51 protein-coding genes, 2 tRNA genes, 1 pseudogene and 2 CRISPR repeat arrays (1 of these 56 only partly in view) are annotated in these 56,581 nt (G+C 72.9%); of the genes and pseudogenes, 29 read left to right on the forward strand and 25 right to left on the reverse strand.

The genetic code is table 11. The features are described from left to right. Positions 1 to 56: 56 nt before the first annotated feature. Positions 57 to 425, reverse strand: coding sequence for a hypothetical protein (locus tag C892_RS29135; protein ID WP_017558267.1), 369 nt, complete (start codon positions 423 to 425; stop codon positions 57 to 59). A 189-nt stretch (positions 426 to 614) separates the two neighbouring features. On the opposite strand from C892_RS29135, the gene C892_RS29140 reads away from it, so the two are divergent. Next, on the forward strand, positions 615 to 851 hold the full coding sequence (locus C892_RS29140) for a hypothetical protein (RefSeq protein WP_017558268.1): 237 nt from the start codon (positions 615 to 617) through the stop codon (positions 849 to 851). Continuing rightward, complete coding sequence (locus tag C892_RS0117685; protein ID WP_017540743.1) at positions 848 to 1,420, forward strand: DUF2867 domain-containing protein; 573 nt, start codon at positions 848 to 850, stop codon at positions 1,418 to 1,420. The genes C892_RS29140 and C892_RS0117685 overlap by 4 nt, the downstream gene beginning before the upstream one ends. On the opposite strand, the gene C892_RS0117690 is transcribed toward C892_RS0117685, so the two are convergent. From C892_RS0117690 to C892_RS0117720, 7 genes are all read right to left on the reverse strand, one after another. Beyond that, a complete protein-coding gene (locus C892_RS0117690; protein ID WP_017558269.1) occupies positions 1,369 to 1,845 on the reverse strand; it encodes a hypothetical protein in 477 nt (158 codons plus the stop codon). The genes C892_RS0117685 and C892_RS0117690 overlap by 52 nt on opposite strands. Before the next feature lie 435 nt (positions 1,846 to 2,280). Next, the gene (locus tag C892_RS0117695) at positions 2,281 to 3,267 is read right to left on the reverse strand and encodes a serine/threonine kinase C-terminal domain-containing protein (RefSeq protein ID WP_026124455.1); all 987 of its coding nucleotides are present in this window, start codon (positions 3,265 to 3,267) and stop codon (positions 2,281 to 2,283) included. Between the two features lie 14 nt (positions 3,268 to 3,281). After that, positions 3,282 to 3,863: a hypothetical protein gene (locus tag C892_RS30080; RefSeq protein ID WP_152513413.1), complete on the reverse strand. Its 582-nt coding sequence runs from the start codon at positions 3,861 to 3,863 to the stop codon at positions 3,282 to 3,284. A gap of 4 nt (positions 3,864 to 3,867) precedes the next feature. After that, the gene (locus C892_RS0117705; protein ID WP_017558271.1) at positions 3,868 to 5,598 is read right to left on the reverse strand and encodes an AbeC-like domain-containing protein; all 1,731 of its coding nucleotides are present in this window, start codon (positions 5,596 to 5,598) and stop codon (positions 3,868 to 3,870) included. 78 nt (positions 5,599 to 5,676) lie between these two features. Then, entirely contained in the window at positions 5,677 to 6,405 is a 729-nt protein-coding gene (locus tag C892_RS0117710) for a hypothetical protein (protein ID WP_017558272.1), read from the reverse strand. Between the two features lie 182 nt (positions 6,406 to 6,587). Further along, positions 6,588 to 7,205, reverse strand: a complete 618-nt coding sequence (locus tag C892_RS0117715) for a Crp/Fnr family transcriptional regulator (protein ID WP_239647427.1) — start codon at positions 7,203 to 7,205, stop codon at positions 6,588 to 6,590. A gap of 333 nt (positions 7,206 to 7,538) precedes the next feature. Beyond that, positions 7,539 to 8,303: a hypothetical protein gene (locus C892_RS0117720; RefSeq protein WP_017558274.1), complete on the reverse strand. Its 765-nt coding sequence runs from the start codon at positions 8,301 to 8,303 to the stop codon at positions 7,539 to 7,541. 206 nt (positions 8,304 to 8,509) lie between these two features. On the opposite strand from C892_RS0117720, the gene C892_RS0117725 reads away from it, so the two are divergent. The 9 genes from C892_RS0117725 to cas2e all read left to right on the forward strand — a co-directional run bounded on the left by C892_RS0117725 (position 8,510) and on the right by cas2e (position 19,322). Then, positions 8,510 to 9,073 carry a dihydrofolate reductase family protein gene (locus C892_RS0117725; RefSeq protein WP_017558275.1) on the forward strand — a complete coding sequence of 188 codons (564 nt, stop codon included), beginning with the start codon at positions 8,510 to 8,512 and terminating at the stop codon, positions 9,071 to 9,073. Positions 9,074 to 9,400: 327 nt separating this feature from the next. Beyond that, a CRISPR array of direct repeats spans positions 9,401 to 9,979; the repeat unit is 29 nt; unit sequence CTGCTCCCCGCGCACGCGGGGCTGTTCCC. 173 nt (positions 9,980 to 10,152) lie between these two features. Next, the gene (locus C892_RS0117735) at positions 10,153 to 13,050 is read left to right on the forward strand and encodes a CRISPR-associated helicase/endonuclease Cas3 (RefSeq protein WP_026124456.1); all 2,898 of its coding nucleotides are present in this window, start codon (positions 10,153 to 10,155) and stop codon (positions 13,048 to 13,050) included. Continuing rightward, positions 13,040 to 14,701: a type I-E CRISPR-associated protein Cse1/CasA gene (gene casA / locus C892_RS0117740; protein WP_017558278.1), complete on the forward strand. Its 1,662-nt coding sequence runs from the start codon at positions 13,040 to 13,042 to the stop codon at positions 14,699 to 14,701. Before C892_RS0117735 ends, casA begins: the two co-directional genes overlap by 11 nt. A 130-nt stretch (positions 14,702 to 14,831) precedes the next feature. Next, entirely contained in the window at positions 14,832 to 15,440 is a 609-nt protein-coding gene (gene casB, locus C892_RS0117745; RefSeq protein WP_239647428.1) for a type I-E CRISPR-associated protein Cse2/CasB, read from the forward strand. Then, a complete protein-coding gene (cas7e, locus tag C892_RS0117750) occupies positions 15,437 to 16,612 on the forward strand; it encodes a type I-E CRISPR-associated protein Cas7/Cse4/CasC (RefSeq protein WP_017558280.1) in 1,176 nt (391 codons plus the stop codon). The genes casB and cas7e overlap by 4 nt, the downstream gene beginning before the upstream one ends. Then, a complete protein-coding gene (gene cas5e, locus C892_RS0117755) occupies positions 16,609 to 17,322 on the forward strand; it encodes a type I-E CRISPR-associated protein Cas5/CasD (protein WP_017558281.1) in 714 nt (237 codons plus the stop codon). Before cas7e ends, cas5e begins: the two co-directional genes overlap by 4 nt. After that, positions 17,322 to 18,020 (forward strand): type I-E CRISPR-associated protein Cas6/Cse3/CasE, encoded by a 699-nt coding sequence (cas6e, locus tag C892_RS0117760; RefSeq protein ID WP_017558282.1) that lies wholly within the window; start codon positions 17,322 to 17,324, stop codon positions 18,018 to 18,020. Before cas5e ends, cas6e begins: the two co-directional genes overlap by 1 nt. A 1-nt stretch (position 18,021) precedes the next feature. Further along, positions 18,022 to 18,966, forward strand: a complete 945-nt coding sequence (gene cas1e / locus C892_RS0117765) for a type I-E CRISPR-associated endonuclease Cas1e (RefSeq protein WP_017558283.1) — start codon at positions 18,022 to 18,024, stop codon at positions 18,964 to 18,966. After that, positions 18,963 to 19,322, forward strand: a complete 360-nt coding sequence (gene cas2e / locus C892_RS0117770; protein ID WP_017558284.1) for a type I-E CRISPR-associated endoribonuclease Cas2e — start codon at positions 18,963 to 18,965, stop codon at positions 19,320 to 19,322. Before cas1e ends, cas2e begins: the two co-directional genes overlap by 4 nt. 54 nt (positions 19,323 to 19,376) lie before the next feature. After that, positions 19,377 to 21,223: direct repeats of the CRISPR family, unit length 29 nt; unit sequence CTGCTCCCCGCGCACGCGGGGCTGTTCCC. Between the two features lie 31 nt (positions 21,224 to 21,254). Here cas2e and C892_RS30705 read toward each other — a convergent pair. The 5 genes and pseudogenes from C892_RS30705 to C892_RS0117790 all read right to left on the reverse strand — a co-directional run. Further along, positions 21,255 to 21,578 (reverse strand): annotated as a pseudogene (locus C892_RS30705) (methyltransferase, FxLD system); the annotation flags it as partial. 309 nt (positions 21,579 to 21,887) lie between these two features. After that, a complete protein-coding gene (locus tag C892_RS29150; RefSeq protein ID WP_017558285.1) occupies positions 21,888 to 22,994 on the reverse strand; it encodes a methyltransferase domain-containing protein in 1,107 nt (368 codons plus the stop codon). Continuing rightward, positions 22,991 to 23,935 (reverse strand): MvdC/MvdD family ATP grasp protein, encoded by a 945-nt coding sequence (locus C892_RS0117780; protein ID WP_017558286.1) that lies wholly within the window; start codon positions 23,933 to 23,935, stop codon positions 22,991 to 22,993. Before C892_RS0117780 ends, C892_RS29150 begins: the two co-directional genes overlap by 4 nt. A 510-nt stretch (positions 23,936 to 24,445) precedes the next feature. Next, the gene (locus C892_RS0117785) at positions 24,446 to 24,715 is read right to left on the reverse strand and encodes a hypothetical protein (protein ID WP_152513414.1); all 270 of its coding nucleotides are present in this window, start codon (positions 24,713 to 24,715) and stop codon (positions 24,446 to 24,448) included. 731 nt (positions 24,716 to 25,446) lie between these two features. Beyond that, positions 25,447 to 25,522: transfer RNA gene (locus C892_RS0117790), tRNA-Arg, on the reverse strand. Between the two features lie 441 nt (positions 25,523 to 25,963). Here C892_RS0117790 and C892_RS0117795 point away from each other — a divergent pair. Further along, entirely contained in the window at positions 25,964 to 27,040 is a 1,077-nt protein-coding gene (locus C892_RS0117795) for a M15 family metallopeptidase (RefSeq protein ID WP_017558287.1), read from the forward strand. A 60-nt stretch (positions 27,041 to 27,100) separates the two neighbouring features. On the opposite strand, the gene C892_RS0117800 is transcribed toward C892_RS0117795, so the two are convergent. From C892_RS0117800 to C892_RS0117820, 4 genes are all read right to left on the reverse strand, one after another. Beyond that, positions 27,101 to 27,529 carry an MscL family protein gene (locus tag C892_RS0117800; RefSeq protein ID WP_017558288.1) on the reverse strand — a complete coding sequence of 143 codons (429 nt, stop codon included), beginning with the start codon at positions 27,527 to 27,529 and terminating at the stop codon, positions 27,101 to 27,103. A gap of 107 nt (positions 27,530 to 27,636) precedes the next feature. Next, a complete protein-coding gene (locus C892_RS0117805; RefSeq protein ID WP_017558289.1) occupies positions 27,637 to 28,287 on the reverse strand; it encodes an SAF domain-containing protein in 651 nt (216 codons plus the stop codon). Positions 28,288 to 28,466: 179 nt separating this feature from the next. Continuing rightward, positions 28,467 to 28,865: an FmdB family zinc ribbon protein gene (locus tag C892_RS30710; RefSeq protein ID WP_083934407.1), complete on the reverse strand. Its 399-nt coding sequence runs from the start codon at positions 28,863 to 28,865 to the stop codon at positions 28,467 to 28,469. A gap of 163 nt (positions 28,866 to 29,028) precedes the next feature. After that, the gene (locus tag C892_RS0117820; protein WP_026124459.1) at positions 29,029 to 29,613 is read right to left on the reverse strand and encodes a 5-formyltetrahydrofolate cyclo-ligase; all 585 of its coding nucleotides are present in this window, start codon (positions 29,611 to 29,613) and stop codon (positions 29,029 to 29,031) included. A gap of 160 nt (positions 29,614 to 29,773) precedes the next feature. Between C892_RS0117820 and galU the strand changes: the two genes are divergently transcribed. The 9 genes from galU (at position 29,774) to C892_RS0117865 (ending at position 37,089) form a co-directional block, all read left to right on the forward strand. Further along, positions 29,774 to 30,706, forward strand: coding sequence for a UTP--glucose-1-phosphate uridylyltransferase GalU (gene galU / locus C892_RS0117825; RefSeq protein WP_026124460.1), 933 nt, complete (start codon positions 29,774 to 29,776; stop codon positions 30,704 to 30,706). A 22-nt stretch (positions 30,707 to 30,728) separates the two neighbouring features. Beyond that, positions 30,729 to 31,946 carry a molybdotransferase-like divisome protein Glp gene (gene glp / locus C892_RS0117830; RefSeq protein ID WP_017558292.1) on the forward strand — a complete coding sequence of 406 codons (1,218 nt, stop codon included), beginning with the start codon at positions 30,729 to 30,731 and terminating at the stop codon, positions 31,944 to 31,946. A gap of 131 nt (positions 31,947 to 32,077) precedes the next feature. Next, a complete protein-coding gene (gene moaC, locus C892_RS0117835) occupies positions 32,078 to 32,632 on the forward strand; it encodes a cyclic pyranopterin monophosphate synthase MoaC (RefSeq protein ID WP_017558293.1) in 555 nt (184 codons plus the stop codon). After that, a complete protein-coding gene (locus C892_RS0117840) occupies positions 32,629 to 33,153 on the forward strand; it encodes a MogA/MoaB family molybdenum cofactor biosynthesis protein (protein ID WP_017558294.1) in 525 nt (174 codons plus the stop codon). The genes moaC and C892_RS0117840 overlap by 4 nt, the downstream gene beginning before the upstream one ends. A 141-nt stretch (positions 33,154 to 33,294) precedes the next feature. Further along, positions 33,295 to 33,930: a GNAT family N-acetyltransferase gene (locus C892_RS0117845; protein ID WP_026124461.1), complete on the forward strand. Its 636-nt coding sequence runs from the start codon at positions 33,295 to 33,297 to the stop codon at positions 33,928 to 33,930. Between the two features lie 623 nt (positions 33,931 to 34,553). Further along, positions 34,554 to 35,339, forward strand: coding sequence for a divisome protein SepX/GlpR (sepX, locus tag C892_RS0117850; protein WP_017558295.1), 786 nt, complete (start codon positions 34,554 to 34,556; stop codon positions 35,337 to 35,339). A 76-nt stretch (positions 35,340 to 35,415) separates the two neighbouring features. Next, a tRNA-Ala gene (locus C892_RS0117855) sits at positions 35,416 to 35,489 on the forward strand. 574 nt (positions 35,490 to 36,063) lie between these two features. Beyond that, entirely contained in the window at positions 36,064 to 36,285 is a 222-nt protein-coding gene (locus tag C892_RS0117860; RefSeq protein ID WP_017540726.1) for a hypothetical protein, read from the forward strand. 237 nt (positions 36,286 to 36,522) lie between these two features. After that, positions 36,523 to 37,089: a hypothetical protein gene (locus tag C892_RS0117865; protein WP_017558296.1), complete on the forward strand. Its 567-nt coding sequence runs from the start codon at positions 36,523 to 36,525 to the stop codon at positions 37,087 to 37,089. 90 nt (positions 37,090 to 37,179) lie between these two features. Here the strand turns inward: C892_RS0117865 and C892_RS0117870 are convergent, their stop codons facing one another. Next, complete coding sequence (locus C892_RS0117870) at positions 37,180 to 37,497, reverse strand: sec-independent translocase (RefSeq protein WP_017558297.1); 318 nt, start codon at positions 37,495 to 37,497, stop codon at positions 37,180 to 37,182. Between the two features lie 231 nt (positions 37,498 to 37,728). Here C892_RS0117870 and C892_RS0117875 point away from each other — a divergent pair, with 231 nt between their 5' ends. Continuing rightward, entirely contained in the window at positions 37,729 to 38,619 is an 891-nt protein-coding gene (locus C892_RS0117875; protein WP_017558298.1) for an ion transporter, read from the forward strand. Here C892_RS0117875 and C892_RS0117880 read toward each other — a convergent pair. Beyond that, positions 38,616 to 38,819: a cold-shock protein gene (locus C892_RS0117880; protein ID WP_017540722.1), complete on the reverse strand. Its 204-nt coding sequence runs from the start codon at positions 38,817 to 38,819 to the stop codon at positions 38,616 to 38,618. The two genes, C892_RS0117875 and C892_RS0117880, sit on opposite strands and share 4 nt — an antisense overlap. 332 nt (positions 38,820 to 39,151) lie before the next feature. Then, positions 39,152 to 40,783 carry a dolichyl-phosphate-mannose--protein mannosyltransferase gene (locus C892_RS0117885; RefSeq protein ID WP_017558299.1) on the reverse strand — a complete coding sequence of 544 codons (1,632 nt, stop codon included), beginning with the start codon at positions 40,781 to 40,783 and terminating at the stop codon, positions 39,152 to 39,154. Between the two features lie 163 nt (positions 40,784 to 40,946). Here C892_RS0117885 and rsmI point away from each other — a divergent pair, with 163 nt between their 5' ends. Next, on the forward strand, positions 40,947 to 41,774 hold the full coding sequence (gene rsmI, locus C892_RS0117890) for a 16S rRNA (cytidine(1402)-2'-O)-methyltransferase (RefSeq protein ID WP_017558300.1): 828 nt from the start codon (positions 40,947 to 40,949) through the stop codon (positions 41,772 to 41,774). Positions 41,775 to 41,870: 96 nt separating this feature from the next. Here rsmI and secD read toward each other — a convergent pair whose 3' ends face one another. After that, complete coding sequence (gene secD / locus C892_RS0117895) at positions 41,871 to 44,537, reverse strand: protein translocase subunit SecD (protein ID WP_026124462.1); 2,667 nt, start codon at positions 44,535 to 44,537, stop codon at positions 41,871 to 41,873. 97 nt (positions 44,538 to 44,634) lie between these two features. Further along, positions 44,635 to 45,060, reverse strand: coding sequence for a hypothetical protein (locus C892_RS0117900; protein WP_239647429.1), 426 nt, complete (start codon positions 45,058 to 45,060; stop codon positions 44,635 to 44,637). A gap of 138 nt (positions 45,061 to 45,198) precedes the next feature. Here C892_RS0117900 and metG point away from each other — a divergent pair, with 138 nt between their 5' ends. Next, positions 45,199 to 47,016 (forward strand): methionine--tRNA ligase, encoded by a 1,818-nt coding sequence (gene metG, locus C892_RS0117905; protein WP_017540717.1) that lies wholly within the window; start codon positions 45,199 to 45,201, stop codon positions 47,014 to 47,016. 123 nt (positions 47,017 to 47,139) lie between these two features. After that, on the forward strand, positions 47,140 to 48,066 hold the full coding sequence (locus tag C892_RS0117910; protein ID WP_017558303.1) for a TatD family hydrolase: 927 nt from the start codon (positions 47,140 to 47,142) through the stop codon (positions 48,064 to 48,066). A gap of 54 nt (positions 48,067 to 48,120) precedes the next feature. On the opposite strand, the gene C892_RS0117915 is transcribed toward C892_RS0117910, so the two are convergent. Further along, a complete protein-coding gene (locus tag C892_RS0117915; protein ID WP_017540715.1) occupies positions 48,121 to 49,221 on the reverse strand; it encodes a CaiB/BaiF CoA transferase family protein in 1,101 nt (366 codons plus the stop codon). Positions 49,222 to 49,744: 523 nt separating this feature from the next. On the opposite strand from C892_RS0117915, the gene C892_RS0117920 reads away from it, so the two are divergent. The 3 genes from C892_RS0117920 (at position 49,745) to C892_RS0117930 (ending at position 52,544) form a co-directional block, all read left to right on the forward strand. After that, positions 49,745 to 50,866: a resuscitation-promoting factor gene (locus tag C892_RS0117920; RefSeq protein WP_449406521.1), complete on the forward strand. Its 1,122-nt coding sequence runs from the start codon at positions 49,745 to 49,747 to the stop codon at positions 50,864 to 50,866. 98 nt (positions 50,867 to 50,964) lie between these two features. Next, complete coding sequence (gene rsmA, locus C892_RS0117925) at positions 50,965 to 51,843, forward strand: 16S rRNA (adenine(1518)-N(6)/adenine(1519)-N(6))-dimethyltransferase RsmA (RefSeq protein WP_017558305.1); 879 nt, start codon at positions 50,965 to 50,967, stop codon at positions 51,841 to 51,843. Between the two features lie 104 nt (positions 51,844 to 51,947). Beyond that, positions 51,948 to 52,544 carry an HDIG domain-containing metalloprotein gene (locus C892_RS0117930; protein WP_017558306.1) on the forward strand — a complete coding sequence of 199 codons (597 nt, stop codon included), beginning with the start codon at positions 51,948 to 51,950 and terminating at the stop codon, positions 52,542 to 52,544. 464 nt (positions 52,545 to 53,008) lie between these two features. Here the strand turns inward: C892_RS0117930 and C892_RS0117935 are convergent, their stop codons facing one another. Further along, on the reverse strand, positions 53,009 to 55,009 hold the full coding sequence (locus C892_RS0117935) for a serine/threonine-protein kinase (protein ID WP_040685491.1): 2,001 nt from the start codon (positions 55,007 to 55,009) through the stop codon (positions 53,009 to 53,011). Positions 55,010 to 55,240: 231 nt separating this feature from the next. Here C892_RS0117935 and C892_RS0117940 point away from each other — a divergent pair, with 231 nt between their 5' ends. Further along, entirely contained in the window at positions 55,241 to 56,230 is a 990-nt protein-coding gene (locus C892_RS0117940; RefSeq protein ID WP_083934408.1) for a 4-(cytidine 5'-diphospho)-2-C-methyl-D-erythritol kinase, read from the forward strand. A 19-nt stretch (positions 56,231 to 56,249) separates the two neighbouring features. Here C892_RS0117940 and soxR read toward each other — a convergent pair whose 3' ends face one another. Continuing rightward, positions 56,250 to 56,581: the 3' portion of a redox-sensitive transcriptional activator SoxR gene (gene soxR / locus C892_RS0117945; protein ID WP_026124463.1), read on the reverse strand. Its footprint extends 130 nt past the window's final position; 332 of the gene's 462 nt are visible here — the last part of the coding sequence; its start codon lies beyond the right edge, outside the window — the gene reads right to left on this strand; the stop codon is at positions 56,250 to 56,252.

Below are 56,581 nucleotides of genomic sequence, written 5' to 3' on the forward strand. Positions count from 1 at the left end.
CCCCGCCCCGCATACCCGCGGGCCAGGGGCCCACGGCCGCAGGTGCTCCCGCTTGCTCAGCGGAGCAGGACCTCGTAGCCGCTTCGGAGCAGGTCCGGTGCCGAGCCGCGGTGGACGGCGGACAGGCGCGACCACAGGGCCCTTCCGGCGCCGTTCCTGTAGCGCACGAAGGTCGCGAACGTCGCCTCGTCGCCGTCGACGGCCATGATCAGTTGGTCGCTCATCATCCAGCCGGGCGCCTCCAGCCGGACCCACCCGTCGCCGCGGCCGGAGATCCGCCACCCGGCCACGCGGTCGGGGGAGGGGCCCGGGCGCAGGCGCAGCCCGAGCACGCCCTGCCACAGGACCTGAGCCGAGGAGCCGAGCACCTCCTCGAACATGGCCCTCAGCCACTCCTCGGGCGTTCCGACCGTGCCCCGGTCCATCGTGAGGGTGAACAGGTCGGCGTAGTCGTAGCGGGTGAACGAGGTCAGGGCGGCGACCTCCTCCGGCGGCGTCCGGCGCTCGGTGACGACCGGCTCCGCGGTCGGTCCTCCGGCCGGGTCGAGTGGGGCGGGCGGATCGCCGAGGCACGGGCGCGCGGCGCCCTCCCGCCGGGGCCGCCGCCCGAGGAGATGGCCGAGGCCTACTTCGGGACCCTGCAGGGGGTCACGATCGCCGTCGCGGGACGCGCGCCGTACGACGCCGACCTCACCGAAGGGGCGGTCCGCGGCGTCCTCGGCCTGCCGCCCGCGTCCTCCGCGCCGTTCACAGCGTCCGCATCGTCCGCATCGTCCGCACCGACGGCACGGGCGGCACGGGCGGCGCAGAAGGCACCGACCGGTGACCGCGACCAGGAGGACACGAAATGAGGCTGGACACCGCCGAGCACACCTCGCGCCCGTGGGCGATCCACCGGATCGCGCCCGACTTCACCGTCGAGGACCTGTGGGCGCTCCCGACGCCGGGCGGCCCGGACGAGTTCCCCCGCCTGTTGGAGACGCTGACCGCGGGCTCCTTCCCCGACGACGCGCCGCGCATCGTCCGGTTCCTGTGGAACGCGCGGTGGCGGCTGGGCGCGGTGCTGGGGTGGGACCGCGAGAAGGACGGCCTCGGCACCCGGGTGGCCTCGCTGCGCGACCGGCTCCCGGAGGAGTTGCGCGACGGGCCGACCGGCCCGAGCCTGCAGCGGTTCGACCCGCTGTACCTGGGAGAGAACGAGTGGGCCGCCGAGATGGCCAACCGCACGGTGCACACGGTCATGCACCTGTCCTGGGTGCCCGACGACACGGGCGGCCACCACGGGCGGATGGCGGTCCTGGTCAAGCCGAACGGGTGGTTCGGCGCCGTCTATATGGCCGCGATCAAGCCGTTCCGGCACCTGCTCGTCTACCCGGCCCTGATGCGCAGCTTCGACCGGAGGTGGCGCGCGAGCGCCTGAGCGCCGGGACCGGCGTCGGCGCCGGAGCGGCCCCGGGACCGGGGGCGACGGGCGGACCTGCGGGCGTTCCCCCGGGCGGGGCCACCAGCAGGCGGCCGGGCGCGGGTCTTTCCGGCCGCGGAGTCGCCCGTCACCAGGACCATGCCGCCGCCGGAGTCCGCCGCGCCGACCGCTCGCCGGATGTCGCCGTCGCGGTCGCGGTCGACATAGGGGGCGAGCCGGGAGCCGTCCGCGGCGGCCGGGGCGGGGTGGACGCCCAGTGCCCGGGGGTCGGCCAGGGAGACGGGGGCCGCGGTGGCCAACGCGGCCTCGACCCCGTGTGCGGCGCCGCGGGCCCGTCCCGGTTCCGTGCCGACGTAGACGTCCCCGGTCGTCCCGGTCTGGAGCACCGTGCGCGCGGAGGTGTCGGCCGATCGGTTCCGCACCTCCGCCAGAGGGAGAGCTCCTCCGGATCGCCGGACACCTCATCGTCGCCCCGTCCGGCTCACCTCCTGCACACCGCCCTCGGGCGACCCGATGGCCCCGCGATGCGCTGCCGTCCGCGCTCATGGAGTCCGTGTCCGTTCGAAGGCCGGGTACAGCCGGTACACCGGGCGGAGGCCCGGGCGGCAGTGCCGTACCGGGGATTTCGTCGGCCCGGGCCCGCGGGACTCCCGACACCTCTGCGCCCCTCCCGGCCCCACGGGTGCGGAGGCGATGAGCAAGGCCCGGTCCTGGAGACGACCACGAGGGCCGGTCGGGTGGGCGGGCCGGCACGGGGATCGGGGCCGAGCCCGCCCATCGGGTCGTTGGGCCCCGCCCCTGCTTCGCGACCACTGCGAGGAGGGGGCGGGGCGGCCGTCGGGGCCGCCCCGCCCCGCCTACCGCGCCTGCCCGTCCCCGGTGGCGAAACCGTCCACTGCGTCGAGCAGCACCTGCTCGATCGCGGCGCGGTCGGCGTCATCGACCGGCCCGAGGGCGGTGAGGCTGTAGACCACGCCGTTGTCGGCGACGACCGCCGTGGCCAGGCCGCGGACTGGTTCGCCGTCGTCGTGGGTGTACTCCAGGTGGGGGCCGTCGCGGTGGACGTCCCATCCCTCGGCCTCGTCCCACTCCGCCCAGTGCTCCTCGGTGTACCCCGCCTCCTCCATGAGCGGGGTTCGCGCGGCGTCGTCCAGCGCCTCGGCGGGGGTGGGGTCCCCCTCATCCGCCCAGGCGACCTCCAGGGACAGGCCGTCCTCCTCGGGGGAGTGAAAGACGGCTCCTCTGTCGCCGTCGACACGCTCCCAGCCGTCCAGGGAGGCCAGGGTGAACGCTGCGGGCTCAGGCTCCGGGCCCGGTGAGGGGTCCGCCGAGGACTCCGTCGAGGGCTCGGCCGACGGGGAGGGGACGGCGCCGTCGTCGTCCGCCGCTCCATCGCTCGCTCCGCCGCGCTCCCGGTCCTCCGCGTCCTCCTCCGCTTCGGGGGAGGAACCGCCCCCGTCCGGGCCGCCGCCACCGTCCTGCTCCGCCGCGTCCGTGCCTCCGGAGTCCGGGGCAGGGCCCACGGTTCCCGGGCCGTCGTGGCCGTCGGAGCCCCCGGCCCCTCCTCCGGCGGTTCCGCCTTCCGGCGCCGGGCCGGTGTCCCCTGGGCCGTCCCAAAGCCGCTGAGGGCTCGTGTCGCCGAGCCTGCCGACGGTCGGCCCCGTGTCGCTCACCGGGATGTACGGCAATGACGCGGCCATCGCGGCCGCCGCCAGGACCACCACTCCGGCGTTCGGCGCCTTCGCGGGCGCCAGGGCCTCGAACGGGTCCACCGCCGGTCCGCGCTCCCAGCGCTGGCGTTCGGCGTCCCAGCGGGCCCGGTGCGTCGTGTCGCTCATCGTCATGTCCCGTCCTCGGCTCATTCCTCGCCCCCGGCGGCGTCCAGTACCGCCAGGGACCCCTGCAGCGTCTCCATCACCTGCGCGGCCGCCTCGGTCTCGCGCAGCACCGTGCTGCCGCCCTGGAACAGGTCGAGCAGCCGCCGCACGAGGCCGCGGTCGGTCCCGGAGTCCGTGATCTGTGATTCGGCGGCGGCCAGCTCACCGGCGACCGCCTCGACCTCGAACGTTCGGGGTCGCCGCTCCAGCTCGCGGCGGACCTCTTCCAGGCGGGCGCGCAGCTCCCGTTCGGTGCCGGCCGTCCGCTCCGAGCGGTCCACCGCCCGGCTGCCGCGGCCCGCCGCCGCCGCGCCGCCGGTGACGTGCCCGGCGACCACCACCTGTCCGGCAGGGGCGCTGACCGGCCGCGACGTCGGCGGCGGCGGTGCCGGGAGCGCCGCCTCCCCCGTGCGCCGACCGCGGTCCTCGGCGACGGCCTCGTCCCCGCCGGCGATGGCGCCCCCGGTCATGGAACCGCCGATGTAGATTCCGCCCATCTCCACGTCTCCCTCGAACTCGTCGTCGCGCTCGCCCGTGAGGCGGGCGGGCCCTGGTCCGTGCACGGCGCTACCCCTTTCCAGCGCCGCCGGGTCCTCCGGAACCGCCGGCACCCTTGCGAGCGGACGGCTCCCCGTTGTGCGCCTGGGCGTTCCGCCCGGTGGCGACCGCTCCGCCGCTCATGTCGCCGCCGACGAAGACCCCGCCCTGGCCGACGGTGATCCACTGCTGGACCTGCTCCTGGAACTCTTCGGTCCGGAAACCGGCATCGTGCAGTGCCTCGTGCACCCCCGCGGAAATGCGCTCGTGGACGGTCTTGACGTAGCGCACCACGTCCATGGTCTGGAATACGGAGAGCCGTTCGGCGGAGACCTGCTCCCGAAGGCTCGCCGCGGGTGGCATCGCCTGGGTGCTCGGCGGCTCTTCGGATTCGGCCTCGCGGAAGGAGAGCAGCGTCCCCAGCAGGGTGTCCGGCCGGATCGGCATCCGCAGGTAGGCGGCCAGAGCGCGCCGGACGTCCATGCCGCACGTCGCCGCCTCCACGAGGGCGGCCCTGTGGTGGTGCCCCTCGGACAGGGGGAACAGCACGTGCGGTGCCACCTCCAGGAAGAGCATCCCCCCTTGGGTGTGCACGCGGACGAACACCGTCGTGACGACCTCCTCCTCCCAGGCGCCCACCCGGACGCGAAGGAAGTGCCGGCGCAGCTCTCCGCCCTCGCCGACGGCCTCGGCCAGGTGCAGCGCCACGAAAACGTCGTCGGCGGGGCCGGTATTCAGTGCGGATCTCCCCTGCCCGTAGGGGAGCGGCGCGGGCAGGTACACGCACTCGGTGACGTCCAGCCCCTCCAGGCGGTCTCGGCCTCCGGAGGCGGAAGGCACCGTCAGTCCCTCCAGCCGGGGGCGTATCGCGTCGATGATGCGCCGTGCGGGGAGCACGCGTTCCGACGCGCAGGGCGCACGCCCCTCGCCCGTTTCCTCCGTCGCGGCTCCTTTCCCGTTGTCGTGGGCCGGGCGCAGGTCCAGGACCATCGACCACTGCTTCAGGGGCATCCCCGCGCCGAGGAACGGGTCGGTGACGTTGTAGGGGACCACGGCCGAGTACTGCTCGCGCCGGATCGAGTCGAAGATCTGGCGGTGCTCGGACGCCACCTCCGGAGGCCGCCCGCTGAAGCACCCCTCGGCCATCTCGTGGACCAGGATCTTCAGCACGCGGTCCCGATAGGCCCGCACGGCCTCCGTCGGCAGGATCACCGCCCTGATCCGCAGCGCCGCGTCGTGAACGGTCCCGAGCGCGGAGGCGCCGGGAACCTGCGGTGCCAGCAGGACGAACGCGGCCGCGCCGAGGACGGCCAGCAGCAGGGCGAGCCCTGCGCCCGGCTCCCGACCCGACAGGCCCGCCGCGCCTACCGCGAGGATCCACCAGGCGGCCAGCGCGAGCAGGGTGAGCAGGAGCGCCCAGGCGAGGACGATCCGTCGTGCGGCGTCGCGCTCCAGGGCGCGTGCGCGCAGGCAGTGAGCGAGCACGGCGGCGGTGTCGAAGCCCAGCGCAGGCGCCACCGCCCGGTGCCCTGCGCGCACCAGCAGAGCGATCACGTGGCTCCGGTATCCCCGGTCGAGGTAGCCGGACAGACTGAGCATCCGCGTCACCTCGCTGCGCGACCATGCCTCGGTGTCCGGGGCGGCGGTCCTACGGGCGGGGCCGCCCCCGGCCATAGGACCGGGGGCCGTGCCCTCCGGGCCCTGGCCGATCGGCTCGGTCCGGGGCGCGCCGGTCGGGTCCGGGGTGGATTCGAGCGTCATACGGGCCTCGCCTCCCGGTCGCCTCGGCCCCCGGCGGCCGCCGGCCGGCGGCGCGGACGGGCGGGCACCACTCCCCGCCTAAGCATCGTCGACCGCCTCGAACCTGACGGTGCCCTGCGGGGGGCGGTGCCGGGCGGCCTCCGCCCGGGGCCGTTCGCGGCCGCGGTCCGCGGCTCCGGCCGTGTCCGCCGGCGCGGAAGGGAGCAGGGAGGGGACGGGGGTGTAGAGATAGCACTGTGCGCGGTGCCTCTTCTCCGGAAGGTCTACGTCGACGGGGGTGAACCGGCGCGGTGCCAGGCAGCAGTAGCCCGAAAGCACGGCGTCCTCGAAGACACGTCGGGTGACACCGGCGACGACGTGGGTGGTGTCGGGGTCGGAGTCGGCCAGGGCGGCACGCAGCACGGGGGAGTCCAGCAGGCGGTGCGTGTCGTTCATGGCGGCGCCGATACCGTCGCTCGGTCCGCCCGAGTCGGGCAGCGGGCCGACGCCGATCGACGCGCGCAGCCGAAGGCGCAGTCCGCGGTCCTCGAAGGCCAGTCCGGGCTGGAGTTCGCCGAGGACGCCCTGCAGCTCGCCGAGGAAGGGGTCGACGAGCAGGGGCAGGTTCTCCGGGCTGACGCCCATCAGGTAGCCGTCCCCGGTGCGCTGGGGGAACGAGCGGCGTTCCCAGGCGCCCTCCAGGCCGCTGCGCCGGAACGCCTCCTCGAGGGCCTCGGGTACCGTGCCGCTCAGCAGCCGCTGGTGGAGGGAGGCGTTCAGGGAGGCCTTTTCGGTGTCCACGGCCACCACACCGCGGTAATGCGGCATGGGGATACTGGTGCGCCGGACGCGGCGTAGTCTTTCCGTCATCGGATGTCATGCCTTCCGCTGAATTCATGTACGGCCGATTCGGCGGTACGCGTCCAGAATTACGGCCGTTGTGCGGGCGGTATGTCCAGGACTGGATACAGGGCCGGAATTTCTCACGCGCCGACCGCGGGTCGATCGCGTCACTCCGGGACCTCCTCGCACGCGAGTCGCAACAGACCCTCGGCGTCGTGGATCACGACCAGCTCGCGGCCGGTGCTGATGACGCCGGCGTCGCGCAGCCGCTTGAACTCCTCCTGGATCCAGGAGCGTGAGCGTCCGACGGCGCCGACCAGCTCCCGCTGCATGACGGGCAGCACGCGTGCCGGTGCCCCGGCGCCAGCGCCGGGAGCCGACAGCCGAAGGAGCACCTCGGCCAGGCGCCGTCGGGGCGCCATCGCGATGAGGTCGGCCTTCAGCGCCTCGTTCTCCTGCTGGCGCCGCACGACGTGCTGCCACAACAGGCGCTCCAGGCCCATGTCGGTGACGAGGAGCCGGAAGCGCTCGCCGGTGAGGACGTGGGTCACGCAGGGCCCGCCGGTCGCGGATGCGGTGGCCGTGCGCGGCAGGCCGGAGTAGGCCGAAAGCTCGCCCAGCGGCTCGCCCGGGCCGCGCAGCCCGATCAGTGAATCGGCGCCGTCGGCGCGGACGACGTTGATCTTGACGTTCCCCTCGCCGAGCAAGTGCACCGTCTCTGCGGTCTCCCCCTGGCGGACGACCACGGCTCCACGGGCGAAGACCCGTCGATTTCCGGCGGACACCAGGCGATTCCACTGCTCATTCGTCAGGAGTTCGCCGAAGCCCTGTCTTCCCATCGCCGCCCCTGCCGTCACGATCGGGCGGTGCGGTCGGGTTCTCCTCGCATGATCCCCATGCTTTTCGGGGCGAAGGAGAGATGGTGCGGTATCGGATCAATGTTATGTCATCGTGATATGTGGGCTCCGTCGTTGGAATGTCGAGCCCGTGGAGTCTTGTGCGTTCTCGCTGACGGTTCCCGAAGTCTTACTCACAGTGAGCGGTGCGGTGCGCCGTTCCGGGCGAGGCGCCTGCGCCGGGAAGCCGCCGTTCGGAGGGGTGCCTCTCGGGCCTTCGGGTCAGGGCCCCAGCCGTTCCACAATCAGGGTGCCCAGGGCCTCCGGGGCCTCGAGCCAGGGGTACGCGGTCCTGGTGGAGCCCTGCACGACGCGCGTCTGCGGGGCATCGTGCGCCAGCACGGTGCGCAGCGGGTCGCCCAGGGCGGGGAGGTCCCCGGAGTAGACCGTGAACCGCTCTGGGGCCGCGCGCAGGCGGGCGAACCAGTCGGGGCCCTCGGCCTCGCCGCTGAGGGCGTCGGAGATGTCCAGGGGCATCGCTTCGGTGAGCCTCTTGGAAGCGATGCCGCGCAGCAGGTCCCGGTCCTGCTCGTCCAAGGAGGTGTTGCGGCCCACGGAATGGTCGACCATGACGGCGATCCCCTCCTCGGACAGCATCCCGGTCTCGCGGAACCGTTCATCGAAGGGGGCCATCGCGAGCAGGAAGTCGGCGGTCTCCTCGCCCGGCTCGGGCATGCGGAAGTCGGGGTGGCCGACCAGGACGGCGGTGTCGGGGTCGACGAGCAGGGCGTGCGCGGCGGTGCCGTCGGCGGCCAGCTCCGCGGCGGCCCGGGCGGCGATGCCGGCGCCGACCACCAGGTCCACCCCGGTTTCGGGGAGGAGGGGCCGGGCGGAGGCCTCGATGTGCTCGGCCACACGGGCCGGAGCCAGGCGGCCGGTGGGCGGCTGCTCCACCACGATCGCGCGGACGCGGAGAGGCAGCACACCGATCAGGCGCTGCCACACCCGTCTGTCCCCGAGATCATGGGCGAAGCACACGGTGGGCATGCGGATCTCGACCTTCCGTCGGCTGGGGAGAGGACACGCCGATCCTTGCCCGAAGCGATGCCGCTCACACGAACCCCAGGTCGGCACGGCTTAAGGCGCCGATGCCTCCGGCAGGGGCGTCCGCGCCCTCGGCGCGGCCCGACCGATGATTTCTGCACGCCGTGCCGGTCTGTACGCCGAGCACCGACTCACGGGAGGCCGACGCCATGCGGAAACTGACCTACGGCATGAACCTGAGCCTGGACGGCTACATCGCCGCGCCCGGCGGGGACCTCGACTGGAGCGTGCCGAGCGGCGAGCTGTTCCAGTGGTGGTCCGACCGGGTGGCCGCGACGGGCCTGGCGCTGTACGGGCGCCGACTGTGGGAGACGATGAGCTCTTACTGGCCGACCGCCGACGAGCAGCCGGGCGCCACACCGGCGGAGATCGAGTTCGCCGGGCGCTGGCGGGAGATGCCGAAGGCGGTGTTCTCCTCGACGGCCGGAGCGGTCGACGGGAACGCCCGTCTGGTCACCGGCGACGCGGTCACCGAGATCACCAGGCTCAAGGCCGAGGACGGCGGTCCCATGGACATCGGCGGTGCCACACTCGCCGCGGCGGCCATGCGGACCGGGCTGATCGACGAGTACGCGGTCGTCACCCACCCGGTCCTGGTGGGCGGCGGCACGCCGTTCTTCACCGCCTTGGACGACCGGGTGAGCCTGAGCCTGGTGGAGACCCGGACGTTCCCCGACGGCGTGGTGCTGAACAGGTACGAGACCAAGCGCTGAGTTCCCGACGAGCACCATCGATCCGGGATCGCTCCTTGGCAAGGCCGAATTTTCGCCCGTTTGCCTGGCGGCCCCAGTGGGAGCCCAGGAAAACGGTCGTCCTGGAAGCCGTCGGCTGACGATCAGCGCGACAATCCCGCTGCGGGCGCCGGGAGTGTAGAGCCTAGCGCCTGCCCAGGCTCTCTGACAGGGAGCCTGGGCAGGCGGCATGCTACAAGGATCGGGGCGATTTCGGGGTGCCGGTGGCTACGCTGGCGGTGACGGGGGGAATGAGCACAGTTGTCGAAAACAAGAGATTGCTTGGTAAGTTGTCCCAGGTCACCGAGTCTGCTCCCCGCGCACGCGGGGCTGTTCCCTGATGGCGCACTTCGGCTACGCACGGTGGGGCCTGCTCCCCGCGCACGCGGGGCTGTTCCCCCGCAGCCCGTCGATCCCCGCCTGGATCGTGTCTGCTCCCCGCGCACGCGGGGCTGTTCCCGAACTGAACTCCCTTGAAGCCGCTCGGGAGCGCTGCTCCCCGCGCACGCGGGGCTGTTCCCCTAAAGGCTATTTCACGTCGTCGAAAGTCCGCCTGCTCCCCGCGCACGCGGGGCTGTTCCCGCCTAAGGGAAAGACGCCGGATACGGCCCAGACTGCTCCCCGCGCACGCGGGGCTGTTCCCTCGCCGGCCAGACTCACGATCTCGGCGATCTGCTGCTCCCCGCGCACGCGGGGCTGTTCCCGCCTCATGCGGGCGAATCTCATCCTCGCCTGCCTGACTCCCCGCGCACGCGGGGCTGTTCCCAGGCCGGCCTGGTCGCGCTGCTCGGTCAGGGCCTGCTCCCCGCGCACGCGGGGCTGTTCCACAGGGGAGGCACCCAGATGGACACCGCCGCAGCTGCTCCCCGCGCACGCGGGGCTGTTCCCTCTCCGGCAAACCTGCTGTTGATGCACGGCAGCTGCTCCCCGCGCACGCGGGGGCTATGACGATCGGATTGAGGAGTGGCTGCTTATCAGGCGGAAGCCTTGCAAATGGCCGGATACGGACAGTGAGGGGGACTGTGGCATGACGAGGTCTCCAGGTGCGTTTGAATCTGTCCATGTCCTACGAGGAGTACGCCCGAGAGCTCGGCGCCGACCTCACTGATGCGGCGCGGTCGGTGTGGGCCAAGCACGACTGGGACTCCGGTGGCTGGCTGCCCCTTTGGCGGCACATGGGCGACAGTGCGGGAACGGCGGCTTACCTCTGGGATGAGTGGCTCCCGCCTCAGGTCCGGGCCCGCATAACTGAGGCCCTTCCTGGCGGTGAGGCCGACGGGCGGAGGCTGGTGGTCTGGCTCGCGATGGTGCACGACATCGGTAAGGCCACCCCGGCGTTCGCCTGCCAGGTGGAAGGGCTCGCCGAGGCCATGCGCTCGCAAGGGCTGAAGATGGGCTCGGCCGCTCAGATGGGCAAGGATCGATCGCTGGCACCCCACGGCATGGCCGGGCAGCTTCTCCTCGTGGACTGGCTCCAGGAGAACGGGTGGGCCAAGCGAACCGCACAGCAGTTCGGAGCGGTCGTCGGAGGCCACCACGGTGTGCCTCCAACTGACGCCGATCTCCAAGACGCCCTCGGCCACCCCGAACTGCTGTACGGGCCGACGGGCACCGACGCCTGGCGGCGGGTCCAGTGCGAACTCTTCGATGCCGCCGCTGTCGCATGCGGCATCAGACCGCACTTGGACGCCTGGTCGTCGGTCAAGCTGCCGCAGCCGAGTCAGGTGCTCCTCAGCGCGCTGGTGATCGTCAGTGACTGGATCGCCTCCAACGCTTCCCTGTTCCCCTACTTCCAGCAGGCGGGCACCGCCGCCGACGGGCGCGTCTCCCGTGCCCTGCAGCGACTGGGCCTGCGTGGCCGTTGGCACCCCCGCCTTCCGCAGGGCAGTGCCCAGGACGTGTTCGCCGCGCGCTTCTCATGGGATGAGGGAATCCGGGTGCGGCCGGTCCAGGAGGCCGCGCTCGCCGCCACACGGTCTATGGACGAGCCGGGCATGCTCGTCATCGAAGCACCGATGGGTGAGGGCAAGACCGAGGCGGCGCTCGTGGCCGCCGAGCACATGGCCGCGGTGTCCGGGGCGGGCGGCTGCTTCGTCGCCCTTCCGACCATGGCGACCAGCAACGCCATGTTCTCGCGCCTGACGGACTGGGCCGACTCCTTGGAAGGGATCGATGGTTCGGCGTCGGGGTTCCTGGCGCACTCGAAAGCCGCGCTCAACGACGACTACGCCGGTCTGCCTTTCGCCGGTGTGGGATCCGCCGACGGCATCGAGCGCGACGCTCCTGAAGGGCGTCGCCCCGGGCTGGCGGCCCACTGGTGGCTGCGCGGACGCAAGAAGGGAATGCTCGCGGACTTCGCGGTCGGGACGATCGACCAGCTGCTCTTCGCGGGCCTGAAGAGCCGCCACCTGGCGCTGCGGCACCTGGCCGTGGCGGGCAAGGTCGTGGTGATCGACGAGGCGCACGCCTACGACACCTACATGAACACCTACCTGGACACCGTGCTCGCCTGGCTGGGCGCCTACCGGGTACCGGTGGTGGTCCTGTCGGCGACGCTGCCGGCGCGCCGCCGCAGGGAGCTGGCCGAGGCCTACTGCCAGGCCCGGCGCGGTTCGCTCGAGTTCGACGCGGTCGAGAAGGCCCAGGGGTATCCGCTCCTCACCAGCGCCGTAACCGGAAAGGCGCCACAGGTGGAAGCCGTGGAGGCCTCGGGGCGCAGGACCGAGGTCGGAATCGAACGCCTTGATGACGACCTGGACGTCTTGGCCCACCGCCTTGAAGCCGAACTGGCCGGGGGCGGGTGCGCGCTGGTCGTCCGCAACACCGTCAAGAGGGTCCACGCCACGGCCAAAGTTCTGCGCGACCGGTTCGCCGGAACAGACGTCGAGGTCAGCGTCGCGCACGCGCGCTTCGTCGACCTGGACCGGGCGGACAAGGACCGCGAGCTGCTGGCGGCCTTCGGGCCGCCGGCCAAGGTCGCCGATCTCGGCGGGCACCGCCCGCAGCACCCCCGCATCGTGGTCGCCAGCCAGGTGGCCGAACAGTCCCTGGACATCGACTTCGACCTGCTGGTCACCGACCTGGCCCCCGTCGACCTGATGCTGCAGCGCATGGGCCGCCTCCACCGCCACCTGCGCGGCCAGGGGCAGAGCCAGCGCCCCGAGGGCCTGCGCACGGCCCGCTGCCTGATCACCGGCGCCGACTGGGGACAGCAGCCCCCAGAGCCCGATGCGGGCTCGCAGTTCGTCTACCGCCGCTACCCCCTGCTGCGCGCAGCCGCGGTCCTCGACTCCCACCTCCCGGCGGAGGAGGGCGGGAACGCCGCTGGCGGAACGGTGGTCCTGCCCGACGACATCGACCGCCTGGTCCAGGACGCCTACGGGCCCGATCCGATCGGTCCCCCCGGGTGGCAAGAAGAGCTGGAACAGGCGCGGGAAGCGCACGAGATCGAAGAGGCGGACAAGGCAGATCAGGCGCGCGCGTTCCTGCTCAACGTGCCCGCAAAGACAGGGCGCTCGCTCATCGGGTGGGTCAACGCCGGGGTCGGGGACACCGACGACAGCCCGCGGGGCCGGGCGCAGGTGCGCGACGCCGGAGAAAGCCTGGAGGTGCTGCTGTTGCAGCGGCGCGCGGACGGCGTGCTCACCACCCTTCCCGGCTTGCAACAGGGCAAAGGCGGCATCGAGCTGCCCACCGACTTCGCCCCGTCCGAGGAGGCCGGGCGGATCGCCGCCGCAAGCGCGGTACGCCTGCCCTTCCCCCTGGTGGCCCCTTGGGTGATCGACCGGGTGATCGGGGAGCTGGAGCAGAACCTCTTCCCGGCCTGGCAGGACAAGGACGCCCACTGGGTGGCCGGGGAGCTCCTCCTCATCCTCGACGAGGATTGTCGGGCCCGGCTGGCAGGCTTCGACGCGTACTACTCACATGAGGACGGTCTCGAGGTGACCGATGGCCACTGACGGAGGCGCGGCGGGGTTCGACCTGACCGAGCAGGCGTGGATCCCGGTGCGCGGGCACGACGGCAGAGACGACGAACTGTCGCTGATCGAGGTCTTCGAGCGGGCCCACAGCGGCCCGGACGGCGTCCGCCGCCTGGTGGGCGATCTCCCCACACAAGAGTTCGCCCTGCTGCGCCTGCTGCTGGCCGTCCTGCACGATGCCCTGGACGGTCCCGCCGACCCCGAGGAGTGGAAGGAGCTGTGGGAGGCCAAGGAGCTGCCCGTCCAACAGATCCGCGACTACCTCGGCCGGCACCGCGAACGGTTCGACATTCTGCATCCCAAGACCCCGTTCATGCAGGTCGCCGACCTGCGCACGGCCAAGGACGAGTTCTTCTCCCTGGACCGGATCGTCGCCGACGTGCCCAATGGGGCCCCGTTCTTCACCATGCGGGCCCGCGGTGCCCAGCGGCTGGGCTTCGCAGAAGCGGCGCGCTGGCTCGTGCACGCCCACGCCTACGACTCCTCCGGGATCAAGTCCGGAGCCGTGGGGGATGCGCGGGTGAAGAACGGCAAAGGCTACCCCCAGGGCGTCGGGTGGGCCGGGAACCTGGGCGGGGTCTTCCTGGAAGGCCGGGACCTGCGCGAGACGCTGCTGCTCAACCTGATCGCTTTCGACTCCGACATCCGCACCGACGACCGGGACCGGCCGGCCTGGGCCTTCCCGCCCGCGCGTGCGGCCGCGCTGCGCGGAGCCGAGCAGGTCTACCGCCCCTACGGCCTGCGCGACCTGTACACCTGGCAGGGGCGCCGCATCCGCCTCTTCGCCGACGACGACGGGGTCCACGGGGTACTGCTGTGCTACGGCGACCCGCTGGATGCACCCAACCAGCACCACCGCGAACCGATGACCGCCTGGCGGCGCAGCCCGACCCAGGAGAAGAAGCTGGGCAAGAACCCGGTCTACATGCCGGCCGAGCACGATCCGGCCCGCAGCGCGTGGCGGGGCCTGGAATCGCTGCTGCAGGGGCGGGCCGGGCGCCAGCGGGGTGAGGCCGCCGAGCGTATGCGCCCCGGCGTGGTGGAGTGGGCCGCCCGCCTGGCCAACGATGAGGCGCTCCCCAAGGACCATCCCGTGTCCGTGCGCACGGTGGGTGCCAGGTACGGGACCCAGCAGTCGGTCATCGACGAGGTGACCGACGACAGGGTCAACATGCGTATCACCCTGCTGGCCCGCCACTCCGCGCAGCTGCGGCAGGCGGCCATCGACGCCACGGCCGACGCCGACCAGGCGGTCCTCGTTCTGGGGAACCTGGCCACCGATATCGCCCGTGCGGCCGGCCTGGAGGCCGACGCCCCGCGCGCCCAGGCTCGGGATCGGGGCTTCGGCGAACTCGACCACCTGTTCCGGTTGTGGCTGGAGAACCTGACCTCCGACTCCTCCCCGAAAGAGGCGCGCCGGAGCTGGCAGCGGCAGGTGCACCGGACCGTCGCCTCGATCGGCCGCGAACTGGTCGACGCGGCCGGGGAGCGGGCGTGGAGCGGCCGGATCATCGAGATCGACAACGGCGATGAGCTGTGGCTGAACGCCGGGTGGGCCGAGCGGCGGTTCCACAACGCCCTCTCCAAGGCCCTGCACATGACACAGGAACCCGACGATCCCGGAGACTGATCACGTGGAGCCCACCACCGAGACGAGCGAATCGACAGCAGAAGGCGCGGCGGGCGCCACGAAGCGGGAAGAACTGGGCACCTTCGGTCGAGCCGTCCATGGCCAGCTGTTGTGGTTGCAGCGGGGGTATGTGAGCGACCCCGACGACCCGATGGCTGTACAGGTGCTCGGCGGGCTGCGCCCCGGTGCGGGCCGCCTTCCAGAGGACTTGCCCCGGCTCTTGGGCTTCGACTACGGCCTGGACGAAGTGTGGTTGGACGACGACGCCCCCGTCCGCGCCGCCCACATCGCGCTGAGCCTGTACGCAGTTCACCAGCAGTCCCTGCGCAGCCCGGACCTGCGGATGTACCGGTGGGGCACCCCCAAGTCGGACAGGCACCCCTCGGTCCTGCACAACCTCGGCTGGGCAGCGCGCGCGCTCATGGTCAGCGCGGTCCAGAAACCTGATGCCGAAGGCGAACGGAAGTCGAGCCAGGCCTCGGTCCAGACCACGGTGCAGCAGCGCTTCGTCCAGGTGGGCAAGGCCACCAGCGCCAGAACCATGGCCGACCGGCTTCTCGGCCTGGTGCGTCTGCTCCACCGCCACCGGATCCCCCTGGATTATGCGGTCCTGGCCGAGCACATCTACAGGGCCCAGCAGCCCGGAGGCATCGCCGAGGTCCGCCGCGCGTGGAACTTCGGGTTCAACTCCTACCGGGCACCTCGCACGACCGACGACACCGACAAGGACGCCTCGTGAGCCGAACCATTCTGGACGTGCACGTTCTGCAGACCGTCCCTCCGAGCAACATCAACCGCGACGACACCGGATCCCCCAAGGGGGCGGTCTACGGTGGTGTTCGCCGCGCCAGGGTCTCCAGCCAGGCATGGAAGCGCGCCACCCGGGAGGCGTTCAACCGCGTCCTGCCCCCCGAGGAGCTGGGCACACGCACAAAACGCGTCGCCGAACTGGTCGCCGAGCGCATCGTGGAACTCGACGAGAGCATCGCCCAGGAGGAGGCCCTGGAGCTGGCCGCCGCGACAGTGACCGCGGCCACCGGCTCCAAGATCGAAAAGCCCAAGCGCCGCAAGGGCGAGGAAGAGGACCGCGCTCCTGAGTCCTCCTACCTGATGTTCCTCAGCGCGCGACAGCGCGACGGCCTGGCCGAGCTGGCCGTGCAGGGGCGCGCCGACATCAAGGCCTTCCTCAAGGACGCGGAGAACAAGAAGCGCGCCAAGCAGATCGCCAACACCGGCCACTCGGTCGACATCGCCCTGTTCGGCCGCATGGTCGCCGACTCTTCCGACATCAACGTCGAGGCCTCGGCCCAGGTCGCCCACGCCATCAGCGTCCACGCCGCCGAGATCGAGGCCGACTACTACACCGCCGTCGACGACCGCCGCAAGGACGACGAGCCCGGCGCGGGGATGATCGGCACCGTCGAGTTCAACTCCGCCACCCTGTACCGCTACGCCGCGATCGACGCCGACCGGCTCGCCGCCAACCTCGGGTCCGGGATCCAGGAGGACCGACCCGCCGCCGAACCGGTGCGCCGCGCGGTCGAGGCGTTCATCCGCTGCTTCGTGGAGTCCATGCCCACCGGCAAGTCCAACACCTTCGCCAACCACAGCCTGCCGTCCGCGGTCATCGTCAAGCTGCGCGAGGCGCGGCCGATCAGCTTCGCCGGCGCCTTCGAGGCCCCGGTGCCCCAGGACACCCCCGACGGGCAGGTCACACACGCCTGCGCCAAGCTCACCGAGCACATCGCCGAGATCGAGCGCGTCTACGGAGCCGCCGGCGCCAAGACCTGGCTCCTTCGCGTCGGAGAGGCCACCAAGCCTCTTGAGGCGCTGGGCACCGCGCTCCCGCTGGACCAGATGGTGGACGAGGTCGGGCAGGCGGTGGCCGCCCGCATGGAGAACCCGGCATGAGCGTGCTCCTGCTGCAGCTCGCCGGACCACTGCAGTCATGGGGCGCCGCCTCCCGCTTCGCCCGCCGCTCGACCGAGAACGCCCCCACCAAGAGCGGGCTGATCGGCCTGCTCGCCGCAGCCCAGGGCCGCGAGCGCAGCGACGACATGAGTGACCTGACCGCTCTGCGCTTCGGGGTGCGGATCGACCAGCCGGGCGTGCGGCTGCGCGACTACCAGACCGCCCACCACGGCGACACCGGCGAGGCCATGCCGGTATCCGAACGCTTCTACCTGGCCGACGCGGTCTTCCTCGCCGCATTCGAGGGCGACGGTGCGCTAGTGGAAGAGCTGCACCAGGCCCTCCTGGTGCCGGTCTATCTGCCCTACCTCGGCCGCAGGTCGTGCCCCCCGGCACGCCCCATCCCTCTTGGCACCGCAGAGCACAGCTTGGAAGCGGCCCTGTCCGGACACGAGTGGCTGGCGGGCGAGTGGTACCGGCGCAAGCGCCGGAGCGAGCCCGAGGTAGAGCTGGGAGCGTGGCTGGACGTGCGCAAGGGGCGCACCGCCGACCACGAACAGCGCGACATACCTGTCAGCTTCGACCAGGCCCACCGCCGCTACGCGATGCGCGGAGTGGAGTACACGACGGTGACCGTGCCCAACCCCCGAGCCGTGTCCCGGCCCTCCGGCTTCGTCCACAACCCTATGGACGCGTTGGGAGACGAGTGATGTTCCTGTCCAGGGTCCGACTGAACCCGGCCCGCGCCGGGGCGCGCAAGTTCCTGCTCTCGCCCCGGGCCATGCACGGGGCGGTCACGGCGGCCTTCGTCGACGGTGTGCCCGAGCCCGAGGGAGGGCCGCGGGTGCTGTGGAGGCTCGACCACAACTCCCGCAACGAGGTCTACTGCTACATCGTCAGCCCGGACCGGCCCGACCTGACCCACGTGGTTGAGCAGGCGGGGTGGCCCACGACGCAGACCTGGGAGACCCGCGACTACACGCCGTTGCTGTCCCGGCTGGAGGCCGGGCAGAGGTGGGCGTTCCGCCTGACGGCCAACCCGGTGCACAGCATTCGCCGCAAGGACGGCGAGCCGACCAAGGTCACCGCGCACCGCACGCCCAGGCACCAGCTGTCCTGGCTGTTGCAGCGCCAGGAGGCCAACGGCTTCGAGATCGTCGCCAAACCCCAGGAGCAGCAGAGGGGCCCAGGCGACGAGTACGAGGTGATCGTGCACGACCGGCACGCCCGCCGGTTCGGAAAGGTCGAACCCGACGGGAAGCAGAACCGGGTCCCGATGGTCACCGCGACCTTCGACGGTCGGCTGAAGGTCACCGACCCCGAGGCGCTGCGCCGGATGCTCACCACGGGCCTGGGGCGGGCCAAGGCCTACGGGTGCGGGCTGATGACGCTGGCCCCGGTGGTCTGAAATGGGCGGCATCGGAGCGCGCAAGGCCCTGACCCCGAGGGAGCTGACCCGCGTGGGGGAGCGCCTGTCCTTCGTCTACCTGGAGCGGTGCACCGTTCACCGGGAGGACAACGCCATCACCGCCGAGGACGCCGAAGGAACCCGCTTCATCCCGGCGGCCACCATCGGCACCCTGCTGCTGGGACCGGGAACACGTGTCACGCACAAGGCGATGAGCCTCCTGGGGGAGTGCGGCGCCGGGGTGGTGTGGGTGGGCGAGTACGGGGTGCGGTATTACGCCGGCGGCCGGGCCCTGTCGCGCTCGGCCGGCTTGGCCGAGGCCCAGGCCCGGGTGTGGGCGAACCGGCGCACTCGCCTGGAGGTGGCCCGCGCCATGTACCGCATGCGCTTCCCAGACGAGGATCCCTCCAAGGCCACCCGCCGCCAGCTGCTGGGCATGGAGGGCGACCGCCTCAAGGCCGTGTACCGGGAGGAGTCCCTGCGGACGGGAGTCCCCTGGTACGGCCGCAAGTACACCCCGGGCGACTTCGACTCCGGCGACCCGCCGAACCAGGGGATCACCTCGGCCGCCCAGTGCATGTACGGGGTGGCGCACGCGGTGGTGGCCGCGCTCGGGTGCTCACCCGCGCTGGGGTTCGTCCACTCCGGGCACGAGCTGTCGTTCGTGCTGGACGTCGCCGACCTGTACAAGACCGACGTGGGCATCCCAGCGGCCTTCGACGCCGCCGCTGAGGGGCCCATCGACGTGGGTGGACGCACCCGGCGCCTGCTTCGCGAGCGGATCAACGACACCGGCCTTCTGGACCGCTGTGTCAAGGACATCAAGACCCTGCTGCTTCCCGGGGGAGAGGACGCCGAGGTCGAGGACGCCGCGGATCAGGTCAACCTGCAGAGCGACGGCGGCGCGGAGTTCGTGTCGGGGATCAACCACGGGGTGATCTGGTGACGGTGATCGTACTGACCACCTGCCCGGCGGGGCTGCGGGGGTTCTTGACGCGGTGGCTGATGGAGATCTCGGCCGGGGTGTTCATCGGCAACCCCTCGGCCCGGATCCGCGAGGTCCTGTGGGACGAGGTGCGCGCGTACGCGGGGGCCGGGCGGGCGCTGCTGGCCTACAGCACTGACAACGAGCAGGGGTTCACCTTCGAGACCTTCGACCATAAGTGGCGGCCGGTGGACCACGAGGGCCTGACCCTGCTCATGCGTCCCCACCGGCAGGACCGGGAAGAGGCCGCCCAGCCAAAGCCGACTTCCAAGGGGTGGAGCAAGGCATCCAAGCGCCGCCGGTTCGGAGGGCGGTGAGTCGAAGTGGCACGACACGCCGGCGTGCGCTTGTGAAAGCGCAGGTCGGAGAGTCTGCTCCCCGCGCACGCGGGGCTGTTCCCCAGTCGAGCAAATCATTTTTGCCTTCAGTGTACTGCTCCCCGCGCACGCGGGGCTGTTCCCCGCGCCAGCGGCCGTCCTCCAGCTCGTCGAGGCTGCTCCCCGCGCACGCGGGGCTGTTCCCGGCAGCGGGCGGCGTTGCGGGCGGTGACCGAGCTGCTCCCCGCGCACGCGGGGCTGTTCCCGCCCACAACAGCTGCGAGGACCGGCTGGGCCTCTGCTCCCCGCGCACGCGGGGCTGTTCCCCCTGCCAGGGGAAATCGCCGGGGAACCCGGCGCTGCTCCCCGCGCACGCGGGGCTGTTCCCGACCGCATCGTCTCCATCGCCCTGGTCCGCCTCTGCTCCCCGCGCACGCGGGGCTGTTCCCAGGTGGGACAGCACGACAAACCTCCAGGTGGACTGCTCCCCGCGCACGCGGGGCTGTTCCCTGGTGGGGCTCCTGCTGCTGGGCGATGCGCACCTGCTCCCCGCGCACGCGGGGCTGTTCCCCCCGCGGTCATGTTCTACCGGCTCGTGCCGCTCTGCTCCCCGCGCACGCGGGGCTGTTCCCATGCAGAGCCTCCCCATGCACAGCACCCGACGCTGCTCCCCGCGCACGCGGGGCTGTTCCCTGGGGCATCGCCGCCATCGACACGGCCCTGCACTGCTCCCCGCGCACGCGGGGCTGTTCCCGGGCGCTGGTCGCCGCCACCGAATCCGCCACCCTGCTCCCCGCGCACGCGGGGCTGTTCCCCACTGGGACCGGGCGATCGCCACCCACGAGGCCTGCTCCCCGCGCACGCGGGGCTGTTCCGTCTACTGGGACGACGAGAAGCAGGGCACCCGGCTGCTCCCCGCGCACGCGGGGCTGTTCCCCTGTCCACCCGGATGGACCCGGCGTAGTGCCCCTGCTCCCCGCGCACGCGGGGCTGTTCCCGTGGCGTCCGCGGTCATCTGCTCGGTCATCGACTGCTCCCCGCGCACGCGGGGCTGTTCCCCACCAGTCGCTGCTCGATCTGGCCTCCGCGTCCTGCTCCCCGCGCACGCGGGGCTGTTCCCGATAGGTCCGCCTCCCGCCACGCCACCCGCGACTGCTCCCCGCGCACGCGGGGCTGTTCCCAGCAGCTGGGCGATGCGCACCCTGACCAGGACCTGCTCCCCGCGCACGCGGGGCTGTTCCCCTCGCGGTGGGTGTGACCGGGCTGATCGTGTCCTGCTCCCCGCGCACGCGGGGCTGTTCCCTGGACTTACGGAACACCAGGCGGCGGGATGTCCTGCTCCCCGCGCACGCGGGGCTGTTCCCGTCCCCTTCGCCGACGTGGCCGAGCTGACCGGCTGCTCCCCGCGCACGCGGGGCTGTTCCCGGTAGAGCGCGTGGCGCATGAACGGCTGCGAGCTGCTCCCCGCGCACGCGGGGCTGTTCCCGCGGCGCGTAGGACAGACGCACCTGCGAGTCCCTGCTCCCCGCGCACGCGGGGCTGTTCCCGACGGAAGGGCTGAACCATGACAGACGACGCCCTGCTCCCCGCGCACGCGGGGCTGTTCCCCGGTTGTCCTCGGCCCGGTCCTGCTCCCCGCGCACGCGGGGCTGTTCCCTAGTCGGCTGGAATCGCGACATTGCAGGTAGACTGCTCCCCGCGCACGCGGGGCTGTTCCCGCGCGGTCCATGGGCCCGGTGACCTCCGCGGCCTGCTCCCCGCGCACGCGGGGCTGTTCCCATCGGGGCGCGCCTACGAGAACTGCGCCTGAGCTGCTCCCCGCGCACGCGGGGCTGTTCCCTACCGGCAGATGAACCGCCTGCTGCGACTGATCTGCTCCCCGCGCACGCGGGGCTGTTCCCAAATACGAGCGCGGGCGCCCATCGCGGTGAGCAGGGCGGCGTTGTAGCCGGTGCCGGCTCCGATTTCGAGGACGCGCGCGCCGGGCTGCACGTCGAGCTGGTCCAGCATCATCGCGACGATGGTCGGGGTCGACGCCGAACTCAGGCACTCCCCGTCCGGACCGAGCTTGGTGGGCACGTTCTTGTCGGCGTAGGCCTCTGCCAGGTCGGCGTCGGGGAGGAACAGGTGGCGCTGGATGGTGCGCAGCGCCTCCTCCACCCCGGGGTCGGTGGCCCATCCGCCCTCGCGGATCCGGTCGACGAGTCGCTGCCGCATCTGGGCGGCGCTTTCGGTAGAAGCCAACTCTCTCCTCATTCTCCTTGGTCGCTGACGGTCGGCTAAGCGGTGAGCAGACAGGCGTCCCACGCACTGTTTCGGGCGGTGGAGCAGAGCGCGAGCGCCTTGCCGGAGGAGCCCTCCAACAGCCCGGCCGCGGCGCGCCTTCCACTGGCGGAAGGGCGCCGCGCCACAGCCGTCTCATCTGGTGCTCCCTCAAATACCGAAGGTCAGGCGACCCGGGCTACGTGCCTGCGGCCGCTGCGGGCGCTTGATTCTGGCCCACACGACCGTGCGGGATGAGTCGATGACCCCAGAAGGGCCCATGATCGGGTTCTACCTCGATAGTCACCCACTGGGGAGGGTGATCCTCTGGCCCTCAGGGCCAACCTCGATGAGGTAGTCCTCGACGTCCGGCCCCCCGGCGGCCTCCCATTCCTCCCGGGCCTTCTCGGCCAGCGCCCAGAGGTCACGGGGCCCAGCCGCCCGTACCCGGCCCTCCTCGTCGCTGGTGGCCCAAGCCCCGTCCGGAGTGAACAACAGGGCGTCCCCTGCCATGGTGGTGATGCCGATATCGGGCACTACCGCCCACAGCCAGAACGCCGCCCCGGGCGGATCGAGCGCACGGGCGCCGATCGGGCTACTCCGCTCGACCGCATCCCGCAGGTCCATCGTCGGGGGAAACCTCCGCTGAGGGATGGCGATGTCGTCGCGCGCAGGCATGAAGAATCCAGCTTCGCTGACACTGAACCCGCCCGAAGCCGTGCCGGCTGCATGTACCTCCAACCGAGCGAGATGCCCGACGCGCGGAGTGCCCACCGACCGCACATCGACGAGGACCAGGCCGCCAGGCCGGGTCTGAGGGATCCAGGCGTAGGGCACCCGTTCGACCGAGTGCGTGGCGATCACCCTGTCGAAGGGGCCATGCTCGCACGCGCCCTCGGCACCGTCGTCGGTGAGAACTGTGGGACGGTATCCCGCCCCGGCCAATCGTGCGTGGGCCTTCGATGTCAGCTCGGGGTCGATATCGACCGTGGTCACCCTCTCGTCCCCGAGCCGGGCCGAGAGCAGAGCGGCGTTGTACCCGCTCCCCGTCCCCACCTCCAATACGCGGTGGCCGGCGTGCACGTCGAGCGCGTGCAGCATCGCGACCATGAGGGAAGGGCGGCTCGACGAGCTGGTCGGCCACCAGGACCCGGGCGCCTGGGGGTGCCGGCGGAGCTGAGTGACCAACGAGTCGTCGGTGTAGACGCCCTCCAGCCACCCGGGATCCTCGGTCCCGATCCAGACCGGACCGCCTTCGGTGGTGACGTCGTAGTAGCCGGGAACGAAGGGGTGGCGCGGTACATCACGGAACGCCTGTTCCCAAGCCGGGTCCGACAGCGGCTCAGGGGCGAGGCCGTCGGCCAACCGTTGCAGAAGAGGGGCCCATCGGGAACGCGGGACGTCGGTCATAGGGATGCCATCAGCTCCTCGGCGATCAGATCGGAGAGCGCTACGCCGGTGGCCTCCTGAAGCCAGCCCCACTGGGCTCCCGGGCCGCACTCCAAGAAGAACCAGTCGAGATCGGTAACGCAGAAGTCGAACACCCCGGCCGCCAGACCCAACACCGACAGGTAGCGGGTACACCCCTCGGCCACCCGGGCCGGAACCTCGATCGGCGCGTAGTCGAGAGCGGCGTAATCGAGTCGGAAGTCCCGCCGGGCCTCTGGGTGTTCGGCGCGGATGGCGACAGCAGCACAGCCCCGCCGGGTGGCCAGCAGCCGAGCGTCCGCGGCCTTCTTTCCGGTCAGGTCGGCTTGGAACTGGTGCGCTGTGGCAGCCACGCCCTCGTCGATTTCCTCAGGGGCAACTGGTGAGGTGTAGATCAATCGCGGCTCGCCCGAGTCGGCGATGAGCTTGTGCACCAGCGCCTTGTACACCGCGCCGTCCTCCTGCTCGGCCGTGAATGCGCGAGCGGCGGCGGGATCGTTGGTCACTGTGGTCGGCGGGACGGACAGGCCGCACCGGGCGGCGGTGGCGAGCTGGAGCGGTTTGTACTCGGCGTCGGCGACCTGTCCCGGTGTGCCGGGTACCCAGTGCGCGTCCAGCGAGGCGAGTACCCCGCCCAGGCCGAATCGGGCCTCGGTCGAGGCGAATCGGGCTTCGGCTTCGCTCAGTCCGGCCGCCGGTTCGAAGGGGCGGGGCTGGCGGTAGTACACCGCTCCGATGTCGGCCGGGTCGATCGGCCCCTCGGGGGTGTGAATCGTGCCCTCCCACCCCGAGGGGCCGAGTTCGACTGCCAGGCGGGCGCGGTGAGGGAACCATGCCGTGTCGAACCTTAAGGTCTCCACCCCTCGTGCGCTCAGGCGCCGCCCGACCAGGTTCGCCTCGCCGTCGTCACGTTCGGCCAGCACGAGGACGTTCTTGCCTCGCCGAGTCAATCGGTCACCGTCTGGGTGTAGTCGTCGCGCCGGGTCTTGCTGTCGTCGTGTACTCGGTGGGCACCGTCTCCTGGCGGGTGCCGGTGGGCTTCTCGTGCTTGCCGGTGGTCGGGGCGGCGGGCATCCGGCGGGCACGTTCCATTCCCCATGGGCGGCCCTGTGTGTGCGGCTCCGGGTGGAGCGGGACGCGGTGGCCCGGCAAGCCGGTGGGGAACCGGTCACGGATGCGGACCAGAGGGGAGCCGCTCATAGTCGCCCTGCTTCCTTTCTCAGAGGGGTAGGGGACATCACATTCAGTCCCTCATGGGCAGGGTGCGCACACCCGCTCATCGCCCTGGGGGCTGAGAGGGCGCCGTTCACTGCCGAGGGCGGAGTCCGAATGGCACTGTCCGGTCGGGGCTGGGGGCGCTCCTCGCTTCGGTCCCGGTGATCCGGTCGCCACGATCGTCGCCGCTGGCGCGTGAAGAGGGCGCAGTCGTGTGGTCACTGCTGGGGTTCCTTACTGAGGATCGGTGGGGCGGAGTGGGCCCAGGAGGCGTAGAAGCCCCGGGCCAGTGGGGCGATCGGGGCGCCCAAGACACGCCACATCACCCGATTGCCACTTGAGCTGAACCCGCCCGAGGAGCGGGTGTGGTCTCCCGAGCGCACCCACGAGGCGCTGGTCTCGATGGACATGTACCTGGAGGCCCAGCGGGTCTCCCGGGCCCGTCGCACGTCGCCCGACTCCACGGCCGAGAAGAGGAAGGACGCCAACCGCACCTATCTGTTCAGGTCCTGCGTCAAGTGCACGGTTGCGGGGTGCGGCCGCCGGATGTTCGGCAAGGCCCGCAAGGGCCTGGTCTACTACAGGTGCCAGCCCAAGCCGGGGTACGCCCCCGAGGGCCACCCGCCGACCGTGTCTGTGCGCGAGGATGCGCTACTGGAGGCCTGCTCGCGGTTCTTCGCCGACTATGTCTTCTGTGCCGACAGGGGTGCGCGTCTGGCGGGGATCGTCTCCGAGGCCGAGCGGGCGGCGCTTAAGGAGGTCCGAGAGCAGGAGGCGCGGCTGGTGTCGGCGCCGGCGGACATGGAGGCGCGTTCGGAGCTGCTGGTGCGCAGCCTGGAGGACGCGGACGATCCCGCAGGGGAGCTGACGCGGCGGGTGCATGCCCGGCTGGACGGGCTCGCGCAGGAGCGCAGGGACAAGGAGGCCGAACTGGCCGCGGTCCGGGAAGCGCGGCCGCCGATTCCGGATGAAGGGCTGCTGGGTGTTCTTCCGGTCACGTCGGCGGATCTGGCGCGTGTGCCCGAGGGCCTGTTGCGGCCGCTGTTCGACGCCTTCCGGCTGGAGGCCCTCGTCGACAAGACCCGGGGGGGGAGGGCCGACGTCAGCGTGACCCTGCTGCCGGAGACCGTCGACAGTGTGCAGGCGGTCGCGGGACGGGCGCTGACCAGCGTCGATTCGGGATCGGCGCTTGACAGGGCCGAATTTTCGCCCGTTTGCCTGGCGGCCCCAGCAGGATTCGAACCTGCGACACCGGCTTTAGGAGAGCCGTGCTCTGTCCCCTGAGCTATGAGGCCTTGCGTGCCCCAGGGTAGCGGAGGGTGCGGCGTGTTCGGGTGGTGGATGCGGGAGGAGGGGCCGATGCGGCCTTGTGGGCGGTGGTCAGGGGTTCCCGGCTTCTGGGTTGAGTACTCTTCTCTCTATAGGGTTGTCACGCCTTCTGCGTGACATGCGCCACATCCCGCGTGTGGTCCTTCCCGGTCGTGATCCGCCGTTGTGGCGGCGGCCAGGGGTGACGGCGCGGTCCGGCCCAGGGGCGGGATCGCCGATCGCTGGCCGGATGTGGACTTTGCAGTACCCTGCCATGCGGCCACATCCACGGCCCGTGCACGACCGTGACCGAAAAAGGTAGCCGGAGGACTCACGTGCCGTTCTCTCTCGCATCGACGCGGCGGACGTCCCGCGCCCGGAGAAGCGGATCGGCGCCCGGCTCTTCCCCGGCGGCGGGCCTGTCGGCGGTGTCGCTGCCGCGCCCCCTGCGGTCGCGGCTGGCCCAGGGCATGGTGACCGTGCTGCTGCTGGGCGGTGTGCTCCTGCCCGCCGGAGAGGCGGCCGTCGCGCCCGTCACCGCCCCCGCCCACGCCGACGAGGACCTGGACGCCCTGGCCGAGAAGGCGGAGGAGGCCAAGGAGGAGCTGGAGAAGGCCACCGAGGACTACACCGACCGGGAGAAGGACCTCGACGCCGCCCAGGAGGAGCTCGTCTCCACGCTGCACGAGCTGCAGCAGACCGAGCTCGAACTCGGCGACATGCGCGAGCCGCTGTCCCAGATGGCCAGCACCCTCTACCAGCAGCCCGACGCCGGTGCCATGGGGATGATGGCCTCCGGGAGCATCCAGCAGGACCTGCGCGTCGACTCCTACGTCAGCAAGCTCTCCGAGGACAAGGACTCCCTCATCGAGGAGGCCAACGAGCTGCGCGACCGGCAGGTGGAGCTCACCAACGAGGCCCAGGGCCTGCAGGCCGAGACCCAGCTCGCCCGCGTCGAGCTCAAGGGCGACCTGGAGGACCTCAAGAAGCAGTCCGAGGAGAGCTCTGAGGCGCTCACCAAGGAGTTGGAGGACCGCGGCCTGGACGTCGACGCCTACATGGCCGGCGTGGAGTGCGACCCCAGCAAGGGCGAGGAGGCCTCCGGCTACCCCAACGGCCTGCTCCCGCAGGGGGCGCTGTGCGAGCTGCCGCAGGGCGGCGAGTTCCTGCGGGCCGACGCGGCCGTGGACTTCATGGAGATGAACAAGGCCTACACCGAGCAGTTCGGCAGCCAGATGTGCCTCACCAGCTCTTACCGCGACTACCCGAACCAGCAGCGCGTCTACGCCGAGCAGCCGCCCGGCAACGCGGCCGTCCCCGGCACCTCCAACCACGGCTGGGGCCTGGCGATCGACATCTGCGGCGGGGTGCAGAACCAGGGATCGCCCCAGTTCAACTGGCTGGAGGAGAACTCCCGGCAGTGGGGCTGGTTCCACCCGCAGTGGGCCTACTCCAACCCGTTCGAGCCCTGGCACTGGGAGTACGAGGCCGAGTTCGCGGGATAGGCGCGATGGTGGGCCCGGGAGGGCCCGGAGGGCGGGGCCGTGTGGACCCCGCCCCTCCGCTCAGGTGGCGGCGGGCTGCTCCGGTCCGAGCGCGTCGGGGGTGACCTGCGAGGTGCACTGCGGGCAGCGCTCGGCCTTGCGGCTGATCTCGCTGAAGCAGTGCGGGCAGTCGCGCGTGGTCGCCTCTTCGGCCTTGCTCATCCGATCCATGAGCTTGGCGACCGGCATCACGACGAAGAAGTACAGGATCGCCGCGGTCAGCAGGAAGCCGATCAGCGCGTCGATGAACCTGCCGTACAGGAACCGGCTGCCATTGATCTCGAAGTAGAGCTCGCCGAAGGCGGGGATGCCTCCGAAGATCCCCAGCAGCGGGGTGATGAAGCCTTCGGTGAAGGCCGTGATCAGTTCGGAGAAGACGGCGCCGATCACCACGGCGACCGCCAGCTGCACCAGGTTGCCCTGGAGCAGGAACTTCTTGAAACCATCCATCGGTCGGTCGTCCCATCCCGTTCACATCTGCGGCCCTCGTCTGCGGCGCCCGGGGGCTCGGGGCGCCGGAACCGCGCGGAACAGGATTCACTACGCCAGGTCATCGGTCAACTGCGGATCGTCAGGGCCACCCCGCCGCGCGCGGACGCCGCCGCCAGCCCCGCGGCCTCGTCCTCGGCGGCGGCGACCACGATGAGCGCCCCGCCCGCGGCGTCCGGGCCGCCCTCGGGGACGGCGACCACCGGCCGGTCCTCGGCCAGTACGGCGGCCTCGGGCGGCGGCCCGCCGCCCTCGCCCGCCCAGCCCTGGTCCGGTGCCGTGGCGGCCGGCTCCGCGGCGACCAGGTCGACCCGGCTGCCGGGGGCGACCAGCGCCGCCGCCTGCGCGTCGGCGACCCGCACCGGCACCGCCACCGTGCCGGGCCCGTACCCGGCGGCGGGCGGGCCGGACAGCCGCGCGTCGGTGAGCACCTCCCCGCGCCGCACCGGACCGGTCAGTGCGCCGCCCACCGGTTCCTCGCCGGGCCGCAGCGCCCCTGCGGGCACGGCCGAGGAGGGAAGCGCGCCGACCTCCACGTCGGAGGCGGAGACCGGGTCGAGCGGCGACAGGTCGCGTGCGGCGACGACCACCGCGGTCGCGTCGTCGGGGACCGGGCGGAGCAGCAGGACGGCCCCCGCCAGTGCGAGGGCGGCGCACAGCGTCCCGAGGGCGCCGCGGTGGCGGGCCAGGGCGAGGGCGGTCCGTCGCCGGAGCGTCATGCGGGCACCCTAGGCCGCCCGCCGGGGCGGCGGGGGAGCGGCCGCAGGGCTGTGGACGGCCGGGCCTGAGGGGGCGGGGGAGACGGCGAAGGCCGGGGCCCGCGAGCGGGTCCCGGCCTTCGGAGCCGTGGGCGGCGCGGCGTACCGGTCGGGACGTGGCCGCCGGGCCGCGCGGCGGATCAGGTCGAGGCGGCCTTGGCGGGCGCGCTGCTCGACGACGAGGAGGTGCCGGAGCCCGAGGAGGAGCCCGAGGAGCCGTTCGACGACGAGGTGCTCGACGAGGACGAGGACGGGGCGGACGACGTGCCCGACGGCGTGCTCTCGGAGGAGGAGTCGTTCGAGGAGGACGACGCCTCGCCGTTCGAGGACGAGGATCCCGTGATCGCCGAGCTGTCGGAGGTCTTGGCGCTGTCGGTGCGGTAGAAGCCCGAGCCCTTGAAGACGATGCCCACCGCCGAGTACACCTTGCGGAGGCGCCCCTCGCACGAGGGGCAGGTGGTCAGCGAATCGTCGCTGAACTTCTGCACGACCTCCAGCGGTTCGTCGCACTCGGTGCAGACGTACTGGTATGTAGGCACGTGATCCTCCTTGCTGGCACTCTCGCCCGTCGACTGCTAAATAGTACGCGGTTGATCAGCACGCCCGCGACCTCGGGGGCCGACACGCCCGGCTCCGTGTCGCCGGTGGATGCAACGCGGCCCCGCCCCCGGGTGTTCCGCTCCCCGCCCGCTTCCCGCCAGGTCACAGTCGGCGGAGGCCGTCCTGCGGGGTGAGGACCCCGTCCACGGGCCGGTCGTGGGGCTCGGCCGGAACCGCGTCCACGAACTCTGTGTCGTAAATCACCCCGAGGGTGAGGGTGTTCGGCCCGACCAGGGAGAGCGCGCGGTCGTAGCATCCCGCCCCGCGCCCCAGCCGCAGCCCCGCCCGGTCGACCGCCAGCGCCGGCGCCAGCACCACCGAGGCCCGGGCGATCGCGTCCGTGCCGTACCGGGGCCCTGTCGGCTCCAGCAGCCCGAAGCGCGCGGGGGCCACGCTCTCGGGCCCGTCATAGGCGGCCCAGTCGAGCGAGCGGTCGGGGAGGAAGACCGGCAGCAGCACATAGGCGCCGCGCTTCCACAGCATCGTCACCAGCTTGCGGGTGTCCGGCTCGTCCTCCACCGAGTAGTACACCGCCACCGTCCCCGCGGTGGCGAGCTCGGGCACCTCGGCCGCCGCGTCGCGCAGCTCCGACCCCGCGCGGTCCCGCCGCTCCGGGGACAGGCCCGCGCGCGCGTCGAGCAACCGCCTGCGCAGCCGCTCCTTCTCCGCCTTCGCATCAGCGTCCATGCGCGCAAGTCTGGCAGGAAGCGCCGGTGTGAGAAGGGGGGAAAGGGGCGGTGAACGCCGTACGGCCGACACCCGCACGACCGGGCGTTTCGCCCGGATCCCCAGGTCAGCCCGCGCGCTGCGGCCCGGGAGCGGCCTTTCGGTGTCCTAGAGTGCGCTCATGACGGATACGCGACACTCCCTGCCCCGGGTGACCAAGGCCGTGGTCCCGGCCGCGGGACTCGGCACGAGGTTCCTTCCGGCGACCAAGGCCACCCCCAAGGAAATGCTGCCGATCGTCGACAAGCCCGCGATCCAGTACGTCGTCGAGGAGGCGGTCGACGCCGGCCTGAACGACGTCCTGATGGTCACCGGCCGCAGCAAGCGCTCCATCGAGGACCACTTCGACCGCGCCTACGAGCTGGAGGAGGCGCTGCGGGCCAAGGACGACGCCGAGCGGCTGCGCTCGGTGCGCGAGTCCAGCGAGCTGGCCCAGGTGCACTACGTCCGCCAGGGCGAGCCGCGCGGGCTGGGCCACGCGGTGCTGTGCGCCGACGCGCACGTGGCCGGGGAGCCCTTCGCCGTCCTGCTCGGCGACGACCTCATCGGCGCAAGCGAGGGCCTGCTCAAGCGGATGATCGACGTGCAGGCCGAGCGCGGGGGCAGCGTCGTGGCCCTCATGGAGGTCGAGCCCGAACAGGTCTCCCTCTACGGCTGCGCGGCGATCGAGCCCACCGAGGACCCCGACGTGGTGCACGTGACCGACCTGGTGGAGAAGCCGCCGCAGGAGTCGGCCCCCAGCCGCTGGGCGATCATCGGCCGCTACGTGTGCGCCCCGGAGGTCTTCGGCGTCCTGCGCGACACCCCGCCCGGGCGCGGCGGCGAGATCCAGCTCACCGACGCCCTGAGGGAGCTGGCCCGGCGCAAGCCGGACGAGGGCGGCCCGGTGCACGGCGTGCTCTTCCGGGGCCAGCGCTACGACACCGGAAACAAGGTCGACTACCTTCGCACTGTGGTGGAATTCGCGTGTGCGCGGCCCGACCTCGCCGCGGAGTTCGTTCCGTGGCTGCGGGAGTTCGCGGCCGCGCAGGACCCCGGCGCGCAGCCGGGGTGACACCGGTGGCGAAAGGGGACCGATGAAGAGCGTCGAGCGGCACATATCCGACATCCTCGGGCTGGTGCGACCGGTCCCGCCGATCGAGCTGGACCTGCTGCGCGCCCAGGGCGCGGTGCTCGCCGAGGACGTGACGGCCCCGGTCTCGCTGCCGCCGTTCGACAACTCCGGCATGGACGGCTACGCCGTGGTCGCCGCCGACACCGCCGCCGCCGGCGGGCGGGAGCCGGTGCGGCTGCCCGTGGTCGGCGACATCGCCGCCGGGGACCCCGGGGCGTACGCGGTGCGCAGCGGGTACTGCGCCCGCATCATGACCGGCGCCCCGATGCCCGCCGGCGCCGACGCCGTGGTGCCGGTGGAGTGGACCGACGGGGGCCGCGCCGAGGTGGCCGTGCGCCGCCCCGCCGCGGCCGGCGACGCGGTCCGCCGGGCCGGTGGGGACGTGCGCGAGGGGGACACGGTGCTGCGCGCCGGCGCCCGCCTGGGCGCCGCCGAGCTGGGGGTGCTCGCCTCGGTCGGGCGGCGCACGGTCCCGGTGCGGCCGCGGCCGCGGGTGGCGGTGCTCTCCACCGGCGAGGAGCTGGTCGAGCCGGGCAAGCCGCTGGCGCCCGGCCAGATCTGGGAGTCCAACGGCTACATGCTCACCGCGGCGGCGATCGAGGCCGGCTGCGAGGGCCACCGGCACGCCTTCGTGGGCGACGAGCCGTCCGCCGTCCTGGAGGCCATCGACGACGTCCTGCTCCAGGCCGACATCGTGGTCACCACGGGCGGGGTGAGCATGGGCGCCTACGACCCGGTCAAGGAGTCGCTGTCCGCCCTGGGCACGGTCCGCTTCGAGCAGGTGGCGATGCAGCCGGGCAAGCCGCAGGGGTTCGGAACCGTGGGCGAGGACGCCGTGCCGATCGTGACCCTGCCGGGCAACCCGGTGAGCGCGTTCGTCTCCTTCCACGTGCTGCTGCTCCCGGCGCTGCACCGCATGCAGGGACGGGACCCCGACCCGCTGCCCTCGGTCGCCGCGCGCCTGACCGCGCCGGTCTCCTCGCCCCCCGGCCGCCGCTCCTATCTGCGGGTGCACCTGGAGGAGGGGGAGGAGGGCCTGCTCGCGGTCCCCGCCTCGCGCCAGGCCTCCCACCAGCTGTCGGCCCTGGCCGGCGCCGACGGCCTGGCCGTCGTCCCGGAGGACGAGGAGGGCCTGCCCGAGGGGGCGCGGGTCGAGGTCCTGCGGCTGCCGCGGCCCTGAGGGCCGCCGCGCCGGTTTCCGGGTCCTGCTTCAGGGCGGTGCGGGGCCGGGGGCGCGCCGCCTGCCGGGGCCTGCCGCTCCGCCGACCGCGGGACCTGCACGGCGGGCACCGGTGGGATACCTTCGGTCCCATGTCCGCATCGACTCCCCACCCCTCCGGGTTCACCCACCTCGACTCGGCGGGCGCCGCCCGCATGGTGGACGTGACCGCCAAGGACGTCTCCGCCCGGTCCGCCACCGCCACCGGCCGGGTCCGCGTCTCGGCCGAGGTGGTCGAGGCCCTGCGCGGCGGCACCGTCCCCAAGGGCGATGCGCTGGCGGTGGCCCGCATCGCCGGGATCCAGGCGGCCAAGCGCACCCCCGACCTGGTGCCGCTGTGCCACCCGATCGCGATCCACGGGGCCGACGTGGACCTGCGGGTCCGCGAGGACGACGTGCTCATCACCGCCACCGTGCGCACCGCCGACCGCACCGGCGTGGAGATGGAGGCCCTCACCTGCGTGACGGCCGCCGCCCTGGGCCTGGTCGACATGGTCAAGGCGATCGACCCGGCGGCCGTGGTCACCGACGTGCGGGTGGAGGAGAAGACCGGCGGCAAGACCGGCCACTGGACCCGCCCTGCGGACGGCCCCGCCGACGGCCCGGCGTCGGCCCCCGGGGAGGCCGGGGGCGAGGGGCGCCGGTGAGCGGGGAGGCCTACCGCGCCGTGGTGGTGACCGCCTCCAACCGCGCCGCCGCGGGCGTCTACCCCGACCGCTCCGGGCCGGTGCTGGCCGAGGCGCTGCGCTCGGCCGGGCTGGAGGCCGACGGCCCCTGGGTGGTCCCCGACGGCGAACCCGTGGCCGAGGCCCTGCGGCGGGCCCTGGACGCCGGGTACGACGCCGCCCTCACCACCGGGGGGACCGGCCTGACCCCCGGCGACGCGACCCCCGAGGCCACCCGGCCGCTGCTGGCCCGCGAGATCCCCGGCATCCCCGAGGCGATGCGCGCCGCGGGCCGGGAGAAGGGGGTGCCCTCGGCGATCCTGTCGCGCGGGCTGGCGGGCATCGCCGAGCGCCCCGGGGACGGCCACCGGATGCTGGTCGTGAACCTGCCCGGCTCCAGCGGCGGGGTCCGCGACGGCATGGAGGTGCTCGCCCCGGTGCTGGCCCACGCCATCGAGCAGATGCGCGGCGGCGACCACCCGCGGTCCGCCACGGGGGCGTGAGCGGCGGCGCGCCGCTCCGGGGCCGGGGTGGAATACTGGGACGTGTCGCCCGGGACCGACCGGGGACCCCAGGCCCGGGGGCGGCCGGCGCGGCGCCCGGAACCGGACAGGCCCGCGAGGCGCCGGAAAGGACGAGCGACGTTGAGTCGGATTCGCGGCTGGCCCGTCACGCTCGCTGAGGGGCCCGTAGGGCTTCGGCCGCTGCGCGTGCGGGACGCGCGCGCCCTCAGGGAGACGCGGGTGCGCAACGCCGACTGGCTGCGCCCGTGGGAGCCCACCCACCCCGAGATGCCGCTGCAGACCTCCTCGCTCACCCCTTACGTGGCCATGCTCCAGGCGATCCGGCGTGAGGCCCGGCAGGGGCTGTCCATGCCCTGGGCCGTCACCTACGAGGGGCGGTTCGCCGGGCAGCTGACGGTGAGTGCCATCGTGTGGGGGTCGGCGCGGTCGGCGCAGGTGGGCTACTGGATCGACCGGGAGGTCGCCGGCCGCGGGGTCACCCCCACGGCGGTCGCCCTGGCCGTCGACCACTCCTTCTTCACCGTCGGACTGCACCGCATCGAGGCCAACATCCGTCCGGAGAACCGGGCGAGCCGCCGGGTCGCCGAGAAGCTGGGCTTCCGCGAGGAGGGCGTGCGCCGCCGCCAGCTGCACATCGACGGGGCCTGGCGGGACCACATCTGCTACGCGCTGACCGTCGAGGACGTCCCGAACGGGCTGCTCACGCGCTGGCGCAGCCGGGACGGCGGAATGACCTCCGAGGGCCGCTCCTCCTGACAGGGGCGGCGCCCCCCGGGAGGCGGCGCCGGTCCGGCGCCCGAAAGGGTGCCGACGGGCGGCTCCCGGCCGGGCACCGGGCGCGAAACGCGGCCGGAAACCCCTGGCATGTGCCGAACGGCTCGCCCGCAGCGGTGCCGGGAACCGGAAGCGTCCGCGCTGTGCGACCATGGCGACGCCCCGCGTAGCCGGGGGCGGTGGACGACCTCCCGGCCGCCTCGCCGAAGCCCTGTCGGCGGCGGGCCGGGCGCGGGATAATCACCGGAACCGGCGCCGCGGTCCCTCGACGGGCCGGGCGCGGGGCGCCGGGGGCGCGGCGGCCGCCGCGCCCGCTTTCGTTTCTCCTCGCGGAGGAGGTGGCCGAGGAAGAGGAAGACTGCAATCTCACGACACTCCGGTCCGAATATTGCGCATTTACGGACACTCGGTCGTACCGTGCGGAACGTAGACGCATCAACGATGTCGGTAACACGTGCATACGGCGCATGGGGGACGGCGCATGGAACGCTGAGCCGCGCAGCCGGCTGCGGACGGGCCGCGGTGCCGGAGCCCGGCCGTATGCGGGGAGCGGCGTCGCCGGGGCGTCTGGGAGTGTCCGGTGACCGGCGGTGCAAGGAGGGGCCATGAACAGCTCTGCCTTGTACTTGGCCATTGTCCTCGTCTGGCTGATCGTCCTGGTCCCCATGCTGCTGCGGCGCGACGGCGCCGGCCCCGAGCCGGGCGCCGAACCCGACACCGACCTGGGCGCCGGCCCCGGCGAGGAGGACGGCGGCCGCGAGGACGCCGACGACGACGAGGACCCCGACCGCACCCGGGTCCTGTCCTACGACGAGTACCTCCCGGGGCCGCGCGACGGTGACGACGGCGACGCGGACGGTCCCGACCCCGGTCGCGGCGGCCGTGACGGCGGCGGGGGGGCCGACGACGCCGACGGCGCCGGTGCCGGGGACCCCGACGGCGACTCCGGCGGCGAGGGCGCGGACCGCGTCGGCCGGCGGGAGCGCAGGGCCGGTCCCCGCGGCGCACCGGCCCGCCGGGAGGCCTACCCCGCGGCCGGGCCCTCCCGGGCACGGGTGATCGCCCGGCGCCGCCGCCGCACGCTCGCACTGTGCACCCTCCTGGCGGGGACCGGGACCGCCGTCGCGATGGGGCTGGGCCCGTGGTGGGTGCTGGCCCCTCCGGTGCTGCTGCTCGCCGGGCACCTGGTGCTGCTGCGCGAGGCCGCCAAGGCCGACGCCGAGCGCCGTGCGGCCGAGCGGGATCGCCGCAGGCGCCGGGCCGCCGCGCTCCGCCGCGCGGAGGAGGCCCGCAGGGCCCGCACGGCCGAGGTCATCGACATGCCCGCCCCTCGGGAGCAGGAGGTCTACGACCAGTACGCCGACGCCCACCAGCGCGCCGTCGGCGACTGAGGGCGCGCGGCGCCCCGCGCGCCCCGAAGGCGTTCGGAGCACTCCTGCGGAGCTGCTAAGGTTGAGAACGTCTTGAGGGGCTGTAGCGCAGTCCGGTAGCGCACCTCGTTCGCATCGAGGGGGTCAGGGGTTCAAATCCCCTCAGCTCCACAGCAGGTGAAAGCCTGGTTCCCGAATCCCGGGGGCCAGGCTTTCGTCGCATCCGGGGCCGCCCGCGTGTCGGCGGAGCGGTGCCGGTGCGCGCAGGGGACGATGGTCCCGCACCGGGCGCCTCCGCAGGCCCTCCGGGCCGATAAGAGGGATCTTTCCCGGTGAGCACCCCTCCCGAACGCCGCGGGTGCGATAAGTTCGGGACATGCGCTGAATTTACCCCGGGAAGCGGGGGAATTCACCGTCCGCCGGTCACCGGCGCCGGTCGACGAAAGTCCCGGCACCGACGGGCCGGCACCGCGCGCGGACGGTCTTCAGGGGTGGCGGAGTTTCCCACCCTCCGGCGGGTCCGGATCCGTGCGAAACGCTGTTCATGCCGGTCACAGAGGTGATCGAGGGTCCAGAGGCGCCCACGCGGCCGACCGGGAGCCATTGTCGTTCCGGACTATTCGCCACATGGTCTGAAATAGGGCCTAGGTCGACATTAATATTTGCATCTGGGTCTTGTGCGTGCTGTGACCGATAGGTCATCTTATTTACGGGGATGGACGACGAGACGAGTGAAAGGTGTGTTGTGCTCAAGAAGATCTGCGTGATCGCGGCCATAGCCGGAGCCGCCGTCACGGGCGCCTCACTCCCCGCGTCCGCGGACGAGGCCGCCTCCTCGGAGGTCGGCGTCACCCGGTACGCGGCGGCCGGCTGGAGCTGGTGGTCGGGGTGGAGCTGGTGGAGCACCGACACCATCGGTGACGCCTCCATCGACATCGTCGAAAGGCTCCTGTCGGACGAGGAGTGACCCGGACGGCGCAGGGGACGCGGCGGCGCGCGCGCACGACCGACCGGCGGAGGCCGTGAACGGCGCCCCGGTCCCCGTGTCGGAGCCCGGCCCGGACCAACCGGGCCGGGCTCGGCCGTTTCCGGGCCCGGTTGCCCCCCGCGCCCCGGGGGTAGGGAGCAGACGAGGACGCCCGCGGCCGACCGCCGATCGGAGTCGGGCCGCCGCAGACCGCGTGAGCCGTCAGAGGAAGGCACCGTGACCGATCGCCCCCACCCCGCGGGCGGTGCGGACCGCCCGGAACGCCCGCAGTACCCGGGCGGGACCGAGTACCCCGAGACCGAGGCCCTCCCCGGCGGCTACCACCTCCCGGGCGCCGACGCGCCCCGGTGGCGGGCCGTGCCGGAGCCGGACGGGGACGGACCCGCCGAGGAGCCGGTGGCCGGCACCCCGTTCCGCCGCAGCACCCCGGCCCGCCGCAAGCGCATCCCGGAGCTGCGCGGCGGCGGCCACGCGCGGCTGGTCGCGGTGACGGTGCTGTTCGTGATGGCCGCCGGCAGCGCGGCGGACTACATCGACCCGGCCACCCGGGCCTTCTGGCACCTGCTGTTCTGGGCGGGCGTGGGCACCGCGGCGGCGGTCTCCCTGGCCCGGGAGCGGCGCAACGGCTGGGAGCCCGGCCCGCGGTGGGTGTGGCCGGCGGCGGCGCTGGGCGGGACCCTGCTGGCCGAACTGCTCATCGCACTGTTCGGCTCCCCGGTGATCCTGGTGGCCTCGGTCGTGCTGGGCGGCCTGTTCCTGTTCATCGTGCTGCTTTTCGGCTGACCGCCGGCCGATCCTGTGAAGGCTCCCGTCGGGAGGCCTGCGCGGAGGCCCGGGGGATCAGAGGAATCGGGGGAACCGGAGAATTCGCCCTCAGGTCGCCTCGTCGTCGAACGGGGGGCGCCGCCCGTTCAGCTGGGAGACGGGGCGACGGTTCTCCTCCTCGTCGTCCTCGGCCTCCCAGAAGTGCTTCTGCACGAAGCGCTTGGGGTTGAGGTCCTGCACGTCGAAGTCCTTGAACTCCGGGCCCAGGCCCTCCTGGATGTCGCTCTTGGCGCTGTCGGCCATCCGGCGCAGCTGCCTGAGGACCCGTCCGACCTGCTGGGCCGCCTTGGGGAGCTGTTCGGGGCCGAAGACCAGGATCGCGAGCAGGCCGAGGACGAGGAACTCCCCCGCTCCGATGTTGAACATGCCCTTCCTTCCGTCGGCCCCCCGGCTCACCTGCCGGTACCCCATGCAGGTTAGCCCCTCTGAGAGAGAGGTGTTACGGCCCACCCCCCTGCCTCCGACCCCGCCCCGAGTGTTGCGGTCGGTCAGGTAAGGGCGGAATCGTCGTCCTCGCACCGCTCGGCTCCCGCCGGACGGCTAGGGTGGTGCCCCGTCCGGTGAAGCCGAAGGCGCCTCGGGGCGGGGGAGACAAGGGTGAGCGAGCCGATACTGGGCGAGCCGACACTGCGCGACCGCGCGGCCGGGATCGTGGACGCCGCGTGGTTCCAGAACACGGTCATCGTCCTCATCGTCCTCAACGCCGTCTCCCTGGGGCTGGAGACCTACGACGGGCTGTTCCGCGCCTGGGAGCCCTGGTTCCGGGCCGCCGAGACCGCGTTCGTCGGCCTGTTCGCGGCCGAGCTGCTGCTGAAGGGGTACGCGCGGGGCGCGCGGTTCTTCCGCGACCCGTGGAACTGGTTCGACATGCTCGTGGTCGGCATCGCGCTGGTCCCCGCCACGGGAGGCTTCTCGGTGCTGCGCCTGCTGCGGATCCTGCGCATCCTGCGGCTGGTCAGCGTGGTGCCGCAGATGCGCCACATCGTCAGTGCGCTGTTCCGCGCGGTGCCGGGCATGGGCACGGTGATCGGACTGCTGCTGATCACCGTCTACACCTCGGCGGTGCTGGCCGAGAAGCTGTTCTCCCGCACCGCCCCGGAGTACTTCGGCGACCTGGGCACCTCACTGTTCACCCTGTTCATGGTGATGACCACGGAGAACTGGCCGGACGTCGCCGACGCGGTGATGGCCGAGCACCCCGCGGCCTGGGTGTTCTTCGTCGGCTACATGGTGGTCACCGCGTTCGTCATCCTCAACCTGGTCATCGGCGTGGTCGTGACCGCGCTGGAGCAGGAGGTCAACGCCGAGCGGTGGCGCGAGGACCAGGAGCTGGAGCTGGAGCAGCACCAGGACGTGGTGGCCCGCCTGGACGCGCTCACCGAGCAGGTCGCCCTGCTGCGGGCTCAGGTGGCGGGGGAGGCACAGCAGAAGCCCTCCGCCCGGAGACCGGGCGAAGGGCCGAGTTCAGGAGCGTTCGGGAGCTCTTAGAGCGACCGCACGTTGGAGGCCTGCGGCCCCTTCGGCCCCTGGGTGATCTCGAACTCGACCGACTGGTTCTCTTCCAGGTTCCGGAAGCCGGTACCCGCGATCGCCGAGTAGTGCACGAACACGTCCGGGCCGCCGCCCTCGACGGCGATGAACCCGAAACCCTTCTCAGAGTTGAACCACTTCACGGTGCCCTGAGCCATTATTCGCTCTCCCTTTGGGGACTACAAACGGGACCGCACCCTGCTGGTCCCGGGTTGCTGGGCGCCCGCCCCCGGGAGTCTCCTGCCCAAACGACCGGCGCCCGCGCGAAGTTTCGCGAGGCGCCGAAGCTAACCGTGGAAACCGCATCCGCAACCGGGCCTGAGACTACCAGTCGCCCCCGTCCGTGCCGAGAGCTTTCCGTGTGAAAATCCCGAGGACAGAATTGGAATTTTCACCGTTCGTCGGACGTTGTTTCCGGCCCTGTCATGCGGCCGCCCCCGGTGCCCGCCCGGGCTGCCGGGGGCGGCCGCCGCGCGCCGCTCCCGGCCGGTCAGCCGCCCCCGCCGCTGCCGAAGATCCAGGTGTCGAACCACATCCGCTCGGCCCACTGCTCATAGGGGATGCTCTCCGCGCTGAGGACGGGATACAGGAAAGCGAAGTTGGCGATCACCAGCAGCAGCACCACGCCGAACAGAACGCCGCCCAGGGCCCGGCGGGCGGGCAGGTAGGCGGCGCCCTTCTCTCCGTCGCCCATCGCCAGTCCGAGCATCAGAACGATGGCCAGAACGATGAACGGCAGGAACGGCAGGGCGTAGAAGACGAACATGGTGCGGTCGGGGTAGGCGAACCAGGGGAGCCAGCCGGCGGCCGTGCACAGCAGCACCGCCCCCGCCCTCCAGTCGCGGTAGGTCGCCCACCATCCGACCATGACGGCCAGCGCGATCAGGCCGATCCACCACAGCGCCGGGGTGCCGATGCTCAGAATGGCCGAGGAGCACTTCTCGCTTCCGCAGCCCCCGGACTCCCCGTCGTAGAAGAACGCCACCGGAATGCGCATGACGACCCACTCCCAGGGCCGCGACGCGTAGTCGTGCGGTTCGGAGAGCCCGTTGTGGAACTCCATCATCTGCGCGTGGTAGTGGATCAGGCTCCGCACCGCGTTGACGGGGCCCTCCAGCCACCCGGGGAGGGCGGAGACCCCGGGACCGGCGTTCTCGGCCCCCCAGTGGCGGCCGTAGCCGTCGGAGGAGGCGAACCAGCCCGCCCAGGAGGCGGTGTAGACCACCGCTCCGACGACCACCGTCTGCACGAAGGCGGGGATCGCGTCGAACAGCAGCCAGGTCAGGCGCAGGTCGCGCAGGCCCCCGCCGCGGCGCTGCCCGGCGCTGCGCCGCGCACCGTAGTCCCAGGCCACGGTGAGCAGCCCGAAGGCGGCCATGAAGAACAGCGCGTTCCACTTGGTGCCCACCGCCAGGCCCAGGCAGACGCCGGCCGCCAGGCGCCACCACCGCAGGCCCAGCCAGGTCGCGCCGGGCGCGGCGGCCAGACGGTCCCGCATCCGGTCCCGGTCGATCAGCAGGCAGGCGAAGGCGGCCAGCACCCAGAAGGTGACGAACACGTCCACCATCGCCAGCCGGCTCATGGTGAAGTGCAGCCCGTCCAGGGCCAGCAGCAGTCCCGCGGCCGCCGCCAGCATCCACGACCGGGTCATGCGCAGGGCGACGCGCACCATCAGCAGCACGGTCAGCGCCCCCACGAGCGCCGAGGCCACCCGCCATCCCTCCGGGCTCATCGAGGTGCCGAAGGGCAGCAGCCCCCACGCCTGGTCGCCCAGCGCGATCATCCACTTGCCGACCGGCGGGTGGACCACGAAGTCCGGCCCCCCGGACCAGATGGAGTGCACCCCCTGGGCCAGCAGCTCGTCCGCGTTGTCGAGCGTCTCGTGCTCGTAGCCGAACCGCCACAGGGCGAAGGCGTCCTTGGCGTAGTAGGTCTCGTCGAAGTAGATCTCGGCCGGCTGGCCGAGGCGGACGAACCGCAGCACCCCCGCGAACAGGGCGAGCGCGACCGCGGCGGCCCAGCCGGGCCACGAGGGCCGGGGCATCGGGGGCTGCGGTCGCGCCTGCACGCGCGCGGTGGAGGGAGCGGGGTCCGCCGCGTCGGGCGGTGCAGTGGTGGTCATCGCGGCTCTTATAGTCGGGTCGGGGACGGGTGGCCGTGCCGGACCGGCGGCCCTGGGGCAGTGCCAACCGGGCAGTGCCAACCGTAGCGTCTAACACCGGGGGCGATAAGTGACCGACGGGCCTGCAGCGGCGCCAGGCGCCGCACCGGCGGAAGGGGCCGGCGTGCTGACGCTGGCCGGCATCCCCATCGGCAACGGGGAGGACGCCCAGCCGCGGCTGCTGGCGGCCATCGAGGAGGCGCCGCTGATCGCCGCCGAGGACACCCGGCGGCTGCGGCGGTTCACCGAGCGGATGGGCATCCGGCCCGGAGGCGAGGCCGGGGCGCGCATCGTCTCCTACTACGACGCCAACGAGGCGCGGCGCTCCGAGGAGCTGCTGGCCGAGCTGCGCGCGGGACGGGACGTGCTGCTGGTGACCGACGCCGGCATGCCCGGCGTGTCGGACCCGGGCTACCGGCTGGTGGCCGCCTGCGCCGAGGCCGGGGTGCGGGTGACCGCGATCCCGGGCCCCTCGGCGGTGACGACCGCGCTGGTGCTCTCCGGCCTGCCCACCGACCGGTTCTGCTTCGAGGGGTTCCCACCGCGCAAGGGGCAGGACCGCGCCTTCGGGGAGCTGGCCGCCGAGCGGCGCACCCTGGTGTTCTTCGAGAGCCCGCACCGGCTGGCCGGGACCCTGGCGGCGATGGCGCGCGCGTTCGGCGGCGACCGGCGGGCGGCGGTGTGCCGGGAGCTGACCAAGACCTACGAGGAGGTCCGCCGGGGGACGCTGGCCGACCTGGCCGAATGGGCACAGGGCGGGGTCAAGGGCGAGATCACCGTGGTGGTCGGGGGCGCCCCGCAGCGGCGCGAGGCACTGGGCGCGGACGACCTGGTGGCGGCCGTCGCCGAGCTGGAGGCCCGCGGGGTGCCGCGCAAGCAGGCCGTCCAGGAGGCCGCACGCGAGCTGGGGGTGCCCAAGCGCGAGGTGTACGCGGCCGTGCACGGGATCTGAGGACGGCCCGGGCGCGGGCGGACACGGGAAGGGGGGCGCCCTCTCGGACGCCCCCCTGGCCGTGCGCGGCGGCGGCGCGGGGCCGCCGCCGGTCCGTCACACCACGGCGCCGTCGCTGTTGTCGCGGGCGGCGCGCTGGTCCTTGCGCTGCTTGGCCTTCTTCTCCTTGACCACGTGCGGCGGCGGGGTCTTGTCGAAGCGCTGCAGCCACTCCGCCAGCGGAGAGGCCACGAACACCGTCGAGAAGACGCCGGTCACCAGGCCGACGAGCATCGCGATGGAGAAGTCCTGCAGCGTGGAGCCGCCGAACAGGGCCAGCGTCGCCAGGATGAACACACCGCCGATGGTGGTGTTCACCGTCCGCGGGATGGTGTTCAGGATCGCGGTGTTGGCGATCCGGCGGAACCGGGACTCGCTGTCGCGGGCCCATTCATCGCGGATCCGGTCGAAGACCACGACCGTGTCGTTGACCGAGAACCCGATCACGCTCAGCATGGCCGCGAGGAAGACCCCGTCGATCGGCTTGCCCAGCCAGATGAACGTCCCGATGACCACCATCAGTGTGAAGGCCAGGGACAGCATCGCCGCCACACCGAACGACCACCGGAACCGCCAGGCCAGGTAGATCATCTGCAGCACCAGCGCGGCCACCAGCGCCAGCAGCGCCTTGTTGCGCAGCTCGTCGCCGAGGCTGGGCCCGATCTTCTCGTCGCTGACCTTCTCCGCGCCTCCGGAGGCGTCGGCCAGCGCGTCCTGGACCTGCTGGGCCTCGGCGTCGTCGATCGGTCCGGTGCGCACCGCGATGTCGCCGTCGCCGGACTCCTGCACCACCGCGTTGGGCTGGCCGCCCTCCTCGGCGACGATCTGCCGCGCCTCGGTGGGGCTGATCTGCTCGGTGGTGGTGAAGTCCATGACCCGGCCGCCGGTGAACTCCACGCCGAAGTTGGGCGGGCGCACCACCATGCCGGCCACGGCCACGGCCACGATGAGCCCGGCGATGGTCAGCCACAGCCGGCCGCGCTTCATCAGGTCCGGGCCGTGGTCGAGCAGCCACTGGCGGACCCGGCTGATCTTGCCCAGGCCGCTGAAGGCCGGGTGGTTGCGGACGACCTTGCGGCGCACCGCCCACTCGACCAGCACGCGGGCGATGACCAGCGCGGAGACCATCGAGGCGACGGTGCCCAGGCCCAGCGTGACGCCGAAGCCCTGGACGGTGCCCGAGGCCAGGAAGAACAGCAGGGCGGCGGCGATGAGCGTGGTGATGTTGGTGTCCAGCACCGCGCTCCAGGCCTTCTGCGTGCCCTGGACGAACGCCTTCTGCAGGTTGGGCGGGATCGCCCGGCGCCGCCGCCGGGACAGCACCCCGGCCTCGGCCTGCTGGGTCTCGGCGTCGGTCGCGTCGGCCATGCCGGCGGACTTGTTGGCCTCGTAGACCTTCTTCTGCTGCTGGTACTCCTCGCGGGCGCGTTCGAATATCAGCACGTTGGCGTCGATCGCCATGCCGATCGCGAGCACGAACCCGGCCAGGCCCGGCAGGGTGAGGGTGGCCCCCAGCGCCACCAGCGCCGCGTAGGCGATGAGCGTGTAGCAGGCCAGCGCCAGCGAGGCGAGGAAGCCGACCAGGCGGTAGGACACGGTGATGTAGAGCGCGGTCAGCGCGATGCCCACCGCGCCGGCGATGAAGCTGGCCTTGATGGCGTCGGCGCCCAGGGTCGGGCCCACGGTCTGGCGCTGGATCTCGGTGACCGGCAGCGGCAGCGAGCCGCCCTCGATCAGCACGGCCAGCTCCTCGGCCGACTCCGAGTCGAAGGTGGAGCTGGTGATCGTGGTCTGGCCGGTGGTCTGGCCGACGTCGCAGGCGGTGTCGGTGGTGACCTCGGGCGCGGAGATGATCCGGTCGTCCAGGACGATCGCGATCCGCCGCTGCGGGGAGCCCTGCGGGTTGCAGGCCGCCTCGCCGGTGATCTCCTTCCAGGCCTCCTTGCCCGAGCCCTGGAAGGAGACGTTGACCTGCCACTGGCTCTGCGTGGTCTGGTCGAGCACCGCCTCGGCGCTGGAGATCTGCTCGCCCTGGAGGGCGGCGTCGCCGAGCTGGAGCATCTGGCCCTGGTCGTCGGGCAGGGTCTCCTCGACCTTGTCGGGGTCGGGGGCGGACATGTCCTGCGGCTGGCCGCCCTGCCCCTGCTGGCCCTGCTGGCCCTGCTGGCCCTGGTCGAACTGGGAGAGGTCCTCCTCGGAGCCCTCCTCCTCGGAACCGTCCTCAGAGCCCTCGCCGGAGCCCTCCTCCTCGGGGGCGTCCTGGGGCGCGCGGGCGCTGTCGCCGCCGCCACCGGGGACGGCGCCCCCGCCGCCGGCGCCGGGCATGCCCATGCCCATGCCGCCCTGGGAGGCCTCGACGCCGAGCACCGGGCGCACGGTCAGCTGGGCGGTCTGGCCGATGATCTCGGCGGCCTCGGTCGGGTCCTGGACCCCCGGGAGCTCGACGATGATCCGGTCGTCGCCCGAGCGCGACATCGTCGCCTCGCTGACGCCCAGGCGGTCGATGCGCTGGCGGAGCACCTCGATCACCTTGTCGGTGTTCTCGGCGCTGGCCTCGGTGCCGTCCTCGCCCTCCTGGGTCTGCAGCACGATCTGGGTGCCGCCGCTGAGGTCGAGCCCCAGCTTCGGCGGAATGAACCACGCGGCGCCGAAGGCGCCGAGCACGATGATCAGGGAGATGATCCCGCGCAACCAGCGCGAGCCCGCTCCCGCTTGTGTGGACAATGCACTCCCTCTTCAGGTGCGTCTTCGTTTCCCGGTCCTTTCCGGGCCGTCCGGGCCCGGGCGCACGAGGGCCCCGCCGACCGCGGTCGAACGGTCGTCAAGCGGTCGATGGGGCCGCGGAGGGAGGCGGGGCACGGCCCAGGGGGAGCGCCGACACCTCCGCGGCCCCGCGCGCGCTCTGGTCGCGGGTCGGCACCACCGTCCCCCGGAAGCCCAGCGGGGAGGGGAGGTGCGGGGTGGGGACCGCGTAGGCCTCGGGCAGGTCGCGAAGGGTGCGGTGGTCCCCCTTGCCGGCCGGGAGGGCGGCCGTCGACGGATGGCCGTCCCGGGCCCACGTCCGGGCGTCGCGGTCGTGCGCACGATCGCGCGGTCCGCCGGGGGCGGCGACCTCCACCCCGTCACCGGGCAGCAGGACCGTCGCCGTGCCGGGGCCGAGGGGGGAGGCGGCGGCCTGGGCCGCCGCGGGCGCCCCGGCCAGCAGCAGCGCCGTGCACAGCAGGGCCGCCAGCGCACGTGCGAGCACCGGGACCACCACCTTCGGACTGCGATGGCGACCACCCTACCGACGGCCCGGGCGGGTGTCGCTCCCGGAGCGTCCCGCCCCGGCCGCCGCGGGAAGAACGGTGCGAAGCCGGGGGGCCGCGGGCTTTAGTCTTGAGGCATGTCGTCGAAACGCCACATCCTGACCGCGGTGGCCTGGCCCTACACCAACGGGCCGCGCCACATTGGGCACGTATCCGGGTTCGGGGTCCCCTCGGACGTCTTCTCGCGCTTCCAGCGAATGCGCGGCCACGACGTGCTCATGGTCAGCGGCACCGACGAGCACGGCACCCCGATCCAGGTGCTGGCCGACCAGGAGGGCGTGAGCGCCCGCGAGCTGGCCGACCGCTACAACAGGATCATCGTGGAGGACCTGGTCGCCCTGGGCCTGTCCTACGACCTGTTCACCCGCACCACCACCGGCAACCACTACGCGGTGGTGCAGGAGCTGTTCCGGGGCCTGTACGACAACGGCTACATCTTCGCCCGCACCACCAAGGGGGCGGTGTCGCCCTCGACCGGGCGCACCCTTCCCGACCGCTACATCGAGGGCACCTGCCCCATCTGCGGCTACGACGGCGCCCGCGGCGACCAGTGCGACAACTGCGGCAACCAGCTCGACCCGGTCGACCTGATCGGTCCGCGCTCGCGGATCAACGGGGAGGCCCCCGACTTCGTCGACACCGAGCACTTCATGCTGGACCTGCCCGCCTTCGCCGAGGTCCTGGGCACGTGGATGCGCTCCAAGTCGGGCCAGTGGCGGCCCAACGTCCTGAAGTTCTCCCTGAACCTGCTGGACGACCTGCAGCCGCGGGCCATCAGCCGGGACCTGGACTGGGGCGTGCCCATCCCGCTGGAGGGCTGGAGCGACCAGGCCAACAAGCGCCTGTACGTGTGGTTCGACGCCGTCATCGGGTACCTGTCGGCGGCCGTGGAGTGGGCCCGGCGCACCGGCGACCCGGAGGCCTGGCGCCGCTACTGGCAGGGCGGGGACGCCGAGTCCTACTACTTCATGGGCAAGGACAACATCGTCTTCCACTCCGAGATCTGGCCGGCGATGCTGCTCGGCTACAACGGGGAGGGCGACCGCGGCGGCGACGCGGGCGCGCTGGGCCGGATGAACCTGCCCACCGAGGTGGTCTCCAGCGAGTTCCTCACCATGGAGGGGCGGAAGTTCTCCTCCTCGCGGCGCGTGGTCATCTACGTCCGCGACTTCCTCGAGCGCTACTCGGCCGACCCGCTGCGCTACTACATCATCGCCGCCGGGCCCGAGACCCAGGACACCGACTTCACCTGGGCGGAGTTCGTGCGCCGCAACAACGACGAGCTGGTGGCGGCCTGGGGCAACCTGGTCAACCGCTCGCTGAACATGGCGGCCAAGAACTTCGGGGAGATCCCCGAGGCGGGGGAGCTCACCGACGAGGACCGGGCCGTGCTGGAGGGCTCGCGCGCGGCGTTCGCGGCGGTCGCCGAGCACCTGGAGTCCTCCCGGTTCAAGGCGGGCCTCCAGGAGGCGATGCGCACCGTCGCCGAGGCCAACAAGTACATCTCCGACCAGGCGCCCTGGGCGCTGAAGAAGACCGACCCGGAACGGATGAAGACCGTGCTGCACGTGGCGCTGCAGCTGGTCGACGACGCCAAGACGCTGCTCACGCCGTTCCTTCCGGAGTCGTCCAACAAGGTGCATGCGATGCTCGGTGGCACCGGCCAGTGGTCGGGCATGCCGCGGATCGACACCGCCCGCGACTCCATCGGCGGCGAGGAGGGCACGTCGGAGTACCCGGTCATCACCGGTGACTACGGCGACGACGAGGCGGTGTGGGAGTCCCGCCCGATCCGGCCCGGGACCCCGCTGTCCAAGCCCGAGCCGCTCTTCGCCAAGCTCGACCAGAGCGTCGTCGACGAGGAGCTGGCGCGCCTGGAGGCCGAGGCGGGCTGAGGCCCGGGGAATACCGGACGCGGCGGACCGTTGTACCCCACGGTCCGCCGCGCGCGTGCGGGCGCCCCCGGGGCGGCCCGGGCGCGCACGTGTGTCGAGAGCAGTGAGCGAGGAGCAGAACCCATGGGCAAGCGCAGTGGAGCGGCCGTGCGGAACCGCAACGCGCAGACGCCTCCGCCGGCCCCCGAGCCGCTGCGCGTGGCGGTCGCCGACAGCCACACCCACATGGACATGCAGGAGCCCGAGCCGGAGGCGATCATCGCCGCCGCCGAGGCGGTGGGCGTGACCCCGCTCATGCAGGTCGGCGTCGACCTGGAGTCGTCGCGCTGGGCGGCCGACCTGGCCGCGGCGCACCCGTCCGTGTACGCGGCCGTGGCCCTGCACCCCAACGAGGCGCCGCGCATCGTGCACGGCGACGGCGCCCCGGGCGTCGAGGTGGACGAGACCGATTGGGCGGGCAAGCGCCGCGAGGCCGGCGGCGAGCGCGCGCTGGAGGAGGCGGTCGCCGAGATCGACCGCCTGGCCGCCCTGCCCCGGGTGCGGGCCGTGGGGGAGACCGGCCTGGACTACTTCCGCACCGGCGAGGAGGGCAAGGCGGCCCAGCAGGACTCCTTCCGGCGGCACATCGACGTGGCCGGGCGGCACGGCAAGGCGCTGATGATCCACGACCGGGAGGCCCACGAGGACGTCCTGCGCATCCTGGAGGAGGAGGGTGCGCCGGAGCGCGTGGTGTTCCACTGCTACTCGGGCGACGCCGAGATGGCGAAGGTGTGCGCCGAGCACGGCTACTTCATGAGCTTCGCGGGGAACGTGACCTTCGCGTCCGCGCACCACCTGCGGGAGGCGGCGGCGGTGGCCCCGGCCGAGCTGCTGCTGGTGGAGACCGACGCCCCGTTCCTGACCCCCAAGCCCTACCGGGGGCGGCCGAACGCGCCGTACCTGGTCCCGCTCACGCTGCGGGCCCTGGCCGAGGCGCGCGGCGAGGAGGAGGACGCGCTGGCGGCCCGGGTCGCCGAGAACGGCCGGCGGGCGTTCGGGCTGGAGGACTGACCGGGGCTTCAGGGCCGCGCCAGAGGACTCCATGGTGCGGCCCTTCGTCTCCCCTCAGGGGAGCTCCACGCCCCACTCCTTGAGGGCCTCCTCGGGCGTCGGCGCGGGGTACCCGGGGTCGCGGGTGGCGCGCCCGGGGGTGCGGCCGAAGCGCGGCGCGGGTCCGGGGAAGGTGGTGCCGTCCTTGCGCACGACGGTGCCGCGCGCGGCGATGTGCGGGTGGTCGGCGGCCTCGGCCATCGACAGCACCGGCTGCACGCAGGCGTCCTCGGTGCCGAAGACCTCCGCCCACTCGTCGCGGGTCCGGGTGGCCAGCACGGCGGCGAACCGCTCGCGCAGCTCCGGCCAGCGCTCCTTGTCCCACTGGTCGGGCAGGTCGGCGCCGGCGAGCCCGGTCCCCTCCAGGAAGGCCGCGTAGAACTGCGGTTCGATGCAGGCCACCGAGACGTGCCGCCCGTCGGCGCAGGTGTACACGTCGTACCAGGGCGCCCCGGTGTCGAGGAAGTTGTCGCCGCGCTCGTCGGTCCACCCGCCGCGCTCGCGCTGCTCGTAGATCATCGACATCAGGAAGGCGCTGCCGTCGACCATCGCGGCGTCCACCGTCTGCCCGCGGCCCGAGACCGACCGCTCGACCAGCGCCGCCAGGATGCCGGTGACCACCAGCATCGTTCCGCCCCCGAAGTCGCCGACCAGGTTGAGCGGGGGGACGGGGGCCCCGCCCCGGCGGCCGATGCTGTGCAGGGCGCCGTTGAGCGAGATGTAGTTCATGTCGTGGCCGGCGACGGAGGCCAGCGGGCCGTCCTGGCCCCATCCGGTCATCCGGGCGTAGACCAGCCGCGGGTTGAGGGCGGCGCAGTCCTCGGGGCCCAGCCCCCGCCGCTCCATGACGCCGGGTCGGAACCCCTCCAGCAGCACGTCGGCCGCCCCGGCCAGGCGGCGCGCGGTCCGCAGGCCCTCCTCGGTCTTCAGGTCGGCGCCGACCACCGGGCGGCCGTGGTCGAGGTGGCCGGGGACCCCGGCCGCCGCGGCCTGCGCCGCCTGGGGGCGGTCCAGCCGGATCACGCTTGCGCCCAGGTCGGCCAGGAGCATGGCGGCCAGCGGGCCGGGGCCGATGCCCGCGAACTCCAGCACCCGCACGCCCTTCAGGGGTCCCATCGATCGACCTCCGCTCGGAATCGAACCTCGCTCGGTTTCCTATTGTGCCGGTCGCGCGGCGGCGGGCGGTGCACGGGGCGCGCGCGGCAGGCCTCCGAGGGCGCGGGGGAGGGCGGGGAGGAAACGGGCTTCCCCTCATCAAAGGGATTCGGCGCGCCGCGGAATTCGGTCGATGAATGTGCTCGGAAAGTGTGCGGTGATAATGTCCGGGTGTCGGCGCGGCCGCCGACGTTCCCGCGGAGCCCGGGTCCGGGCGCCCCCGCGACGAGCGCGTTCGCGCACGTCCCCACCTGCGGCCCGCGCCGTTCGGAATCGCGCGCCGTGAATGCGCGCATTCCCCGCTACCGCATTCTTTGTCCATTTTCCTGTCACAGGTCGGAAGATCGGAAGAACCGTGCGCAATCCACCACCACGAGCGGGGCACCGGAGCCGCGGCGGCCGGCGCCGGACCCGCGGGGGCGCGGCCCCCCTCTCCCCGCCCGCCCTGCCCCCGCTGGCCGTCGTTCCCCCCTTCGCCGCGCGGGTGCCGAGCTGGGCCCTGGCCGTGGCCGCCGGCGTGCTGGCGCTGCTGCTCGCCGGCGGGGGCACCGCCTATGCGGTGGACCGGCGGGTGCTGCTGGACGTGGACGGCGGTCGGCGCGTCGTGCACACCTACGCCGACACCGTGGAGGAGGTCCTGGACGCGGCCGGGGTGCGGCTGCGGGAGGGCGACGCGGTGGCGCCCGGTCTCGGCGAGGAGGTCGCCCGGGGCGGCGCCGTCGTGGTGCGCTCGGCCCGTGAGCTGACCGTGGCCATCGACGGAGGGGAGCCCGAGACGCACAGGGTGGCCGCGCTGACGGTCGGCCAGGCGCTGGACCAGATCGGGCTGTCAGGGGAGCCGCTGGAGCTGTCCGAGAAGCGCTCGGCGCCCATCCCCGAGGAGGGGCTGGAGGTCACCGGCGAGCGGGCGCGCGGGGTCGTGGTCCTGCGCGACCGCGTGCGCCGGGAGGTCGCCACCACCGCCGCGACGGTCGGGCAGGTGCTGGCCGAGAACGGGATCGAGGTCGGTGAGCACGACATCGTCGTGCCCGAGGTGGACGAGCCCGCCGAGGAGGGGGCGGTGGTCCGGGTCACCGAGGCGCTGGCCGGGCCGCGGACCGACGAGGTCGCGATCGAGGCCGAGACGCAGGAGCGGGAGACCGATGAGCTGGAGAAGGGCGAGGAGCGCGTCGCCAGGGAGCCCGAGGACGGGGTGAAGCGGGTGACCGTGCTTCCGGTCCTCAAGGAGGGCCGGGAGAGCGAGCACGTCCTGGAGGAAGAGGTCGTGGAGGAGCCGGTCGAGGGGATCGTGGAGATCGGCACTGCGGAGCCCGGCGGACAGGAGCAGGCCGCACCGGCCGAGGCGGGCGGGGAGGCGGGCGGCCTGAACTGGTCGGCGCTGGCCCAGTGCGAATCCGGAGGGGACCCGTCGGCGGTGAACTCGGCGGGCGGGTACTACGGGCTGTACCAGTTCTCCCAGTCGACCTGGGAGGCGGCGGGCGGCTCGGGCTCCCCGGCCGCGGCCCCGCCGGGCGAGCAGACCATGCGGGCGCAGCGCCTCTACGACATGGTCGGCGGGAACTGGCAGGGCCAGTGGCCCGAATGCGGCCGCCACCTGTTCGACTGAGGCGCCGCCGAGGCACGGAGGCCCCGGGGCGCTCCCCGGGAGGCGCACCTCCCGCACGTCCGACCCGGAGTGCCTCCGCCGCCTGGCAAAATGTCGGAGTGACCGACTCTGGAAGCTCCGACAGCGCCCGCCTGCTCACCCCCGCCGACGTGCGGCGGCTCGCCGACCGGTTCGGTGTGCGGCCCACCAAGTCCCTGGGCCAGAACTTCGTGATCGACGGCGGGACCGTGCGCCGCATCGTCCGGGTGTCCGGGGTCGGGGCCGGGGACACCGTGCTGGAGGTGGGGCCCGGGCTGGGGTCGCTCACCCTCGCCCTGCTGCCGCACGTCGCCGGGGTGACCGCGGTCGAGGTCGACCCGGTTCTGGCCGAGGCCCTTCCGGGGACCGTCGCCGAGCACGCGCCCGACCTGGCCGACCGGCTGCGGGTGGTGGCCGCCGACGCGATGCGCGTCGCCGAGCTGCCCGGCCCGGCGCCGACCGCGCTGGTGGCCAACCTGCCCTACAACGTGGCGGTCCCGGTGGTGCTGCACCTGCTGGAGCTGCTGCCCTCGCTGCGCCGCGGCCTGGTGATGGTCCAGGCCGAGGTCGCCGACCGGCTGGCGGCCGAACCGGGGAGCCGCACCTACGGGGTGCCCTCGGCCAAGGCGGCCTGGTACGCCGACGTGCGCCGTGCCGGCGCGGTGGGGCGCAACGTGTTCTGGCCGGCGCCGAACGTCGACTCGGGCCTGGTGGCGCTGGAGCGCCGGGACGCGCCGGTGGCCGACGCGGACCGCCGCGAGGTGTTCGCCGTCATCGACGCGGCGTTCGCCCAGCGCCGCAAGACCCTGCGTGCGGCCCTGTCCTCATGGGCGGGCTCGGCGGCCCGGGCCGAAGAGGCCCTGCGGGCCGCCGGCGTCGACCCCACGGCGCGGGGAGAGGCTCTCGGCATCGAGGACTTCGCCAGGATCGCCCGCCACACCCCGCACAAGTCGGACTGAGCGCGCCCTCCGGCCGCCGTCGCGCCCTGGTCGCGTCCACCGCTCCAGGCCCCCCCGGGGGCTCGGGTGCGGCCGGGCCGGGAAACGCGTTTAGGGTTGCGGGCATGCGCCTTCCCGACGACCAGGACATCCGTGCCCTCCATGAGAAGTACGCGCCCACCCTCGAGGCGTTCGAGTCGGTCTACACCCACTGCACGATCGTCAGGGACATCGCGGACCAGCTCCTCGCCCGGGGCGGGATCGGCCTGGACGCCGAAATGGTGCGGGCGGGAAGCCTCCTCCACGACATCGGCGTCTATCTCCTCTACACCCCCTCCGGGGAGCTCGACCATGAGCGCTACGTGAGCCACGGACACCTGGGCCACCGTCTCCTGGCCGAGGAGGGGTTCCCCGAAGAGCTGTGCCGGTTCTGCTCCCACCACACGGGGGTCGGCATCGGCTGCGACGACATCCGCTCCCAAGGCCTGCCGATGCCCCTCGGCGACTACTTCGCCGAGTCGGCGGAGGAGGAGCTGGTCATGTACGCCGACAAGTTCCACAGCAAGAGCGCCCCACCGTCCTTCGTCTCCGCCGAGACATTCACCCGCTCCGTCGGGCGCTTCGGCGCGGACAAGGCGGCCCGCTTCATGGAGATGCGCGACCGCTTCGGGGAACCGGACCTGGCGCCCCTCATGGCGTCCTACGGGCACGCGCTCCGCTAGACGTGCTGTTCCGGGGCGTCGGTATCGGCCGACACGCCCGCCGACACGCCCGCGGGCGCGGTGGCGGGCGTCCATGGCCGAGCCCCGGGCCCTCATATCGGTGATGTGCTCGGGCGGCCCGCGGCGCCGTGGGCCGCGGCGAACGGAAGGCTCAGCAGTGAGGCTTTCGGAAGCCGCATGGGAAAAGCGTCCGGAGACCGGTTGGGACCCGGTGAGCATTCGCCCCCTCACCGACGGCCTGCCCGTCGGAGGACCGAGGCGGCCGGACACCGCACCGCTCCAGCGGACGCCATCGTCGACCGGGGCTTGCCACGGTGCCACGGTCTGCGATGGGGCCGGGGCGCGTCGGTCATCGAAAGTGGTGTTTCCACCACGGTCGATGCGTGCCGGTGAGCCGTCGGCCGTCCCGGCGGGCCGAGCGCGCCCCCGGTGGCCGGGGGCGGCTCTCCCACGGAGGGCGGGGGTCAGCCCCTCTCGGTGAACTCCTCGACGGGGAGGTCGGCCGCGGGGGCGCGGTCGTCGGCGGTCAGCTCCAGCACGCCGTCGCGGACCGGTCCGGGGTCGCGGACGATGAAGACCAGGTCGCCGCCGACGCTCTCACCCGGGGCCACCGGTTCCCACAAGGGGGCCTCGGCCTCCCGCTCGGACGGGCGCTCGGCGGTGATGTCGCCCATGCCCGGCGCGCCCAGGCGCTGCCGGTCGTGGTCCAGCCGCAGCGGCTCGTCGCCGCCGTTGTGCAGCTCGACCTCGAAGACGCAGTAGGCGCCGTTCTCGACCTGCAGGCGACCGTCGAGCCGGTCGGTGCAGTCGTACTCCCCGGCGGTGAACACCGAGTCGCCGTTGCCGGCAGCGCCCGGGGCACCCGGGTCGGGGAGGTCCTGCGCCCCCTCGTCCTGCCGGTCCTCCCGCTCCTGGCCGTCGTCGTCGCCCTGCTCCTCCTGCGCGGAGGCGGCGTCGGCGTCGTCGCGGCCCGAGTTCCACGGCAGCGGCAGCCCGGAGCCGCTGAGCAGCGTCAGCACCACGACCAGCAGCACCGCCAGCACCACCGCGACCGCGGCGGTCACCGCCACCCACTTCATCCGGTTCCGGGCCGGCTGCAGCGGGCGGTGCGGCGGTGGCGGCGCCGGGGGCACGTAGGGCTGGGCCTGCTGCTCCTGCGGGGGCAGCGGGATCGGACCGGTCTGCTGCGGGCCGGGAGGCCCGTGCGGCCCCTGCGGGGGCGGCGGCGGACCCTGCCGGGCGAACTGGCCGGTCTGCCCCGCCGGCGCCTGCTGGGCCACGCCCGCCGGACGCTGGACCGGCTGGCTGGTGTGCGGCCCCTGCGGGGGCGGCGGCGGCCCCTGCGGCCCCTGCAGCCCCTGTGGGCCCTGTTGCGGTCCGCCCGGGTGCGGCCCGGGCGGGCCCGCCGGGGGGCCGCCCGGCGGCGGGTAGGGGCCGGGCCCCGGCGGCGGCCCCTGCGGGGGCGGGCCGGGGTGCGCCATGCCGCCGTTGGTCATGTTCGGGTTGGGGCCCGGGCCCAGGGGCGGCAGCGGCGGCCCCGGGGGCATCGGCGGCAGGTTGGGCCGCCACGACTGGTGCAGGGCGTGGCTGACCATGTCGTTGGGGTCGTTGGTGCCGGCGCCGCCGGTGTCCTCGCCCCCGGCCAGCTCCAGCAGCAGGTCCTGCGCCTTGGGGCGGCGCTCGGGCTCCTTGGCCAGCGCGCGGGCCACCAGGCGGTCCAGAGGGCTGTCGAGGTCGCCGATCTGCGGCTCGGCGAAGAGCACCCGCTTGCCGAGGGTCATGGCGTCGCCGTTGCCGAAGGGGTGCGTCCCGTTCCCCGCGAAGGCGACCAGGCACCCCCAGGCGAAGATGTCGGCGGCGGTGGTCACCTTCTCTTCGAGCAGCTGCTCGGGGGCCATCCAACCGGGACTGCCCATGACGATGCCGGTCTGGGTGTGGTTGGTGGAGGTGTTGATCGCCCGCGCGATGCCGAAGTCGATCACCCGCGGCCCCGACAGGGAGAGCAGCACGTTGGCGGGCTTGAGGTCGCGGTGGACCAGCCCGGCCCGGTGGATGGCGGCCAGGGCGGCGGCCACCCCGAGGGCGAAGCCGTGCAGGGTGCTGGAGTCCAGCGGGCCGTGCTGGGAGATGTGCTCGGCCAGGGCGGTCCCCGAGATGTACTCGGTGACCATGTAGGGCCGGTTCTCGAAGGTCCCGTGGTCCAGGATCTTGGCCGTGCAGAAGGAGGCGACCCGCCGGGCGTTCTCCATCTCGTCGTGGAAGCGGGCCCGGGTGGCCTCGTCGAAGGCCAGCTCCGGCCGGATCACCTTGATCGCGACTTGGGCACCCTTCTCAGGGGCGCGGCCCAGGTAGACCGTGCCCATTCCTCCGCTGCCCAGCCGTCCGGCCAGCACATAGGGACCGATGGTCGCCGGATCTCCGGCGGCCAGCGGTTCCAGGTCCTTTGGGAGCCCATCCGACGGCAAGCGACCCTCCCCGACGGTGTCCACACTCCGTCCGGCCCCAAGGTAGCGGGGATCTCGGCCCTATACCCACCCGCGCAGGCCAGAGCGGCCCGGAGCCGATCACTCCGAGTGACCTGTGCGCATGGGGTCGTGAGGCACCGCCCCGTGTTCCGGGGCGCGTGCGGGGCGATCTGGGCCCCGCTTCGGCGTCCGGGCTCACTGGCAGGGGGGTTCCTTTATGATCTAGGGCTCATGACCGCTGATACCGCCGTGACCGTAAGGGCGCCCGCGAAGGTCAACCTGCAGCTGGCGGTGGGACCGGTACGCGAGGATGGATACCACGATCTCGTGAACGTCTTCCACGCTGTCTCACTGTTCGACGAGGTTACCGTCCGATGGGCCCGGCCCGACCCGGCAGGGGCCGCTCCCGGCCGGATCCGCGTGCGCGCGGCCGCCGAAGGCCTGGACGCGCACCTGGCCGAGGTGCCGCTCGACGGGACCAACCTGGCGGCCCGGGCGGCCCGCCTGGTGGCCCGGGAGGCCGGCCTGGACGAGGAGCGGTCGCGCGTGGACATCCGGATCGACAAGGCGATCCCGGTGGCGGGCGGCATGGCCGGGGGCAGCGCCGACGCGGCGGCCGCCCTGCTCGCCTGCGACGCGCTGTTCGGCGCCGGGCTGGACGCGGAGGCGCTCCGCCGCCTCGCCGCCGACCTGGGCAGCGACGTCCCGTTCCCGCTGCTGGGCAGGACCGCGGTGGGCACCGGGCGCGGCGAGGTGCTGGAGCCCTTGGCGGCTCCGGGGCGCTTCCACTGGGTGTTCGCGCTGTCCGCGCGCGGCCTGTCCACCCCGGCGGTGTTCGCCGAGTACGACCGGCTCCGCCCGGACGCGCCTGAGCCCCGCGGAGACGACGCTCTGGTGCAGGCCCTGGGCGACGGCGACCCCGCGGCCCTCGCCGGGGCCCTCAGCAACGATCTGGAGCGGGCGGCGCTGTCCCTGCGCCCGGACCTGGACCGCACCGTTCGGGCGGGGCGCGACGCGGGAGCGCTCGCGGGCATCGTCTCGGGCTCCGGGCCCACGTGCGCGTTCCTGGCCGCCGACGCGCACGCGGCGGAGGAGGTGGCCCGGTCCCTGGAGGAGTCCGGCGCCTGTGAGCGCGCCCTGACCGCCCACGGCGACGTCCCGGGGGCACGGATCGTCGAGGGCGCCGAGAAGGGCGCGGAGGGCGCACCGGCGGGCCGCTGACGGCCCGCGGTCCCACGGGTCAGAGTCCGCCCTCCCGGGCGGGCTTGAGCCCCGGGGCCCCCGGCCCCTGAGACGCCAGCACGTCGTCGTGGTTGTTCAGGTGGCAGTCCTTCAGGGACAGGCAGCCGCACCCGATGCACGACGTCAGGCGGTCCCTGAGGCGCTGCAGCGCGTCGATCCGGGCGTCCAGCTCGGTCCGCCACTCCTCGGAGAGCCGCGTCCAGTCGCCCACGGTCGGGGTGCGGCTGTCGGGCAGGGTGCTCAGCGCCTCCTGGATCTGCGACAGCGACAGCCCCACCCGCTGCGCCGTGGAGATGAACGCCAGGCGCCGCAGCGTGTTGCGGTGGTAGC

This window comes from Nocardiopsis baichengensis YIM 90130, from assembly GCF_000341205.1.
Taxonomy (GTDB): domain Bacteria; phylum Actinomycetota; class Actinomycetes; order Streptosporangiales; family Streptosporangiaceae; genus Nocardiopsis_A; species Nocardiopsis_A halophila.

Bases quoted from the DNA above. Each gene is read 5' to 3' on its own strand.
- C892_RS29135 (WP_017558267.1), bottom strand. From the start codon at position 425: ATGGACCGGGGCACGGTCGGAACGCCCGAGGAGTGGCTGAGGGCCATG.
- C892_RS29140 (WP_017558268.1), top strand. From the start codon at position 615: ATGGCCGAGGCCTACTTCGGGACCCTGCAGGGGGTCACGATCGCCGTC.
- C892_RS0117685 (WP_017540743.1), top strand. From the start codon at position 848: ATGAGGCTGGACACCGCCGAGCACACCTCGCGCCCGTGGGCGATCCAC.
- C892_RS0117695 (WP_026124455.1), bottom strand. From the start codon at position 3,267: ATGACGATGAGCGACACGACGCACCGGGCCCGCTGGGACGCCGAACGC.
- C892_RS0117705 (WP_017558271.1), bottom strand. From the start codon at position 5,598: ATGACGCTCGAATCCACCCCGGACCCGACCGGCGCGCCCCGGACCGAG.
- C892_RS0117710 (WP_017558272.1), bottom strand. From the start codon at position 6,405: ATGCCGCATTACCGCGGTGTGGTGGCCGTGGACACCGAAAAGGCCTCC.
- C892_RS0117720 (WP_017558274.1), bottom strand. From the start codon at position 8,303: ATGCCCACCGTGTGCTTCGCCCATGATCTCGGGGACAGACGGGTGTGG.
- C892_RS0117725 (WP_017558275.1), top strand. From the start codon at position 8,510: ATGCGGAAACTGACCTACGGCATGAACCTGAGCCTGGACGGCTACATC.
- C892_RS0117735 (WP_026124456.1), top strand. From the start codon at position 10,153: ATGTCCTACGAGGAGTACGCCCGAGAGCTCGGCGCCGACCTCACTGAT.
- casA (WP_017558278.1), top strand. From the start codon at position 13,040: ATGGCCACTGACGGAGGCGCGGCGGGGTTCGACCTGACCGAGCAGGCG.
- cas5e (WP_017558281.1), top strand. From the start codon at position 16,609: ATGAGCGTGCTCCTGCTGCAGCTCGCCGGACCACTGCAGTCATGGGGC.
- cas6e (WP_017558282.1), top strand. From the start codon at position 17,322: ATGTTCCTGTCCAGGGTCCGACTGAACCCGGCCCGCGCCGGGGCGCGC.
- cas1e (WP_017558283.1), top strand. From the start codon at position 18,022: ATGGGCGGCATCGGAGCGCGCAAGGCCCTGACCCCGAGGGAGCTGACC.
- C892_RS29150 (WP_017558285.1), bottom strand. From the start codon at position 22,994: ATGACCGACGTCCCGCGTTCCCGATGGGCCCCTCTTCTGCAACGGTTG.
- C892_RS0117800 (WP_017558288.1), bottom strand. From the start codon at position 27,529: ATGGATGGTTTCAAGAAGTTCCTGCTCCAGGGCAACCTGGTGCAGCTG.
- C892_RS0117805 (WP_017558289.1), bottom strand. From the start codon at position 28,287: ATGACGCTCCGGCGACGGACCGCCCTCGCCCTGGCCCGCCACCGCGGC.
- C892_RS0117820 (WP_026124459.1), bottom strand. From the start codon at position 29,613: ATGGACGCTGATGCGAAGGCGGAGAAGGAGCGGCTGCGCAGGCGGTTG.
- galU (WP_026124460.1), top strand. From the start codon at position 29,774: ATGACGGATACGCGACACTCCCTGCCCCGGGTGACCAAGGCCGTGGTC.
- glp (WP_017558292.1), top strand. From the start codon at position 30,729: ATGAAGAGCGTCGAGCGGCACATATCCGACATCCTCGGGCTGGTGCGA.
- moaC (WP_017558293.1), top strand. From the start codon at position 32,078: ATGTCCGCATCGACTCCCCACCCCTCCGGGTTCACCCACCTCGACTCG.
- sepX (WP_017558295.1), top strand. From the start codon at position 34,554: ATGAACAGCTCTGCCTTGTACTTGGCCATTGTCCTCGTCTGGCTGATC.
- C892_RS0117870 (WP_017558297.1), bottom strand. From the start codon at position 37,497: ATGTTCAACATCGGAGCGGGGGAGTTCCTCGTCCTCGGCCTGCTCGCG.
- C892_RS0117880 (WP_017540722.1), bottom strand. From the start codon at position 38,819: ATGGCTCAGGGCACCGTGAAGTGGTTCAACTCTGAGAAGGGTTTCGGG.
- C892_RS0117885 (WP_017558299.1), bottom strand. From the start codon at position 40,783: ATGACCACCACTGCACCGCCCGACGCGGCGGACCCCGCTCCCTCCACC.
- metG (WP_017540717.1), top strand. From the start codon at position 45,199: ATGTCGTCGAAACGCCACATCCTGACCGCGGTGGCCTGGCCCTACACC.
- C892_RS0117910 (WP_017558303.1), top strand. From the start codon at position 47,140: ATGGGCAAGCGCAGTGGAGCGGCCGTGCGGAACCGCAACGCGCAGACG.
- C892_RS0117915 (WP_017540715.1), bottom strand. From the start codon at position 49,221: ATGGGACCCCTGAAGGGCGTGCGGGTGCTGGAGTTCGCGGGCATCGGC.
- C892_RS0117930 (WP_017558306.1), top strand. From the start codon at position 51,948: ATGCGCCTTCCCGACGACCAGGACATCCGTGCCCTCCATGAGAAGTAC.
- C892_RS0117940 (WP_083934408.1), top strand. From the start codon at position 55,241: ATGACCGCTGATACCGCCGTGACCGTAAGGGCGCCCGCGAAGGTCAAC.